This is a genomic window from Paenibacillus chibensis (genome assembly GCF_004001045.1).
GTDB classification, from domain to species: Bacteria; Bacillota; Bacilli; order Paenibacillales; family Paenibacillaceae; genus Paenibacillus_AQ; species Paenibacillus_AQ chibensis.
In genome coordinates this window covers 1-57,671 of record NZ_BIMK01000027.1, presented here as the reverse complement: position 1 = coordinate 57,671, position 57,671 = coordinate 1, and the positions used below count along the sequence as shown (strand labels likewise).

Genomic DNA, 57,671 nt, shown 5'->3' with positions numbered 1-57,671 from the left:
CGGCAAGGTCGACGACGACCGGTACACCGGTGAAATCTTGAAGCACGATACGTGCAGGGATAAAAGGAATCTCCTTGTTATGGTCGAGTCCTTCTGTCCATTTTGCCAATTGGTTTACATGTTCCTCGGTAATAGCGCGTCCGTCGAACTGGCGAATCGCAGCTTCCAAAAGCACCTTAATGGAGAACGGTAGCTTGGAAACGCTGCTGAATCCTTGTTCTTCGAGGGCCTGCAGGCTGTGGTAGCTGTACGTTTTGCCGCCGACTTCCAGGCTGCGGGCTGTGTTGAACTGATCCTTTGCTGTCATACATGTACCTCCTTAACGAATGTGTTCTACATCACTGCATGAATGAAGGGAAAGGCGCTTCTCCTGTAATCCGGAAGGAATTAAGGAGTGAGTTTTAAGCTCGGTTCATTTAATCCAAATGAACATTACGGGTAGGATGGCTTGGGTGATGAGTGATAAGGGCAATCACTTTGCCGTTCCAAGTTTCACTAGATGAAACATAATTTCAAAATAGTGAGGTTTGTTTTTAGTATACCGTTTACAGGCCGGTGAGTAAAGAACTTTTTGCGTCTATTTATATGAAACGAAAGGATAGATTTCCGTGCCGGGAAGAATGCCCCCAGCGCCGCCAAATCCTTGCAGCAGCTATGGTTCGGAGGCACGCAGGCCGCTGAGTATCATTGTTTCCTGGAGGAGCCCGAATAAAACCTAAAATCAACTGCGGCTCATAGCGGCTCGTTTCGTCTCATATACGTATAATTAAGAAGCCGTTGCAATTCAGGTCCGGGGACGGACTGGGCGCATGCTGGCGGCTGCAAGTAACGGTCATGAGAGGGGAATAGAGCGGATGGATAAGGAATGGAAACAGACACTCTACACCTATGTGAATCAATATAACCAGCATCAAATCGACTACAGGTCGCAGCAAATGCGGCAGGTCGTCACCGATCCGGCCTACCTGATGGCAAGGGCGGAGCGGTCATCGCGCCTCTCGCAGTGGTATGCCGAGCGGGGAGCCCGGCCGCTGCGCAGTGAAACAAGGGCCAAGCTGCTGCGGACGATCCAGGACACGCCGGATCAGGCAGTCATCGACGTGCAGCTGCATGTGCAGCTGTTTTATGAAAAAGGCGGCGTCAACCATGTGGAGGAGATGGTACAGCGGGAACGACTGACGCTCATCCATGACGGCGATGACTGGGTCATCGTGTCGGTGGAGCATCTTTCGCCTGAAAAGCATCCGGTAGCCGCCTACGTCCTTGTTCCGGGGGAAGTGCAGGACTATGATGTTCAAGCGCATGGAAGCAGCCCGCAGCCGCAGCCGTATCTGAACACCAACGTACTCCAAGGAGGGGGCATCGGCCGCAAGTCGATCAAATACCGCCGCGAGGAGGCGGCAGCGTATGCGGACAAATGGTGGAATTCCTTCAATCCCGAATTTGCCGAATTCGACGTGGATTGCACCAGCTATGTATCGCAATGTCTCTTTGCAGGGGATGCGCCAATCAACTATACTGGTAAAAGAGAAGCGGGCTGGTGGTATAAAGGATATGTAAGCGGCAAGGAATGGTGGAGCTACAGCTGGGCCGTCTCCAACGCCTTGGCGAGGTATCTTACGGGAAGCGCCTGGGGGCTGCGAGGCGAGCTCGTGGAGCGGCCCGAGCAGCTGATGCTGGGCGATGTCATTTTCTATGACTGGAACGGAGACGGCTCCTTTCAGCATTCCACCATTGTGACGGCGTTCGACGCCGGCGGACAGCCGCTGGTCAATGCGCATACGGTCAGCAGCAGGCACAGATACTGGGATTATAAGGACTCCTATGCCTGGACGGAAAATACCGTATACCGTTTTTTGCATATCCCGGACTACTTCTAGAGCGCTATAATGTTAAATGAGTACGACAGCAGGAGCAGCCTGCAATACAGTGGAAAAGAGAGAGGTTAGGCATGGGGAACAACAAAACAACCGTAGGCCTTGTTTACGGCGGCAAATCAGGCGAGCACGAGGTGTCGCTGCAGACGGCTTTTGCGGTTATGAACGCCTTTGATTACGATAAATACGAGCTGATTCCATTTTATATCACGAAGCAGGGGGAGTGGAGAAAGGGAGGCACGCTATCCGCACCGCTCGATAAGCTGGAGAAGCTGAAGCTCGAGCATGACAGCGAAGGTACCGAAGGCGCGCTCAGCGCGATCTTCAGCCGGCTGTACGGCGGAGAAGCGGCGGTTGATCTCATGTTCCCGCTGCTGCACGGAACGTTTGGCGAGGATGGCACGATCCAGGGATTGTTTGAAATGGCGAACGTTCCTTACGTGGGCGCAGGTGTGCTGGCATCCGCAGCCGGAATGGATAAGGTCGTGATGAAGAAGCTGTTCGCCCAGGCGGGTCTTCCGCAGTGCAAATTCTGCTATTTCTCCAAGTCCCAATGGGAGCGGAGCAGCTTCGATCTGATCATGAGCGTCGAGGATGAACTGGGATACCCATGCTTCGTTAAACCGGCCAATCTCGGATCCAGCGTCGGGATTTCCAAAGCCAGAAACCGTGAGGAGCTGGAGCGTGCGGTGAAGCTGGCGTTCCGCTACGACTTGAAGGTGATCGTCGAGGAGTTCGTGGATGCCCGCGAAGTGGAGGTTGCCGTTCTGGGCAACCAGGAGCCGATGGCCTCCGTTCCGGGCGAAATCGTATCCTCTGCCGATTACTACGACTATGCGGCCAAGTATACCGACGGCCAGTCCGAGATGGTCATTCCCGCACCGGTGGACTCCGAGGTGGCGGATCGCCTGCGCGAGGCTGCGCTTATTGCTTTCCAGGCTATTGAAGGCAGCGGCATTACGCGGGCGGATTTTTTCCTCCGGAGATCTGACAACGCCATTTTGATTAACGAAGTGAACACGATGCCCGGCTTTACCCCATTCAGCATGTATCCATTGCTGTGGCGGGAAACCGGAATCAGCTACCAGGCACTGCTCGACCGGATGATCGAGCTTGCGCTGGAGCGTTACGAAGGCAAGCAGGCGCTTATTTACACGAATGAAGCGTAAGAAGCGCCGTTACTTACACAGAAACAGGGAACATGAGATGTCCGGCCGGCGGAGTAAGGGCCGGGCATCTTTTCAATTTCAGTGAAGAGGAAGGTGCATGAATGGGATTTCAAACTGAATTTAATTCCGTATGCAAATTCAAGAGCGAGCAGGAATTGTACGAGCTGATGGAATACGGCCGCGGTAAAATGGTCAAGCAGGGCTTCCGCGTGTTTCCTACGGGCCAAAAGGTGATTGCCTATACGCCTGATAACGTCGCGGTCGCCATCGTCAAAATCGTGGGCTGCATCGCCGAAATCAATTTTAGTGGACAAGAGGTCACTGAAGTTGAAATGGAGCTGATCCGCAAGCTGAATGATGAGGAATCGCGGATTCAGACGGATTTGGCTTACGAAATGTTTTTTGGGGATCATAATCCTTAAGGGTGTTGATTACGAGACCATAAGGAGAAGGATACCATGATCGTCAGGTTCGGTTATGTCGCAATGTCTATGCTTATCAAGGACTGCTCCCCGTCCAAAACGATGACGATGGCGAGCTTCAGCAAGCTCAGCGACCGGGAAGCGGCGATTCGCAAACTGGAGCGGATCGCCGAAGGCAACCTGCATAATACGCTGCGGCTGCTGAAGCATAACAACGGCAATGACATTCAGGTTTACAGGTTTTCATCGAAGCTCATTCCGCTCGCAACGCATGAGGATTTGAAGGGACGGGACCCGTTTGCGGCGCTGAAAGACGCATTTGCCGAAGTCGGGCGTTATGTGAAGGAGCATGGGATGAGGGTTTCTTTTCATCCGGATCATTTCACCGTCCTCAGCACGCCCCGGGAAGAGGTTCTGAAGAGCTCCGTCCGCGACCTGCGGCTTCATGTAAAAATGCTGGAAGCGATGGGCCTGAACCGAACCGCCAAAAACAACATACATATTGGCGGAGCCTATAAGGACAAGCCTTCGGCTGCCGGAAGGTTCAAAGAGCATTTTGCCGGACTGGACGAAGAAATTAAGCATAGGCTGACCTTGGAAAATGACGATAAAACCTTTACCGCCGTTGAAACGCTGGACGTATGCAAAGCGACCGGACTGCCGATGGTCCTTGATATCCATCACCAATGGGTGAATAACGACGGCGAGAAGCCGTGGGAGCTGTGGCCGGATATTAAGCAGACCTGGGATGGGCCGCTAGCACAGGCGGATGCCGAACCGGGCAAGCCGCTGCCGCCCAAAATCCATGTTTCCAGCCCGAAAAGCGAAAGCGACCCGCGCAGTCACGCCGATCTGGTCGATCCGGCTCCGCTGCTTGCCTTCCTGCGTGAAATTGCAGGCTCGACACCCGCGATTGACGTGATGATCGAGGCCAAAAACAAGGATGAGGCATTGTTTCATCTCATGAAAGATTTAGGTGATTATGCATCGGAGGGCATCAAGGTGCTAAACGGGGCAAGTATTGAGATATCCGGATAGACAAGCGTTTTCGGGCGGGTGCGGGTTTTGCCTGCGGCAGCCGATTCGGGCGAAACTTTAAATCTTTCATTACGTATTATTTTTAGAAGAATGATAATATAATAAGCGTTTGGGTTCATGCGGAGCCCGAATACACGTTAGACGATAACACAGAAAGTAGAGTGAGCGCTTTGAACCAAGAGGATAAGATTCCTTATGTCGTGACGAGCAAAAGCTATACCGCTGTGGCGATCAATGCCGCTTCCAAGGCGGGCGAATGGATTAAAAGCCGTTTGGGCAACGTAACACAATTGAATACCAAATCCGCCGTGAGCGATCTGGTTACGGAAGTGGACAAGGGAGCGGAGCAGATGATCCGCAAACTGATTTTCACCCATTTTCCGGATCATGCACTGCTCGGGGAAGAAGGCGTGGAGCCGGGACCCGAAGCGTCCGCCAAAGCGCTTGAAAAGGTAGCCGAAGAAGAATATTTGTGGATTGTGGATCCCGTCGACGGAACGACCAACTTTGTGCATGGATTCCCGTTCTTTTCCGTTTCTATTGCCCTTGCGCATCAAGGGGAAGTCATCGTCGGCGTTATTTATGACCCTTCGCGCGATGAAATGTTCGTCGCCGAGAAGGGAAAAGGAGCCTACGTCCATGGCAGACGGATGAGCGTCTCCGGCGAGGAAGCTTTGGACCAAAGCTTGCTGGCAACCGGATTCCCTGTAGGACGGGAGAGCACGCTGCCGGTAAACATGGCGGGTTTGTCCTATTTGGCGCCTAAGGTCCGCAACATCCGCTCCGGCGGCTCGGCCGCACTGCATCTGGCGTATGTAGCCGCAGGACGCTTGACGGGATTCTGGGAAATCGGGCTGAATGCCTGGGACATCGCTGCGGGAGCATTGATGGTCACGGAATCCGGGGGTCAAATTACAGATACGATGGGTAACCCGTATACCCTGGGAGTACGGAACGTATCGGCAACGAACGGCACCGTGCATGCGGAGCTCGTGCAGGCTTTGAAGGAGGCCTCGGCTACCGGACTCGAAGGCTAATAAAGCCAAACGCTGCATTGTTCCGTTTTCAGTCCTGCTGTGCAGGGTATAACATACATGCGCCCTGTCGGCAGGGCGCCATGATCGCAAAAAGGAGTGTCTTGGCTATGAGTGAAAATCATGATCTGGAGCGTCAGCTCAGTGAGATGCTAACCGAAGGCGAAATGGAGGAGCGGCAGAACCGTACAGAACAGGAACGGGAGCTGATCTCTCCAAGGTATGAAATCCGGATTCAGACCGAGCTCGACCCGATTGTGGAAGAGACGCTGAAGTACCGCAGCATGGCACAGGAGCTGGATGACCGGTACGACCGTTATTTGGACCGGGCGAAGCCGGGAAAACCGTCAGAGAAGCCGACCGAAGAGTAAGTTTGAATATGAAAAAGTAATACAGAAGGGCCTTGATGAGAACGCAGAGCATGCGATTTTCATGAAGGCCCTTTTTGTCGTGCCCCAAAAACAGGCCGTAATAATTTCAACCTTAAATCGAAAGTTTGCCTCCTCAAAATTTCCTGCACTCTCAAGTAGACTGAACCTTGTAAACGTGAAACCTATTTTCGAGAGGGGTAAAAAGCAATGAAGAGAGGCAAAAAATGGCCCATGCTGCTGCTGTCGCTGATGCTGACCGCATCGCTCGCCGCATGCGGAGGAAAAAGCAGCACGCAGGATGCTCAAACGACTCCTGAGAAGACGACAGATACGACAACCGAACAAACCGATAACACCAACAAGGATTCCGACGAAAAGGTGGAGCTCACGTTCTGGTCGCTCGGAACGACCAACTATGAGGAGCTTGGCAAGGAGTATACCAAAGAGCACCCGAACGTAACGATCAAATTCCAGAATACCTCGGATCAGACGGCCCACCATAACAATCTGACCACGGCACTGTCCGCAGGATCCGGTGCGCCTGACATTTTCATGCTTGAAATCGGATTCATGGAGCGGTTCATCACCGCCGAGGATAAATTCTACAACCTGAATGATCTGGGCGCCAAAGATATTGCCGGAAACTATCTGGATTGGAAATGGAAACAGGGGTCTTCCAAGGACGGCAGCTTCCAGATTGGTCTTCCGACAGATATTGGCCCGACCGTCGTTTACTACCGCACGGATCTGGCCGAGAAGGCCGGGCTTCCAACCGATCCGGACGCGTTCGGCAAAGAGATCGATACATGGGATAAATTTGCCGCCGTGGCGAAGCAGTTCAAGGAAAAAACCGGCAAGCCTTTTGCCGATTTGACGGACCTGGTTTACAACGGCGTCCGCGACCAATCCGACGGCGAAATTTACTTCAGCAAAGAAGACGGCTCATTCATCGGCGACAAAAACCCGCAGGTGAAGAAAGCCTATGATTTTACGGTCAAAGGCATTCAAGAGGGCTGGATCGGCAACACGCTGCTGTGGTCTCCGGAATGGGGCCAAGCGACGAACGACGGCGGATTCGAAGTGATGCTCGGCCCGGCTTGGATGGCGGGCAATATCAAGAGCAACGGTCCGGATTCCTCCGGCAAATGGAGAATTACGCAGCTTCCTGAAGGCGCGGGCAACTGGGGCGGTTCGTTCCTGACGCTGCCGAAGCAGGGCAAACATCCGAAGGAAGCTTATGCATTCATTTCCTGGCTTGACGATAAGGAAAATCAGCTGGAATCGTTCAAATCGAAGGGACTTATGCCTTCCATTCCGGCGCTCTATACGGACGAAGCGTTCACCGGCTTCAAGGATGATTTCTTCGGCGGCCAAGCGACCGCTGTAGAATACGGCAAAGCCGCGCAGCGCGTAAAACCGGTATACTACGGTCCGCTGCATGACCAAACCGACACCTTCTTCAAGGATGCGCTCAAGAACGTGCTAGAGAAAAAAGCGGATCCTGCCAAAGAGTGGGACGCAGCCGTTGAGAAGGCGAAGACGCTCGCGGCGCGCAGCTAGGACTACTCTCTCAAACAAACATGCATGCGTAGCGGAGGAGACGGAATCATTCTGAAGAAGCGTCAGCGGTCGCCTAAAAGCTTTCCGCAGGAAAGCTAGCATCGTAAGCATAGCCTTTGCCCACGAATTTCAAACCATTTCAAGGTTATAATCAAGAATTTTGTGGGCAACAGCGATCGGAAGAATGATCCGTATACGTAGCGACCACAGTGCATAATCACCACCAGCATCACCCCGGATCCGCACGGCCGGAGGCTAGCCCCCTCCCCGGCGGGTCCGGGTCATTCTAAAGTACTTCATGGAGGTGCCCCCATGGCAGAACCCGTAACCGCTGTTCCACCCGTTTCGGCAGGCAAGCGGCCATTCTGGACGGAGCAAAAGCGGAGCCGGTTAACGGCCTATACGTTCATATCGCCTTTTTTTATTTTGTTCGCCATTTTCGGCTTGTACCCGATTTTCTTTACGATTTACCTTTCCTTTTTCAAATGGGATGCGCTCGGCCCGATGAAATACGTCGGCTTCAAAAACTATGATCTGGTCACGAGCGACCCGCTGTTTTGGACCTCGTTTACGAACACGCTCATCATGGGCCTCATGGGCACCATCCCGCAGCTGATCATCGCGCTGCAGCTGGCGGTGATGCTGAATTCGGCGATGACCCGTTTCAAAAAGTCCTTCCGGGTTCTTTTTTTCATGCCTAACATCACGTCTATTGTGGCTGTTACGCTGGTGTTCAGCACGATGTTCGGCAATAACGGCATGATCAACTGGCTCCTCAATCAGATGGGCATGGAAAGCATGGCCTTCAACTCCGGCTGGTGGGGCGTGAAAATCGCGATCTCGACGATGGTGATGTGGCGCTGGACGGGCTACAATGCGATCATCTTCCTGTCAGGCCTGCAGAGCATTCCGCTCGATCTGTACGAGGCCGCGCGCATCGATGGCGCGAACCGGCGCCAGCAGCTCGCCTATATCACGCTGCCGCTCCTGAAACCGTTCATCGTCTTCGTCACCCTGATCTCGACGATCGGATCGCTGCAGCTCTTCACGGAGCCGTATGTCTATCTCGGACAATCGGGAACCGGCTCGACACGGCAGGAAGGTATTACCATGGTCACGTACCTGTACAGCGAAGCGTTCCGTAATGGATTCTTCGGGACAGCGGCGGCGACGGCGGTCATGCTGTTCATCATCACCATCGTCTTCTCCATGATCAACATGTGGGTTACCGGCCGCATGGAAGGCGACGCAGGAGGTGGCAAGGCATGAGCTCAAACACATGGACCACATCCTCGAAAGCTCCCGGCGATGCCGGCATCGTCAGCAAAGTCTTGTTTTACTTGCTGCTGATCATCGGCGCATTGGTGTCCGTATTCCCGTTCTACTGGATGTTCGTGGTTGCGACCAACGACCGCGGCGCCGTATTCCATATTCCGCCGATGCTGACGATCGGCACCGAGTTTTTTCATAACTTCCAGCGCGTGCTGGAGCGGACGGATTTCTTTCAGGCGCTGCTGAATTCGCTGTTCGTGTCGTCGATGGTCACGATTTCGGTCGTGTTCTTCTGTACGCTCGCCGGATATGCTTTTGCCAAATTCGAGTTTCCGTTTAAAAATGCGCTGTTTTACTTCGTCATTGCCACCCTGTTCGTGCCTTCGCAGCTAAGCGTGCTGCCGACGTACATCATCATGGCGAAGCTGCACTGGATTGACACATACCGCGCGCTGATCGTGCCGGCGATGGTCAACGCCTTCGGCATTTTCTGGATGCGGCAGTATGCGGCGACGGCGGTGCATTCGGAGCTGATTGAATCCGGACGGATCGACGGAGGAGGCCATTTCCGGATTTTCTGGAGCATTGCCGTGCCTGTGATTACTCCGGCCATGGCGACGCTTGGCATCCTGAACTTCATGAATGTATGGAATGATTTCTTCTGGCCTTTGGTCGTACTGAAGAACAGTGAGCACTTCACCATTCAAATCGCGCTGCAGCAGCTTTTCTCCAACCGTGACGGCCTGGATTACGGCATGATCATGTCGGCGACCTTCACGGCAACCCTGCCGCTCTTGATCGTGTTCCTGCTGTTCAGCCGCTGGGTCATTGCCGGCCTGACTTCCGGTGCGGTTAAAAGTTGATCCCTTTTCATGGGGTATCCGTGACCGGATGAAGCGAAAACTTGCTCGCGGGCAAATATATTTTAGGCAAGGAATTATAAACATGATGAAGAATAATAGAGTAGAGCCACAGATCAAGGCGCAGGAGGATATATCATGAAGCTCCGCCGAAAAATCTTGCTTGCTATTATTCTTCTTGTGTTTATACCGGTCATCGTCATGGGCGTCGTTTCCTACTATAATTTCTCCAGCGCGATGGAGAAGAAATCGAATAATTTCTACTGGATCTCCCTGCTCGAAACGGATCGGAAGCTGAAGTTCGCCTTAAGCGAGATCAACTCCATCTCGAATGCGGCGATTACGCAGCCGGCGATCCAGCAGGCGCTCAAAAGCCGGGATTCCGGCATGACCTACGACCGCAAGCAGGAAATCAACAATCTGCTGATCAACCATCCGATGATTACGTCGTTCAGCCTCTACTCCAAGACCAGCCTCGTGTATCAATACAACTCACCTTTGTCTTACAACGATATGAAGCAGCAGGTCTGGTTCCGCGATATGGAAAAAGCCGAAGGCAGGCCGGTCTGGTCCGGCCCGGGAGAAAACGGCTCCGCCGAGACAGGCAAGCCGGTCATGATTCACGCCCGGATCATCAAGGACTACTACTCGCTCGAGGATATCGGCTATCTTGTGATTTACGTCAAGCCCGATATATTGGATCAGGTATTCTGGGAATCGGCGACCCTGAAGAGCGGCGACATTCTGCTCGTCAACAAGCAGGGCAGCATCGTGTTTAACAAGTCCGGAGGCCATATCGGCGAGAAGGTGCATTTTCCGTTTTTGGCGGACGGTTTTCAGCAGGAAAAGGATTACTATGTGGATACGTACCAGCACGAAAAATCGCTGATTACCTTTTTGCCGTCGCATAATGACCCGTGGTATCTGGTTGCGGTAACCCCGCTGAAGCTGATCCGCTCCGAATCGGTATCGATCCGCAACATCGCGGTGATTCTGGTGCTGTTCTCGCTGCTGTCGGCGTTATGGTTCGACCAGTTCTTCATCCGCAGGCTCGTCCGCAGCATCATCAGCGCCGTCAACGGCATGAAGCGGGTCAAGCAGGGCATATTTGTGCCGATACAGTCCCATGTGGAGCGGTTTGACGAGACGGATCTGCTGATCGACGGCTTCAACCGCATGAGCCAGCAGAAACAGGAGCTGATCCAGCAGGTCGAGACGGAGCAGACACGTAAAAAAGAAGCGGAGATGCAGGCGCTGGTCGCCCAGATCAACCCGCATTTTATATATAACTCGCTCGAGTCCATCAATTCGATGGCGGTACTGGCGGGTAACCGCGACATCAGCAAAATGGTCATCTCGCTTGGCAAGCTTGCTGCGCATCAGCATCAGTGAAAACCAGGAGCTGATCACCATGAATATGGAATTCGAGCATGTGCGCCATTATATGAATATTCAAAAATACCGTTTCGAGGACCGATTCGAATACGAGATCGACCTTCCCGAGTCCCTGAAAACCTTCATGACGCAAAAGCTGATCGTCCAGCCAATCGTGGAAAACGCCCTGTATCATGCGATTGAGCCGATGGAGGACAAGGGATACATCCGGATCGAGGCCCTTGAATACGGAGGGGACATCATCATCGACGTGACGGACAACGGACCGGGATTTGATCAGGATACGCTGCTGCATTTGGGAAACGAGAATCCGGGCGGCGTGAAGAAGTACCGCGACAGCGGCGTCGGGCTGAAAAACGTGCATGAGCGTCTTCGCATCCGGTTTGGCGGCCATTACGGCATTCTCGTTTGCTCGTCTCCAGGCTTCGGCTCCACCATCCGAATCCGGCTGCCGAAAATCATTCCGTAATCGCAAACAGCCGGTAAGAGAAAGGGGGAGCATGCGCTTGAGGAAACTGCAATCTAAGAAATGGCTGAATTGGAGCTGGGCGCTGCTCTATGCCATCGTCCTTACCGTCACGGTCACGCTGGTGGCGAGGGGCAATCACAATGCGATCGAAGAGGATACAACCGAAAAAATCACCCTGACCTTCCGCCATTTCTGGATCACCGAGCATGACCGGCCGATGCTGAATATTTTCGAGGATATCGTGCGGCAGTATGAAAGCACCCATCCTAACGTGAAGGTAAACTTTGAAGGTATGGATCAGACCATTCATCGGGAGCAGAAGCTGAAGAGCGAGATGGTCACGGGCACGCCGCCTGATATGTTCGTGCTGTTCGGCGGGGCGGAAATCGAGCCGTACATTCGCTCGAACCGCCTGATGGATTTGACCGATTTCGTGACAAACAACCATCTGGAAAAGCAATTCAAGGACCTGAAGCTGTGGTCGTACAACAACCGCATTTACGGGCTTCCGATTGAGGGGAATGCGGAGCCGCTGTACGTGAACACCACGATCTTCAACAAGCTGGGGCTGGCAATGCCCGAATCGCTCAGCCAGCTGAACGACGCGGTAAAGGTGCTGAAGGAGAACGGGTATATCCCGTTTGCGCTCGGGAATGAAGACCGCTGGCCCGCCGCAATTTTTGCCCATTATTTGATGGACCGCTACAGCAGCCCGGATACGATAAACGATATCGTTCAGGGCAAAAGCGGCGCGCCGTTTCAAAACAGCGGATACCTTAAGGCCTTCGAGCAGCTGGAGGCATGGGGGAAGGAAGGCGCCTTCGGCCCGTCTCCGAACGATCTGTCGACCGAGGAAGCGATCGACCTGTTTACGCACGGCAAGGCAGCGATGTATTTGAACGGAAACTGGGACATTACGCTCTTTCATAATGAGAAGGCGCCTCCGGCGTTCCAGAACGAGGTTGGCGTAGTGCCCTTTCCTGCGCTGATCCCTGGAGGGACGAAGGCGATGGCCGGGGGCTACACGTTTGGCATCGGGCTCTCCTCCAATCTGACCGAAGCGCAGCAGAAGGCGGCTTTGGAGCTGATGCAGGCGTTTTATTCCAAGGATGTACAGGAGCGGATCGTATACGAAGGCCTGCGGATTCCATCCATGAGGGTGGATTTCGACGCGGAGAAGACAGGGCCGATCTTTACGCAGGTAACGGGGCTGATGGAACAAACGAAGACGACCTTCGTGCCGTATGACAATATTTTGTCTCCGGAAGTGAAGCGGTCCTTTCTGGCGATCGTCGAGGAAATGATCAATGGTCAGATCCAGGCGAAGGAAGCGCTGGATCGCTTGGATGAATCCCTGCGTCAGTATTGGAATCTGCGGCGCAGCTCTGGAGCGAAATGAACAAGGGGTGAGGAAGATGGGAACGGCAGCCAAATACAAGGTGATCTTGGTGGATGACGAGCCGATTATTCTGCGCAGTTTGCAGGCGGCGATTGACTGGGAGTCGCTCGGGCTTGAGATCGCTGGAACCGCCAAAAACGGCGAAGGCGCGCTGAAGCTGATAGGCGAGCATTCACCCGAGATGATCATCAGCGATATCCGGATGCCCGGCATGGACGGCATCGCCCTGATGAGAGAGGTGCTCACGAACCATCCGAAGCGGATCTTTATCGTGATCAGCGGCTACGGCGAATTCGAGTATGCACGGGAGGCTCTGCGTCAGGGAGCCTTCGATTACCTCTTGAAGCCGATCGATCATGATGAGCTGACAAGCATGCTGCAGCGGGCGGTTGCCCAGCTGGACGCCCAGGCGGAGAACGACCGACTGCTGCATTCGGTGCAGGTCCTGTCCGTGATGGCGCGGGAGCGGCTGTTCTCGGAGTGGATCGAAGGCAATGACCGGCCGCTTGCTTACATGCAGTGGATGGAGAACAGCGAGCTGGATCGGGATTATTTCATGGCCGTGGTCCAGCTGGATCATTATCTCCGTTTGAACGAGCGGTGGCTGATGGATGAGAAACGCCTATGGCTGTTTGCCGTCCGGAACATTTTGGAGGAGTGGTCCTCGCAGCATGGGGGTCTCACGGTATTTCCGTTTCACAGCGGCGAATGGATTATTCTGTTTCCGTCGGAACTGCAGGGGCAGAAGGCGGAGCTCGGCAACGATCTGATCTACCAGATCAAACGGTATTCCAAGCTGGGATGCTCCGTAGGCATCAGCCGCGGCAGCAGAGGCATCCAGCAGCTGAGCCAGGCATACCAGAGCGCGACGCGGGCGCTCTATCAGCGCTTTTATTCCGAGAAGGAAGGCGTATTCATAGACCTGGAAGCACCGGTAGGCGAGGCACCCCCGTCAGATCTCAAATACCCCAAGCAGCTGGAAACAGGCTTGATCGAAAGCGTCCGTACGCTGGATACGCAGCGGCTGACCGTACTCTTGGATGAGCTGAAGCTGTATATAGAGCAGCATACCGCTGCCAAAGAATCCGCCGAGCGGCTGCTCGTGGAAATGTCCATTGTCCTGTACAGGCAGCTGGAGTTTGCGAATCTGCTTGTGGATTGGCCGCTCGACGGCCTGATTCAGGATGTGCATGAAGCAGCAAATTTGAACGAATCGATCGGCATGCTGAAAAAGGCTTTCACCAGCCAGATGGAAACGAGTATCCGCTCGCAGACGAAGGAGGACGGACATTCGCTGGTCGAGAAGGCGAAGCAGTATATTCTGAACCATTACCATAAGGATTTGAGCATCGAAGAGGTGGCAGAAGTGGTCGATTTAAGCATCAGCCATTTTTGCACGCTGTTCAAGCAGGTGTCGGGATATACCTTCCTCGAGTATTTGACGGAGTGCCGGATGGAGAAGGCGAAGTATATTCTGAAGAACACGAGCGTCAAGGTCTATCAGATCGCGCCGCTGGTGGGCTATCAGGATCCGAAGTATTTTACCCAGGTATTCAAGAGGGCGACGGGCCGGACCCCGTCTGAATTTCGCGAAGAAACAGGTTAACCGCGCTAACAGAAGATGGTAAAATAGAGAGTAGCCTTCACCAACCGGGTGCGGGCTTTTGATTTGGGGAGGAGTGATGGGATGCATAATTCTTTGAAAAAGTACATATCCGCTGTTTCCGCGGTCATGCTGATGTCTACCTTGCTGCTGGGTGCGGCCTCCGCCGCGCCGAACGCACAGGCTTCGGGGGGAAAGCAGCCTTACCGGATCGTGGCGCTTGGCGACTCGTTGACGGTAGGCTTTGAACCGGGCAAAAGCGAGACGGTAAGGCCGTACGGGTTCGTCGACCGGCTGCAGGAGCAGGCGCTGCTGCACGGACGCGCGGAAACCGTGAATGTCGGCATTGCCGGGCTGAAAAGCGGCGGTCTGCTGAACTTCGTGGAGGCCGTGAAGAAGGGGCAGCCGATTACGGCCGACGAGATTCAGCCGAAGATTGTAGACCCCCGTACGCCGCAGATCGGCGCCGCGGCGGCGCAAACGAAGGCTGATCTTGCCGCAGCGGATGCCATCACGATTACGATTGGCGGCAACGACCTGTCCGAGCTGCTTCAGGGCGCGAGCACGTTGTCCGATGCCGACCTTTCAGCCCGGACACAGGAGCTGTTCAAGGTGTATACGGACAGCATGAACGTGATTGCATCGGATCTGCACGAGCTGAACCCGGATGCGCTGATCGTGGTCGCGGACCAATACCAGCCGATGCCGGAAATTGCCGACAAGGCGCTGTATCCGAAGCTGGAGCAGGCGGCGGAAGCCTTTACGGGCGTTATCGACAAGATGGCGGCGGGCTTCCAGGCACAGGGAATCAACATGAAGGTGGCGCATGTGGCCAAGGAATTCGTCGGCGGTGAAGGTACGATGACTCATATCATCAAGGACCGTGACATTCACCCGAACCAGCTGGGCTATGAGGCCATGGCGAAGGTGTTCTCTGAAGCCATCTGGGGCAGCTACACCAAGCTTGCCGCATATGAAGCAGGGACGCCGATGGGCATCTTCGTCAAAGGCAAGGCGCTGGATACGCCGTACAAACCGGTTGTCCGCCAGAACCTGAACTTTGTCGCGATCAAGGATATCGTGGATGCCATCGGGGCTGCCTCGAAATGGGATAACAAAACCGCAAGCGCCACGATTACCTATGAAGGACACACGGTCGTCATTACGATCGGCTCCAAAACGGTCAAGGTGGACGGACAGAACGTACCGGTGGATGCCGCGGCATTCCTGAACACGGTGGGCAAGGAATCGAAAACGTACGTGCCGCTCGCGGCGCTGGCATCGGGTCTCGGCCTGGATGTGCAGTATGTTGCCAATCTCCGAACGGTCTTCATTAATCCGTAATACGAAGCACGAGAGTAAGCAAAAAACCAGCCGTTTCCGAAGCCGAGAGGCGTAAGGATCAGCTGGTTTTATTTTGTTAACGGGATAGATTTAGCTATCCATCGTCTTATAGTGATACTCCTGAAACTGGCTTGGCGTGCAGTGGGCGTATTTTTTGAAAATGCTGATAAAGTATTTATAATCGCTGAAGCCTATGGAATGGGCGATCGTGTACACTTTGCCGTCGCCTGCTTTTAACAGGTCCATGGCCTTGTGAATGCGGTAGCGGTTCAAAAAATCATTGAACGTATAGGTCGTCTCGGACTTGAACTTCTGGTTCAGATACGTCGCGCTGACGCCAAGCTGTTCGACCAGATCATGAATGCTGATTTTACGGTCATAGTTTTCCTGGATATAATCGATCATTTTGGAGACGTACCTGGAGGTTTTCAGATTTTTCCCGAGAAATGCCGGATTGATGACTTCTTCCTTCGTTTGGGTTTGGTCCGAGATCTGCTTGAATTTGAGCATCCATTCGGCTTTGGTTTTGGCCGATTCCAGCGCGGCGATCAGCTGATCCTCCTCCAGGGGCTTGACCAGAAACTCGCTGACGCCAAGCTGGATTGCTTTTTTCGCGAGATGAAATTCGTTATAGCCCGAGATGATAATACTGCTGAAGGGGTGGATTTTCAGTCCCTGCTCGATCATCTCGATGCCGCCCATGATGGGCATATTGATGTCCGTAATGACGATGTCAGGCCGGTGCTCGCTGATTTTGCCGAGACCCTCCTGCCCGTTGCAGGCTTCGTCAATGACGACGCAGTCGTACTCCAGCCAGTCGATGCTGTACAGGATGCCCTTGCGGATCATATCCTCGTCTTCCGCGAGCAGTATCTTAAACATGGTATTCCCCCGTTTCATAAGGAATGGTCAGCGTCACGCAGGTGCCGGTCCCTTCGCTGCTGCGGATCTGAATTCCGTACCCTTCACCATATAAAAGCACCAGCCGCCGGTGAATATTGTAGAGCCCGATATGTTCAGTAGTATTATGATGATTTTTCAAGATTTGATGCACTTCTTCCAGCCGTTCGGGGCTCATGCCCGGACCGTTGTCCAGCACCTGTAAAATAAGCCGTCCCTCCGCCGTGTAGACGATGATGTCGATATTGACGCTGCTTTGTCCCTGATAACCGTATTTGATGGAGTTCTCAATTACGGCCTGCAGCAGCAGCTTGGGCACGTAAATGCTTCCGGCATCGTCCGTCATCTGAATGTGATAGCTCAGTCGTTCCTTGAAGCGGATTTGCTGTAGGCTCAAATAATCCCGCACATAATTCAGGTCGTCGCTCAGCTTCACGCTGCGCTCGTCGCCGATGCTGTACCGGAGGAGCCGGGAGAGAATCATGACGATGTCCTGGGCTTGCTTGGCGTCGATTTTGATGGCATAGCGAAGCGTTTCCAGCACATTGAAAATAAAATGCGGATGAAACTGCGACTGCAGCTGCTTCACCTCGACGAGCGTGCTGATCCGCGACAGCTCTTTATTTTTATCCAGCAAATCCTTGATCCGGTCCAGCATATTGTTATACTGATGGCCCAGAATCTCGAATTCGTCTCCGGTGCGGATGTCCACGTATTCGTTCAAATGGCCTTCGCGGAGTTTCCGCAGGGCGAACACCAGCTTGTCGATCGACTCGGAATTGCGCTCGGACATGTTTTTGGATAGAAAATGAATGACGATCCACAGCAGGATGCTGGTCGCCGCGATGAAAATGGACAGCGTGTACAGCGTCGAGGTTTCGGATTTGACCGAATTCAGCGTATGCACCCGGATCGGCGTGTTCGGAATCTCCCTCGTATGCATGTAATATTTGCCCCCGCTCAGCAGCACATGGCCGTTTCCGTCCTGCGTGGGGCTGAATTTGTTCAGGATGCCCTTGGTGATGTTGCTGGTCGTCGCGATGATCGCGTGATGCTCATCCGTGACGACCGCGACTTCGTTGTTCTGCACGAAGATGAGCTTTTGCATGTCCGCCTCGATCAGCTGGAAAACCAGGTAAGCGATCGTGCGCCCGTCCTTGCGGATGGCTTTACCAAAAGTGTAGTCCGTAGAACGGTCATGGGAATAGCGGAAGCTGTTCATCTCCGTCAGCAGCGCGTCCGGCTTCAGGGAGATCCGGTGCAGCAGGCTGCCGAAGGCCAGATCGGCGCTGAGCTCATCCGGCGCAGCGGAAGAAGCCAGGAATACCCCCTGCGTGTCTACGATATGAAAAATGCTCTTTACCTGCTGGCGGTTGTTAAAATCATAAAATTCGGCGTACACGTCCTCGCTGTCCAGATGCGTGTCCGCATACTTCACCACGGCAGGGGAGGCCGCCATGCGGCTTACTTCCGCTTCGTACTCCCCGTATACCCCGGCGATGGATTGGCTGATTTCGAGCGAAGCCTCGGCGGTGCGGTTCTTGAGCGTGATCTTGCCGTTGATCGCTGTGAATACGACGAACAGGACGATCAGGATCGTGAACGGAATGAGGGTGTACAGCCGAAACAAGTGACGGGTGGATTCCTGGAAATTCCGGTTTTTTCTGCGCCGCATGGGTTCCTCCTTCCGGCCTAAGCTGCTTCCTATTGTGCCTTTCTTGATGTAAAACAAGTCGGCCCTGTGTAAATTACAGGAACCGACTTGGTTGACGGACAGCCATCTTTACATGGAAATTTCCTTTTGTCCGGTAAGCTTCAGGAAAATCAGCAGCGAGACGACGGTAATGACCGTCAGGATCGTGGATAATGCCGCTGCCACGCCATAGTTGCCCCGAATGACTTCGGTATAGATGGCGACCGTAACGGTCTTGGTTTTAGCCGTGTACAGAATGATCGATGTACTCAGCTCGGTGATGATTGTGACCCAGCTGAGGATCGCGCCCGAGACGACCCCGGCGATCATCATCGGCAGGGTGATCTTGAAGAAGGTCTTCATCTGCGAGGCTCCGAGACTGATGGCGGCCTCCTCAATGCCTCCGTTGATCTGATGCAATATGGCGGCGCTGGACCGGATCGTATAGGGCAGCCGCCGGATGACAAAGGAGACGATAATGATGATGGCCGTTCCGCTGATCACGAGCGGCTTGTGGTTAAAGGTCACCAGCAGCGCGATCCCGAGAATCGAGCCGGGCACGATATAAGGGAACATCGTAAAAATGTCTAGCGTGTTGGTCAGCGCATTTTTTCGGCGGACTGTGACATAGGCAATGAGCACGGCCAGCAAAATAATGATGATCAGCGAGGAAATCGCCAGCACGAACGTATTCTGTATGGCGCTGCCGATGCTGTCGAATGCCTCTCTGTAGCTGTCCAGCGAGTATCCCTTCACGAATATTCTGCCGGACGTTTTCAGGAAGGAAGTATAAATGACGTACAGCTGCGGCAGCAGGGCAAGCAGGGTGTACAGGTAAATTACGATATGAGCCAGCACGTTTCCGATGCCTTTTTTGCTTTTCGCTTCAATCGGATTGAGCGCGCTCATCGTGTAGGATTTACGGTTAGAGACGGATTTTTGCAGCAGGAAGACGGCCGTCGCGAATATCACGACGATGACGCTGATCGCTGCGGCAAAGCCGTCGTCGCCACCAACCTCGCTGATAAATTCGTTGAAGATCAGGACAGGCACTGTTCTGTAGCCTTCGCCGATCAGCATCGGCGTACCGAAATCGGCGAGCGCGCGCATGAAGACGAGCAGTCCGCCCGCAAGCAGAGTCGGCGTGATGAGAGGAAGGAGCACCTTCCGCATTTTGCTGATGCCCTTGTAGCCCATGCTTTCCGCGGCTTCCATGAGGGATTGGTCGACGCTTTTCAGCGCGCCGGACACGTACATAAAGATTAGCGGCACCATCTGCAGGGTCAATACGAGCAAAATACCGCCGAAGCCATATATATCAGGCATGGTGAAACCAAACACGCTTTTGACGAATTTGGTGATCACACCGTTTCTCCCAAGCAAAAGGATCCAAGAGTAGGCACCGATGAACGGGGCCGACATCGACGAGATCAGAATAAGGATGCGAATGGTGGAATTGCCTCTGATTTTGACCGTAGCCATGATGTATGCCAGCGGCGTTGCAATGACGGCAGCCAGCAGCGTAACGCAAATTGTGACTTTAATGCTATTGAAGAGGGCGTTTAAGTAATAGGGCTTGCTGAAAAACTTCACGAAATACGCGAGCGAAAAGTCGCCGGTCGTTCCATTGTAAAAGCTCTTGATCAATAATGTAAACAAGGGGAGTGCCAAAAAGACGATATAGAACAAAAAGATCAGCAGCGAGATATTGGTCCAGATGTCAAATCTTCTGCGGGCCCGGTTCATAGCTGAGCGCTCCCTGTATAGTTTAATTCTCCCTTGGCATCATACACGTTGATTTTATCCGGCTTCACCTTGAGATAAATGGTTTGGCCCGGCGAAAGCAGCTGCGCCGTTTGGGATTCCTGGGTAATTTCCGCGCGCTGCCCGGAAGCCAGGTCCACGAAGTACTGCGTGTGCTGCCCCAAGAATACGCTGTGCACGATGGTGGCTTGGATGCCGGTCTGATCTTCGGACATGATAAACTCCTCCGGACGGATCGAGACTTTGACGGCGAGAGAGCTTTGAGCATTGGCTTTCGGTACCCGCACGTTCGGGATAACCTCCTGGTAACCCTGCTCCAACTGCAGCGTGTACTGTCCTTGCTCATGCTTCAGCGTGGCATCGACGATGTTCGTGCGGCCGATAAACGTGGCAACGAATACGTTGGCGGGGCGCTGATAGATTTCCTGCGGCGTGCCCAAATGCTGAATGATGCCCGATTTCATCACCGCAATCCGGTCCGAGACGGCCATCGCTTCTTCCTGGTCATGCGTGACATAGACGGTCGTAATGCCGACTTCGCGCTGAATCTCCTTGATGGCATTCCGCATGTCGATCCGCAGCTTGGCGTCAAGATTGGAGAGAGGCTCATCCATCAGCAAGACATCCGGACGGATGACGATTGCCCTGGCAAGGGCCACGCGCTGCTGCTGACCGCCGGAAAGGTTCTTCGGCATCCGGTCTTGAAACTGCTCGATTTGCACCACTTTTAAAATATCCTCGACCTTTTCGGCAATTTCGGGCTTCGACATTTTCCGGTTCTGCAGACCGAAGGCAATGTTTCCTTTGACGGTAAGATGGGGGAAGATGGCGTAACTCTGGAACACCATGCCGATGTTGCGCTTCCCGGGCTCTACGTTATTGATAACTTTGTCGTTAAAAGAGATCGTTCCGCCCTCGATGCTGTTAAAGCCTGCAATCATGCGGAGCAGCGTCGTTTTCCCGCATCCGGAAGGACCCAGAAGGGTGAAGAACTCACCCTTTTGGATCTCCACGGAAAGCTCGGGGATGACGACGGATTCTCCATATTTTTTCACGAGGTCTTGAATGGATATGGTCACGCTCATCGTTGTCACCTGCTTTTTTTATAAATTCATTATTTTACGCTTGTGAATACATCGGTGTATTTTTCAACGATTTTGGACTTATGCTCGCTCACATAATCCGTGTCTTCGTCGATCATGTTGATTTTGCTGTATGGCGTCATATAGTCGCCGAGCTTGGCATCTTTGCGGAGCGGACGGTTGGTCAATTGGGTACCGAACGCGTCCTGCGCTTCCTGGGACAGAATGAAGTCGATGAACTTCTTGGCGTTATCCATATGCGGCGCGCCTTTGACGATGCCGGAAGCGGCATCAAGGAAAACGGCTCCTTCTTTTGGATACACCACTTCGACAGGTGCGCCGTTGCGCACGTAAGTGCTGGCCGGATCTTCATAGGTCAGGCCTACGACGTATTCGCCGTCGGCTACGCTCTTATGAACCGCGCCGGAGCCGCTGGCGATTTTGCCGTCCAGGTTCTTCACCAGCTCGCTGACATAGTTCCAGCCTTGCTCGCTTTCATAATCGCCGCCCATGGCTTTCAGCATGTTGGTCAGCTGGGCGAAGGCGGAGCTGGAGCTGGCCGGATCGGCCGAGGCGATTTTACCCTTCAGCTTCGGGTTGAGCAGGTCGGCATAACCTTCGATTTTGATGTCGCCGACGAGGTTCTTATTGACGAGTAAAACGCTTCCATCAGAAATGTAAGGAGTTGCGAATCCGGTTGTGTTGCGGTGACCCTCGATCAGATCCTGATCGTTAGGAGATACGTAAGGCTCGTACAAAGCTTTGTTCTCGCGGTATCCTGCCATCGAGCCGCCAAACATGACGTCGGCGTACGGGTTCTGCTTTTCGGATTGTAAGCGCTTAATAATTTCGCCTGTGCCAGCCGTTACAAGCTCGACGGTAATCCCGGTTTGTTTTTCGAACATCGGAATGATCGTTTTAATAATTTCTTCACTGTTCGGGCTGTAGACAACGAGCTTGTTCTCTTTTTCTTTGCTGGACTCGCTGTTTCCGCAGCCGCTGAGTGCCCCCAATACTAGCATGCATGCCACCAATAACATGGACATCTTCTTCACTTGATTCAACTCCCTAACTGTATGATAATTTCTGATGCAAATTTATTGTAACAGCACGAATACAGCCTAAAAATCCTACAATCCGCAAACATCGTCTAATATTCGCAACTAAAATGCTCCATTAGGATGGTGTTTTTTCCTGTGAAGTATCCGTTTTTGTAAACGCTTCCCTAAAATGATAAGTTTTCCAGACGGCATGAAAAAGGCCACCCCGCATGAATGAACGGAGCAGCCGGACGCATATTTTCAATCTGCGGAGGGGCCGGTGAAATAATCGATTCCCATCGCCTCGCGCACCTCGCCCATGGTTTGACGGGCGGCCTTTCGCGCTCTGGCGGTTCCCGTCATCAGGATATCGTCGATATCCCTCGTCCGGTGCCTGTAGAGCTCCCGGCGTTCGCGAATCGGCTCCAGAACCTCTTCAATGGCTTCCGTCACTTTGGCCTTGCAGGCGGCGCAGCCAATGCTGCCCTGCTGGCAGCGTTCCCGGATATTGCCGCTGTCCTCTTTGCGGAAAATGCAGTGATAGCCGTATATGGTGCAGACCTCGGGATGGCCCGGATCGGTTTTGTGAATGCGTGCCGGATCAGTTTTGGCCCTGCGGATCTGTGTCCGTACATCCTCAGGGGAGGCGTCCAGGCAGATGGCATTGCCCAGGCTTTTGCTCATTTTGCTGCCGCCATCGAGTCCCTCCAGCCGCTCGCCGACGAGAATTTGCGGCTCAACCAGCACGGGAGCGTACAGTTCATTGAAGCGGCGCACGATCCGCCGCGCCTGCTCGATATGAGGAATTTGATCCTCGCCGGCCGGGACGAGGGTTGCCTTGCAGAACGTAATATCGGCCGTTTGACTGACCGGGTACCCGAGAAAGCCGTAATACAGATCCTCGTATCCGCGCTCCTGCGCTTCATGCTTCACCGTGGGATTATGCCGCAGCGAGCTGACGGTGACGAACATGGAATAAATGCAGGTGAGCTCGGCGATTTCCGGAATCATCGACTGCACGAAAATTGTGGCATGCTCCGGATCGATCCCGACGGAGAGGTAATCGAGCGCCACTTGGCGCACACTTTCAGCGAGCAGGCCGGGGTTGTTGAAGTGGGTCGTCAAGGCCTGCACGTCCGCGAGCATAATGTACGTTTCGTACTGATGCTGAAGCCGTACCCGGCTTTTCAGGCTGCCGACGTAATGGCCCAGATGCAGCTTGCCGGTCGTCCGGTCTCCGGTTAATACGATGTCTTGTTTCGGTTGTGTCAGGTTTTTGGTATTCATAGGTATTCCTCCTGGTTTTTAAGTTGTATTCCGTTTGTTCGCCTCGCCACCACCAGCCGTCATCCATGGCCATCACCTCCTTCAAATTTGCAGCACAAAAAAGCCTCGTCCTGGGAAAAGCGACCGTCCGGGAGCATTCACTCCGGTACATCACTTTCCAAGGACGAAGCTGTCAGCTTCGCGGTGCCACCTTGATTGGCCGCCATTCCATATCGAATGCAGCCCTGCTCAACAGGTACGGATTCGGCCTGCATGCGCCTCTTCGATACCCTGCCCCGGTTAACGGTGGGGACATGCCGCCTGTCCTACTGGCTCAAACCGCAGCGATCAAGGTTTGCGTTCAGACCGGTCACTCCGAAGCCCACTTCCGCGCACGCCGCCACCGGCTTGCACCACCCGCCGGCTCTCTGAAGACGTCAGTCCTCGCATACTCTTCTTCATCATCGTGAATATGGGGATTATTGTAACGCATCCCGCTGCAAAAGGGAATAGGCGCGATTGTTGTCCGCATGGGAGAATCCGTACAAATGCACATAAAAGGCTGAGCGCTGCACATTGGGCGCCGATTTTCTTTTCGTTATGCTGGAAGCAGGAGCGTTAGCCACCCCATAGAGCAGAAGAGACGGGGCTGACGCTTCCCATTGATGGGAAGGGGAGAGAAGAGGATGGCAAAAATCGCTGATAAGTACTTGAAGGTGGATCCCTGGTCGGTTGTGGAGGAAGGGTTTGATCCGGAGCGCAATCGGGTGTCCGAATCCATATTCGCACTGGGGAATGAATATATGGGGGTCCGCGGGTATCCGGAGGAAGGATACGGCGGAGATACGCTGCTGGGCAGTTATTTTAACGGATTGTATGAAGAAATGCCGGTACAGGGCCATTACCGCGGCACCATCCGGTCCTTGCGCTTCATGGTCAATGCGGTGGACTGGCTGTATACACGGATTACAGTAGACGGTGAGCAGCTGGATCTGGCTCAAAGCCGCTTTTCCGGATTCCGGCGCGTGCTCGATTTCCGCAAGGGGACGGTGCAGCGGGAACTGGTGTGGCATGTGAAGGACGGGAAAGAGCTCGCCATCCGCTTCGAACGTCTGGTGAGCATGACCCGATCCCATGTCGGAGCGCAGCGGATGATTCTTACGCCGCTTAATTTTTCGGGCACGGTGCAGATCCGCTCCGGGCTTGATTTCAATACGCTGCATGAGGATCGAGGGCGCGGGTTCTGGTCCGTGGTCCGCCGGGAACAGGCAGGGAACGGCGCAGCGATGCTCGGCAGAACGGCCAACACGGGCAATCGCCTGTTCGCCTCTTTTACGCTCCATACGCAGGGTGCGGAGGTTGTCCGCTCGGAACCGGTGGAGCAGGAGCATCTGGCAGGTACCGAGCTGACGCTGCAAGTGGTGCAAGGGCAGGCGGCGGTTGTGGATAAAGTGGCTGTGAACGCCGCGTTCGTCACCTGCGGGAAGCCGGATGACGCTGAATGGGATGAAGGGCAGGCGCTGCTGGGACAAACGGCAGGAGCGAGCTACGACGAATTAAGCCGTGAGCAGGCAGCGTACTGGGAAGAAATCTGGCGGACCTCGGACATCCGGATCGAAGGTGATCCCGAGAACCAGCAGGGCATCCGTTTTTGCATATTCCAAATGTACCAGACGTATCACGGCGACAATCCCGGCTTTAACATCGGCGCAAAAGGGCTGACGGGCGAAGCTTACCGGGGTCTGGCATTCTGGGATACGGAAACGTACTGCCTGCCGTTTTACCTGTTCAACAATCCGAAAGCGGCCAAAAGCCTGCTTGAATTCCGCTACCGTTCTCTGGAGCATGCGAAGCAGCGCGCCCGCGAGGTCGATTGCGAGGGGGCATTCTACCCGATTGCGACCATCGACGGAACCGAGAGCTGCGATCTGTGGCAGCATTCCAATCTTCAGCTGCATGTGGGCACCGCGGTTGCCTACGGCCTATGGCACTACGACCGCATCGTGTCCGACAAGGCTTTCCTGTACGAAAAAGGAATCGAAATGCTGATCGAAATCAGCCGTTTCTATGCAACGCGCGGGCAGTGGGGACAAAAGAGCGGGCAGTACGGCTATTTCGGCGTCATGGGACCGGACGAATTCCAGCTCATGGTGAACAACAACTGCTATATCAACCTGATGGCGAAAAAGCTGTTCGAATATACGAAGTCCGTGCTCGCAGAAATGGAGACGGAAGCGCCGGCGGCGCTGAAGGCCGTCTCGGCAAAAACGGGGCTGCGTGCAGAAGAGCTTGAAAACTGGGCACGGCTGGCTGAGCACATGAAAATCCCGTACGACGAGGAGACCGGCATTTACGAGGAGCATGACGGCTTCTTCGACATGCCGCATATCGATATCCATTCGATCCCGGTAACGGAATTCCCGCTCTATTCCCACTGGTCGTATGACCGGCTGTACCGCTACGACATGATCAAACAGCCGGATGTGCTGATGTTCATGTTCCTGTACAACAGCGAGTATAGCGCCGAGGCCAAGCGGGCGAATTACGAGTATTACGAGCCGCGCTGCATTCACGAATCCTCGCTGTCCCCGTCGATCCATTCCATCCTGGCGGCGGAGATCGGACGCCATGAGGAGGCCTACCATTTCTTCGAGTTCGCAACGAGACTCGATCTGGACAACTATAACCGGAACACCCGGGAAGGGCTTCATACCACCTCCATCGCGGCTGCATGGATGAACATCGTCTACGGATTCGGAGGCCTCCGCTCCGACGGCGAGGGTCTGGCGCTTGCGCCGTCTATTCCGCAAGCCTGGGATGAATACAGCTTTAACATGACCTACCGGGGCAGCGTCCTGGAGATTAAAGCTGACCAGCAGCGCGTGAGCGTACGGGTTACCGAGGGGGACAGCGTAGTTCTTCGGTTATACGGCGAGGACGCCGAGATCGGCATGGCAGGCGTGGAAGTGCCGATGCCGCAGTCAGCCGTCAAGGCAGTCAGTTAACGACAGACCATGGCGCGAACAAGTGAATGGAAGCATGGCATAGATGGCGAGATCAATTACTGATGGATAGGGGTAGGTGTTTCATGAGCTGGATCGTTAGGGAAGAGGGCTTTGATCCGCAGCGGATAACCAATCACGGCAGTAAATTCATGACGGGCAACGGGTACATGGGCTACCGCGGCACGCTGGATGAATTCTCACAAGAGCAGCTGACCGCGGTGACACTGGCCGGCGTGTACGATCAGGTCGGCACGAAATGGCGGGAGCCTGTGAATGCGCCGAACGGCCTTCAAACGAGGCTATACGCGGATGGGGCTGAATTGAATGTGCTGAGCGCATCCGTGGAAGAGCATGTGCAGGAGCTGGATATCGCGCGTGGACTCCACAGCCGGGAGACGGTGTATCTTACGGGAAGCGGGGCTCGGATCACGTTCCGGTCAGAGCGGTTTGTCAGCATGGATCAGCTGCATCTGATCGTGAACCGTTTCACCGTACACAGTGACCAGGACGTTCAGCTGACGCTGGAAACCGGCATTGACGGAGCGGTATGGGATATCAACGGCCCTCATTTGAAGGAAATGCAGTACGCTTCCCAGGAAGGAACGCTGACGGCGGCAGCCAGCACACAGGAATTGGGGATTCGGGTGGCTGTTGCAGAATGCCTTGAAGGGCTGCAGGAAAGCGGGCAGGAGATTGCAGCATCGGAAAACGGGATTGTTCACCGGATTCCGCTGTCGCTTCGGGCGGGGGCCTCGCAGGAATGGGTCAAATATGTATCTGTGTATACCAGTTTGGATGAGGTCGGCGACGTGCTGGCAGCAGCGGTATCCGGCTGCCGCCAGGCTCAGGCATCCGGCTATGCATCCCTGCTGAAGGCGCATGAGGATGTGTGGGAGCAGCATTGGGCTCTGTCGGATGTCGTGATCGAAGGGGATGACGAAGCCCAGCTTGCGCTCCGGTACAGCATTTATCAGCTTCTTATTATTGCGCCCACGGCTTCGGAGAAGGTTTCAATTCCGGCGCGGGGGCTTTCGGGCCAGGTGTATAAAGGAGCGGTCTTTTGGGACACGGAAATGTTCATGCTCCCCTTTTTTCTCTACACCCAGCCGCAGGTAGCCAGAAATATTATGCTGTACCGCAAGCATACGCTGGACGGCGCAAGAAGGAAGGCGGCCGAATACGGATTTGGCGGCGCTTATTATGCTTGGGAAAGCCAGGACAGCGGCGACGATGCCTGTACGCTGTTCAACATCACGGATGTGTTCACAGGCCGCCCGATGCGGACCTACTTCCGCGACAAGCAGATTCATATCAGCTGTGACGTTGCGCACGGCATCTGGGAGTACTACAAGCTGACGGGCGACAGCGGATTTCTGCTGGATGGCGGGGCGGAGGTCATTTGGGAATGCGCGCGTTTCCTGTATTCCTATGCCTGCTATTATCCGCTGAAGGAGCGGTATGAGCTGCTGGACGTGACGGGCCCGGATGAGTATCATGAGCGCGTCCATAACAATGCTTTCACGAACTATATGGCGCGCCATACGCTGCAAATGGCCGTGCGCATGATGGATGAGCTGGCGGATCAGGCCCCGGCGCTTTATGCCGAGCTTACCCGCGAGCGCAAGGGTACACCGGGAATGGACGAAATCCGGGAGATTGCGGAACGTCTGTATGTACCGCTCCCCGATGAGGGTACCGGTGTCATTGAGCAATTCGACAGATACCATCAGCTGGAGGACATCAGCCTCTCGGAGCTGAAATCACGCATCCTGCAGCCGAGCGAATATTTGGGAGGCGGAAGCGGCATTGCGACGACGACGCAGATCATCAAGCAGGCCGACGTCGTGCTGCTGATGCATCTGTTCAAGGATGAGTTTGCGCCGGAGATCAAAAAAGCCAATTGGGAGTTTTACGAGCCGCGGACCGAGCATGGCTCGAGCCTGAGCCCTTGCGTGTATGCGCTGGTCGCCTCCGACATCGGCATGCCGGATTGGGCGTATCCGTACTTTAAACGGACCGCCACCATCGATTTGACCGGGGACTCCAAACAGTACGTGGGCGACTTATATATTGGGGGCACGCACCCTGCGGCCAACGGCGGCGCATGGATGGCGGCGGTGCTCGGTTTTGGCGGACTGCAGGCGGACGAGAAGGAGGTCCGGCTGAATCCGTCGCTTCCCGCCGCATGGTCCGCGCTGGCGTTTAAGATTCGCGTCCGGGGGCAAGCTTTTGACATTCGGATCACGAAGGAGGATGTCCGGGTAACCTCTCTGGCGACAGGCGGGGCGGAGCAGCCTTTCCGCATCCAGGGAAGCGCGGTGAGCGTCAGTCCGGGCCAAACCGCTACGTTCAGCCTGAAGGGACTGGCATCTGCGGGCAGTTAACCAACAACTTTAGAAAGCGGAGGATTTAGACATGCTGGAGCATATGAAAGGCGCGATTTTCGATCTGGACGGCGTGATCGTCGATACAGCCAAATATCATTTCCTCGCCTGGCGCGAGCTGGCGAAGGAGCTCGGATTCGAGTTTACGGAGGAGCATAATGAGCGCCTGAAGGGCGTAAGCCGGATGGAATCGCTGCGAATACTGCTCGAAATCGGCGGCGTACAGGCCACGGAGGCAGAGCAGCAGCGCATGGCGCAGGAAAAAAACGACCGCTACGTGCAGTATATCTCACAGCTGGACGCGTCGGAGCTGCTTCCGGGCGTAAGGCCCTACCTGACGGGGCTGAGGGAACGGGGCGTAGGCATTGCGCTTGGTTCGGCCAGCAAAAATGCGGAATTCATCCTGGAACGCCTACAAATCGCATCGCTGTTCGACGCGGTGATCGACGGCAATAAGGTGTCCAAGGCCAAGCCCGACCCGGAGGTATTCCTGAAGGGGTGCGAAGCTTTGGGGCTGGATCCATCTCATTGCATTGTCTTCGAGGATGCGGCTGCCGGCGTGCAGGCGGGCAAGGCTGCGGGATGCGGCGTTGTCGGCATCGGCCGTCCCGAAATTCTCGGAGAAGCGGACCGGGTCGTTTCCGGACTGATCGAATTGGTGAAATAAAGCGATTCTTTAAACTTCTTTATTTTTTGTTGAGAAATATCAAAGACCTGAAGGTTATCCTTAACCATGTAAGCAAAATCGCATGTTAAGGGAGAATTAGTTATGAATTCTGTTGATCATGTTCCGCACGATAGGAGCCGATCCGGAAAACACCAAGCCGGTTCCCGCCCGGTCGATCCCGACCATTCCATCCGTATGGCGGTTAAGCTGGGCCTGATCCTGGTGTTCATCGTTTATTTATATGTGCTCGTCAAGGTCATTTTGTTCAAGTTTGGAGGCTCGAGTCCAGGATTTTACCTGCGGCAGCTGTTCGAGAGCGTCACGCATCCGGACCGCATTCTGCAGCGCCTGCGGCTGATGAGCAATCTTGTGCCCCTGCATGAGATCACCGGGAATATTCGCCACCTCGGGAGTCCGTCCGGCTTCATCAACTTTTTCGGGAACATCGCCGCCTTTATGCCGCTTGGATTCTTGCTGCCGCTGGTCTTTGGGTTCCGGACCCTGTCGTTCCTGAAGGTGCTGCTGATTTCTTCCGGGGTGAGCCTGGCGCTCGAAACGGCGCAGCTGCTGCTGTTTATCGGAACCTTTGACGTCGATGACATGATCATGAATACGGCAGGGGGCGTGCTGGGGTACGGGGTGCTCCGGGTGCTGCAATTTATGGTAGAGCCAGGTATATACAAGAGGGAAGGCGAACATCATTCAGAATCCAATTCGGGTTCTCTGTCCCGTTTAAAATCGAAGGAATTGGAATGAAGCGGCCGCGTGCCGCTTTTTTCTTTTTATGGGCCCTTTTCCTATAAAAAATATACTGGCAAGCCGGAAAAAATGCCTTACACTAGAGTTCTCGAGTTACATTTCCTGTAAACTTCGCGATGTGCAGTGCTCCGATCTTACAAATGCCCATGATTATCGTAGAGATGCACATACTTGCGCTATTTTAGAACTGCTATATTGAAAGAAGCCGGAGGTGTTTATGGCGCATGAAGTTTCAGAACCCGTTTACGAAAATGAACGTCAAGCAGCAGCTGATCCTGCTTTTCCTTGTTCTCGTGATTCCGCTTTTCATCCTGAATGCTTATGGCAACAGCAAGGCAGGGCAAATTTTGAAGCGGCATGTAACCAACGCGTATATCGAGCTGAACAAGCAAAATTTCAAGCTGATCAGCAGGGATATCGAAACGATCAACAAGGTGACTTCCACCGTTTTTCAAAACTCCATGATCCAGCAGCTTAGCTCGACCAAAGACGAGAATATTCTCTCCAGGGTGAAGAATTACGAAAAAATTGAAGTCATGCTCAATACATACTCGCAGGAGACCGATGAGCGGGAGCCGCTGTATTATTCGCTATACGTGTATGATCCGGATAACGCTTTCTTTTTCGCGCCTTATTATCCGGAATCCAAAAAGTCGGGCATGTATTTTTTCTCGGATGAGAAGGAGAGGCCGGAGTGGTTTGATGAAGCCGTATCCCATAAAGGGAACGGTTATTTGAAGCTGACGGATCACCTTTCGCCGCCTGTGAAGGGGCAGAAAGATCAAAAAACGCTCCTGTATGTGCGTGCGATCAACAATATATACAAAGGCGGGACGATCGGCGTTCTGGCCGTATCGAACGTGGACGCCAGAATCAGCGAATCCCTAAAAACGGTATCGCTTCCCGAAGGCGAGCTCTATTTTACGGACTGGAAAAACCATATTCTGACGACGACGGAAACAGGGAGAGAAGGCGTGCTGGAGCTGCCGCCGGAGCTGGATCCCGGCAGATCGGCCATCGGCGTGAAGGACGTCATCACGAAGGATTTCATTTATGTTGCCGATTATAATTATGTGCTTCAGCAGAAGCTGATCTACAAAGTGCCGGTCAAAGCGCTGCTTCAGCAGCAGAACGAGATCAAGCGGGTCATCCTGCTCATTTCGATTGCGTATTTTATCGTCGGCGTCATTATCATTTTATATTTCTGGCGGTCGCTCATGACGCCGCTCCAGAAGCTCGTCTTCTTCGTCCGCAGGTATGAACCCGGCAATATCGTACCGCAGACCCCGCACAGGAAGCGGAACGACGAGGTTAGCGTACTGATCTCGACGATCTATGACATGGCACGCAGGCTGAACGATCTCATTCATTATAAATACAACATGGATTTGAAGCAGAAGGAAGCGCAGCTTTCGCTTCTGTACCAGCAGATTAATCCGCATCTATTGTACAACACGCTGGAGAGCATCTACTGGAAAAGCACGATGGAGGGAAACACCGTCTCCGCCGATATGATCAAGGATTTATCCAAATTGATGAAAATCAGCCTCAGCCGCGGCCGCGAGCTGATTACGCTGGAGGAGGAGCTGGAGCATGCCACGGCTTATATCAAGCTGCAGCAGAACCGCTACGACTACGCCTTCAGCGTAGAAATCGATATTCCCGAACATCTGTATTCGGTCAAGATACCGAAAATCACGCTGCAGCCCCTGATTGAGAATGGGATCATTCATGGCATTAAAAACATGGGCGAGGACGGAGAAATCCGGATTATCGCCGAAGAGAGCCAGGGTGTGCTGTACATCCGTATTTCCGACAACGGCTTCAAGGACGTGGACTATGATGCGATCCGTAAGGTGCTGAGCGATGATTCGTCAAGCTCTCCCACGGGCTACGGCATCCGCAATATTCATCAGCGCCTGCAGCTGCATTACGGACCTGAATACGGTCTGGCCTATGAAGGGCGGGCCGAAGGGGGAACGACGGTAACGGTATCGCTGCTGATCACCCGGCAGGACGATTAAAGGGAGGAACGAGAGACATGTACAACATTTTAGTCGTGGATGACGAACCGCTGATTTGCAAAGGGCTGGCAGGACTATTGAATGCTTCCGGACTTGGCATCGGCAAAATCATTACCGCCACGAGCGGCGAGGAAGCGCTGGATTACATCCGTATGGAAAATATCGATCTGCTCATTACGGACATCCAGATGGGGGAAATGAACGGCATCGAGCTGATGCACCAGGCGAAGATCGTCAAGCCTTGGGTGCAGACCATCATCATATCCGCCCATGAGACTTTTCAATATGCGCAGATGGCGATCCGCCTGGGCGCGCGCGATTATTTGATCAAACCGCTCAACAGCGAGCAGTTTCTGGACTCGGTCCGAAGCGTGCTGCTGAAAATGGATAAACCGCTGCCCCGCACGGAAGAGGTGCTTTCGGCCGGGCACGAGGATTTCCGCATGGAGGAGCCGCAGCCGGAATCCAGCGAGCCGCTGAACCGGCTGCTTGCCGAAACGGTGGAACATCCGGATGAGCCGTATCCCATGCAATCGTATTATGAAAACCTCGGGATTTCAGGACCTTATTTCGCCGTGATCAAGGTCAAGCTGGCACTGCTCGCAGCGAACGGCGAGAGCCCGTTCCCGGAGAAAGATATTCCGCTCATGCAGTATGCTTCGCTCAATATCATCAAGGAGCTGCTGGATCAAGAGCTGAACGCGCAGGTGTTCTACGCGCCGGACCGCAGCATCAACATTCTCGTCCAGTGGAGTGAAGCGGAGTATGCGGAGCAGCATTCGAACCGGATCAACCAGCTCGAGATGATCAGCCGGAGCATGCATCACCATATCGGGAAATATTTAAACATCGAGTGCACGGTCGGCATCAGCCAGATTCTAAAAGGTCTGCAGTTTGTCAACGTGCTCAGCCGCCAGGCCGACAAGGCGATGCTGTGGACCGGGGAGCACGGCGATTACCATGTCTTTTACTACGGGGACTTCAGCTGGCATAACTACGCCCGCGATCCCAACGCCGAGGAGCTCTCGACCCAAAGCAACCGGATTGTGGAGCAGGCGAAGACCTACATCGAAGAAAATTACAGTCAAAAGGGACTCACCATACATGAGGTCGCCAAACGGAATCATGTCAGCCCGAACTATTTGAGCTACCTGTTCAAAAAGATCACCGGTTTCAACCTCTGGGAATACGTGGTCAAGCTGCGGATGGAGGAGAGCCGGTCGCTGCTTCTCCATACCGATCTGCGCCGCTACGAGATCGCCGAGCGGGTCGGCTACGAGTCGCCGGAGCATTTCAGCAAAATTTTCAAAAAGTATTACGGGGTCAGTCCGAGCGACCTCAAAAAATAGAAGAAGTAAGATCAACCATAATTCACATAGAACTAGACATGTTCCAAGGCCCCCTCCTTTTCTACAATGAAACTAAGCTTGATATCAACAAGGAATGAGGGAGAAAAATGGGGGAGCCAGGAGCAGTGCTGCAGCCGGTTATAGAGAACAAATCACCCAAAAGAAAAGGACGTTATACCAAACACTTTTGGGGATACATGTTTCTGCTGCCGGCTGTTGTGATTTTCATTTTGTTTTTATGGGTACCGATTGCGAAAGGAGCCTTGTACAGCTTCTACAATATCGACTTTGTAAAGGGCAACACGTTCGTCGGACTGGACAACTATGTACGGGTGTTTCATGATCCCGATGTGTGGACGGCGGTTAAAAATACGCTCTATTACATGCTCTTGACGATGATCATGGGATTCTGGGTGCCGATTGTCGCTTCGATCGCGATTTCGGAGCTGCGCAGATTCCAAGGCTTTGCGCGCATCGCTGCGTATCTGCCCTTCGTCGTTCCGGGCGTGGTGCTGTACGGCATGTGGAGATGGATGTATGATCCGGTCGGTCCGATCAACGGGCTGCTGAGCGCGCTCGGCGTCGACCCGGTTTCGTTTATTTCGGACAGCAAGTGGTCGATGATCGCGATCGTATTCATGGAGACATGGCAGCAGTTCGGATCGGCGATGCTGATCTATCTGGCCGGCGTGCTCAGCATTCCGCGGGATTGGTACGAGGCGGCCGAGATCGACGGGGCAGGGGTGTGGAACCGTATCCGGTATATCACGCTTCCTTCCTTGCGCAGCTTGATCGTATTGATGCTTATTTTGCAGGTGATCGGCACTTCGCAATCTTACCAGTCGCAGCTCGCCCTGCTTGACGGCGGACCGAATAACGCGACCTTGACCTATTCGCTTTTGATCGTGAGATACGCCTTTACGCGTCTGGATTACGGCACGGCCACCGCGCTCGGCATGCTGATGTTCGTCGTGCTCAGCCTTGTAGGGCTGCTTCAATACAAGCTGAACAAGGAGGAATACTGATATGAGCAAGCAGCATGAACGCGGCATCCTGTCGGATTCCGATCTGAAAAAGCCGCTCAACCGGTTGGTGTACGGCATCATGGTTTTATGCATTCTCGTCATGATCGTCACGATGCTGTATCCGATCCTGATGACGATGTTTAACGGCCTGAAAACGAATCAGGAAGTCAACACGTTCCCGCCGCATTTCTTCCCGGAGACCTGGAACTGGAGCAACTTTAAGGAAGGCTGGGAGTACATCAATCTGCCGATGTTCCTGAAGAACACGATATTCGTCTTCGTCGGCAACCTGTTCATGACGATTTTCGTGCTCGGCCTGGCATCTTTCAGCATTTCGCGCCTGAAGGTGCCGTACTACCGGGCGATCTACTTTTTTATTCTAATGACTTTGTTTATTCCGGCCTCAAGCTACATGATTCCGAATTTCGTCAACCTGAAGGATCTCGGGCTGCTGAACACCTTCTGGGCGTTTTGGCTCCCGGCGGGGGCGAGCGCGTATTACTTCCTGCTGATGAAGAACTTTTTCGACGGTATCCATCCGGAAATTTTCGAGGCGGCGCGCATCGACGGAGCATCCGAGGTCACGAGCTACGTCCGCATCGCGGTTCCGCTGTCGGTACCGATTTTCGCCACGCTGGCGATCTTTATTTTCTCGGGAGCGTGGAACGACTGGTTCTGGCCTTCCCTGGTGCTCCACAGCGAGGAGAAATACACCTTGGCGACCGCCATTTACAAATATGTCATCAATGCCCGCAGCATGGACAACAGCATCAAATTCACGATTCTGTTCATGGTCATGGTGCCGCCGATCCTCGTCTTCCTGGTATTCCAGCGGTTTATCATGCGCAGCGTGAACCTGTCGGCGGTAAAAGGATAGATTCTACGAATATCGTAGGCCTGCACACGATGGTCATAAGATTAGACATCGTGTGATAGCGTTTCCTCTCTTATGATGAAAGAGCAACAACACTTAATAGCGAAAAGGGGAGTTTCAATGCGTAAGTTCTCAATGGTACTCGTCAGTCTCATGCTTTCCGCTTCGATGCTGGCTGCGTGCGGCGGCACCAAAACGGCGGAAGAACCTAAACCGGCCGATAATCAAGGATCGCAAAGCACGACCGATACGGGTAACAAATCCGAAGAGCCTGCCAAAACGGATGATATTACTACAAAAAAAGTCACGATCAAGATCCACTATCCGCTGCCTGACCAAAAAGAAGCCAGAGCGCAGGAAGACGATAAAATCAAACGCTTTACCGAGAAATATCCGAACGTGACGATCGTCAAGGACGACTGGCAGTACAACGTCAACGAAATCGGGATTAAAATGGCTTCGAACGAAGCGCCAACCTTCTATAACACATTCGCGACGGAAGCTCAGATGCTGGTCGAGCACGGCTGGGTAGCCGACATCAGCGACCTGTACAACAGCTGGGAATACAAGGACGAGATGAACCCGCTCCTGCAAAACCAGTTTATCGTTGACGGCAAAGTGTACGGCATCACGCAAAACGGTTACGTGACGTCTACAGTCATCAACAAAGGACTGCTGGATGCCAAGCAGGTTCCGATGCCGGATATGGACTGGACATGGGACGACATGTACAACGTCGCCAAAGGCGCGACCGACGCCAAAAAAGGCATCTCCGGTATTGCTCCGATGGGTAAAGGCAATGAATCCGGCTGGAACTGGACGAACTTCCTATTCGAAGCCGGCGGAGAAATCCAAAAGAACGAAAACGGCAAGTATACAGCAACATTCAACTCCGATGCGGGTGTTAAAGCACTCGACTTCTATAAGAAGCTGAGATGGGAAGCCAATGCGATTCCTCAAGACTGGGCACTTGGCTGGGGCGACGCTCTGAATGCGTTCCAGCAAGGACGCACGGCGATGGTTATTGCGGGAGCCTATGACATTATCGACTCCGCGCTGAACCAGGGCGGCCTGAAACCGGAGAACGTGATCGCGTATCCGATGCCTGCTGCGGAAAAAGGCGGCAAGCACATCGGTATTCTCGGCGGAAACTATCTGGTTATCAACCCGAATGCTTCGAAAGACGAACAGGAAATCGCATTCCGCTATATCACGTTCGACTACTTCACGGATAAAGGTCTGGAAGCGCTGGATGCCAACATTAAAGAACGTAAGGACAAAAACAAATACTACGTGCCGGCTCCGCTGAACTACTTCAGCGACAATTCCGAGTACGCGACTAAAGTGAACGCCATCTACGACAAATACGACAATGTATACCGTTACGACGAGAAGATGCTGAGCCTGATCGACGGCAAGCCTGAAGCTCAATACGGCACGCAGGATTACTACGGCGCGATGTCCAACGTCGTGCAGGAGTCCTTCTCGAAGAAAGGCACGGATTCCAAAGCACAGCTGGATGCAACGGCCAAAACCGTGCAAACGAAGTTTTTTGACAATATCAAAGCTGCGCAATAACCGATTGGCGCGTTCGGGAGGACGCTCCGGGTGAACGTTCGCTCCGCTTCTCCGCAATCGTTCATCCCCTCCGCTACGCGGGTGCAAATTGATTATTCTGCATACAAACAAAGGCCCCCCAAAGTCGTCTCAAACTTTGGGGGCTTTTTCTGTTCTCGCAATGCTCCTGTATTCATTAAGCAAAGCTGCTTTCTGCACGAAGCAGCAGAGAGGACGAAGCAATTCCGAACAAGCGATAGCAGGAATGCTTTGTTTGGGGAGCCACGGCTAACAAAAAAGAAACTGCCTCGACCGATCGGCCTTTGAGACAGTTCCTTTTATTTATAGCAAAATTGATTACTTACGTTCCTTGCCCATCTCGCAGAACGACTCTTCCGCGGCGGCGAGCGTCGCGTCGATATCCTCGTCCGTATGCGCTGTCGTCAGGAACCAGGCTTCGTACTTGGAGGGAGCAAGGTTAATGTTCCGGTTCAGCATATGGCGGAAAAACGCCGCAAAGGCTTCGCCATCCGTATCTTGGGCCTGATCGTAGTTGGTCACCGGATGATCGCAGAAATGCGTGGACAGGGAGCCGCGGATACGGTTAATGGTCAGTGCCACGCCGTGACGGTCAGCGGAAGCTTGAAGTCCATCGGCAAGCTTGATGGCAAGCCGGTTCATTTCTTCGTAGACGCCTTCGCCTTGCAGGACTTCCAGGCAAGCAATGCCGGCAGCGATGGAAGCCGGGTTGCCGGCCATGGTTCCAGCCTGGTAAGCCGGGCCGAGTGGAGCTACCTGTTCCATAACCTCTTTGCTGCCGCCATAGGCGCCGATCGGCAGGCCGCCGCCGATGATTTTGCCTAGAGCCGTCAGGTCGGGCTTGATGGCATCATGGTTATCAAGTCCGGCGAAGGTCTGGGTGGAGCCGTAGTGGAAGCGGAAGGCCGTGATGACTTCATCGTAGATGACGAGCGAGCCGTTGTCATGCGTCATTTGGCAGAGGCCTTCAAGGAAGCCTTTCTCCGGCATGACCATGCCGAAGTTGCCGACGATCGGTTCGACCATGACGGCGGCTACATCCTTGCCCCACTTGTCCAGGGCCTCGCGCAGGCCGCCAAGATCGTTAAACGGCACCGTAATGACTTCCTGGGCGATGCTGGACGGCACGCCGGCGCTGTCCGGGGTGCCGAGGGTGGAAGGACCCGACCCTGCGGCTACGAGCACCAGGTCGGAGTGGCCGTGGTAGCAGCCGGCGAATTTGATGATCTTGCTCCGGCCCGTATAGGCGCGTGCGACGCGAATCGTCGTCATGACGGCCTCGGTGCCGGAGTTGACGAAGCGGACCTTGTCCATGGAAGGAATGGCTTCCTTCAGCATCCGTGCGAGCTTAATTTCCAGCTCGGTCGGCGTGCCGTATAGGGTGCCGTTTTCCGCAGCCTGCGTAATGGCTGCCGTAATATGCGGATGGGCATGTCCGGTAATAATGGGGCCATATGCCGCCAGGTAGTCGATGTAGCGGTTGTTGTCCTCATCCCAGAAGTAGGCGCCTTTGGCTCTCTTCATAAATACGGGCGCCCCGCCGCCTACCGCTTTGAATGAACGGGAGGGGCTGTTGACGCCGCCGACGATGTGCTGGAGTGCTTCCTGGTAAAGATGTTCTGAACGTGAACGATTCATGGATGATTCAACTTCCTTTCTGGGTTAAAAGCAGGCGGGCAGCCTCAATCGCTGCTGCCCGTGCTGCGGTTCTGTTGGTCAGTCGAGATGTCTTTCGTGCCGGTGCCGTTCGTTTCGGATTCGGTCTTGCCACTGCTTGAAACGGGGACCGGCGCCGGCTTGTTGAAGATGTCCTTGACGTAATCTTTAAGCGCCGACTCGCTCGAGACGGTCAACACGGCCGCGCCGCCAATCGTCGTTTCCTTCAGAAGCTTCATCGGAGGAATCTGCTCACTGCCGGCCATTTGGCTTTTGTATCCGACGCTGGCCAGCTTCCACATATCGTTGACGGTCAAATTGGTATCAATATACGGACTGACGTCATTCAATATATCGGGTAGCTTCATGATCGAGGTCGTCGACTGCATTTTCTCCGCCACGGCCTTCAGGAAGGCGCGCTGCCGCTCGGTACGGGTAAAGTCCGAAGTGGCGTCATGGCGGAAACGCACGTACTGGAGCGCAGTAGTGCCGTCAAGATGCTGCATCCCCTGCTTCAGGTTAATGTCGTACTCATGCTTATCCGCGGTGCTGGGATAGTACATATCCTTTTCGACATAGAAATCGACGCCGCCCACCGCGTCCACAAGCTTGATAAAGCCCTGGAAGTCGGTATACACATAATACTGGATCTGGATGCCCAGCAGATCGCCGACCGCCTTCATGGCCGTATTCGGTCCATGCGTAATCGCGGTGTTGATACGCTCTTTTCCATGTTCAGGAATATTCGTGTACGTGTCGCGCAGAATAGAAAACAGATTAATGCGTTTTTTGACGGGATCGAGGGAGGCGACCATCATGCTGTCCGACCTGGGAACTTCGCCTTCTTTGAGGCCGCGTGCGTCGACGCCCATGAGGAGGATGTTGACGGGCTCGGTGCCTTCCCATTTAGGAGGCTCGGCTACCTTGACCTCGGTGGGAGCTACATTTTTAAAAGGAGAGGCTTCTCCGGTTTTTTGCAGGCCCTGCAGACCGGTATAAATCGAAGTAAAATAATAGACCGCGTAGCCGATAACAGCCGCCAATACGATGGCTACGATCCACAATATCGTTTTTTTCCTTGAGGTCATTCCTTCTCTTCCTTTCAATTATCCTGGTAAAGGAGGTGGTTGTCTGATTGTATCGACATTTGTAGGATAAGGATTCATTTATTATAATTTTTTTTGTGGATACAATCAATTTTACCGGCGTAAAAGAGCTGATACAGTATTTTCATTCAGCCTTTCTATCTATTATAGAACGAACTAAAGAGCGCCAACAGTCATCCATTGTCGAAAGGAGACGCATGCATCATGACGGAATTAACGATTGGACAAGAAGTACCTGATTTTACACTGCCGGCTTCAAACGGAGAAGAGATCACACTCAGCCGTCTCCGCGGCCGTAAAGTCGTATTGTATTTTTACCCGAAAGACATGACGCCGACCTGCACCGATCAGGCTTGCAGCTTTCGCGATTTCCATTCCGCCTTCGAAGAGAAGGGCGTCACTGTCCTTGGCGTCAGCCCCGACCCGGTGAAGTCCCACGGGAAATTCCGGGACAAGCACGAGCTCCCGTTTCTGCTGCTATCCGATGAGGATCACCAAGTCAGTGAGTCCTATGGTGTATGGCAGCTGAAAAAAATGTACGGGCGCGAATACATGGGCATTGTCCGCTCCACCTTTCTCATTGATGAGAAGGGGAAGCTGCTGAAGGAGTGGAGAAAAGTCAAGGTAAAAGGCCATACCGAACATATTTTGTCCTTACTGTAAACGATAGAAATGCGGCAAGATTACCGGCATATCCCGGCTCTGTTCTCGCGAACAGCCAGCCGGGATTTTTGGCGTGAATAACCGGTAGTTGTTACACAGGATATGTTACTAGATGTATATCGTAAGCGATCCACAAAAATGACTGGTCAGCAGGCAGCGGCCGTTTTAAAGGAGCGAAGAAGTAATGGGAGTTGTTCATTTTCCAATGAAAGCATTTTCATTAATTCTTGAAAGAGTGTTGCAAAATCATATGTAAATTTATTCGTATATTTATATTGACATGCAAACATGTTGGCATTAAACTAATTCGTATGCGAAATATTAGGTCATGGAATTGATTAGGAAACAGGGTGAACAGGTTTTGGATTCGCAGGAACAAATTCATGAATTGCTGTACTCGTTTCGCCAAGTGCATCTGAGCTTTTACCATTTGTTCTCGAAGGATGCCGGCGCGCTTGGAGCAACCTGGATTCAATATCAAGTGCTGCGCACACTCCGCGAGCATCCGGATATCGGACTCACGGAGCTTGCAGATTTAATTCTTATTGGCAACAGCACAACAAGCGGCGTCGTGGATCGGCTTGTCAAGGCAGGCATGGTCGAGCGCAAGCGCTCCGAGACCGACCGCAGATCCATCACGCTGAGAAACACGCAGGAAGGGGATGAATTGCGGAAACGCGCAGAAGTTGTATGCAATGACTTTCTTGAGCCTCTTTTACATATCAGGGAAGAGGACAGACGCCATTTGCTAGATACCCATCAGCAGATTGTCGACATCTTAACACACAAAGGGAGAGAGAGAAGTACATTATGAATAACAGCCAAGCTCAGTCAATCGAGCACATTAAAAAAGGGCCGATCATCGCCGCTTTGCTCATCGGCGCTTTTGTAGCGTTTTTGAACCAGACGCTGATGAATGTGGCCCTGCCAAAAATTATGGATGACCTTGGAATTCAGGCGTCAACGGGGCAATGGCTGACCACAGGTTTCATGCTCGTCAACGGCGTCTTGATTCCGGTTACCGCATTTTTGATTGCCAGATTTTCCACCCGCCAATTGTTTATTTCAGCCATGTCCCTGTTTACGATCGGGACGCTGATATGCGCCTTGTCGCCTTCCTTCGCCGTCTTGATGGTCGGCCGTTTGGTTCAAGCCGCGGGTGCCGGCATTTTGATGCCGCTCATGACAGTCGTTTTCCTGAATATTTTCCCGATTGAAAAACGCGGATCCGCCATGGGGATGATGGGGATTGCGATGATTCTGGCGCCGGCGATCGGACCGACCTTGTCCGGTTACGTCGTAGAGCATCATTCCTGGCGCATTCTGTTCTACATTATTTTGCCATTTGCCATTATTGCTACACTCATCGGGATTTTCTTCCTGAAGAACGTGACCAAGGTGACCAAGCCGAAATTCGATGCCTTGTCGGTTATCCTGTCCACGATCGGCTTCGGCGGTCTTCTGTACGGCTTCAGTGAAGCAGGTACTGAAGGCTGGAACAGCAGTGAAGTCATTTGGTCACTCGTTATCGGTGCCATCGCGTTGATTGCTTTCGTTGTGAAGCAGCTGATGTCGAAAACGCCGATGCTGGAATTCCGCATCTTCAAATACAACATGTTTACACTCACGACCATTATCAACGTGATCGTGACGATGGCCATGTATGCCGGCATGATCCTGATGCCGCTGTTCCTGCAAAACATCCGCGGCTTTACGCCGATGGAATCCGGTCTGATGATGCTTCCCGGCGCGATTCTGATGGGAATCATGTCCCCGATTACGGGCGCGATCTTCGATAAAATCGGTGCCCGCTGGCTCGCCGTCATCGGACTTGCGATTACGACCGCCATGACCTACGAATTCAGTCGTCTGTCAGTGGATACTTCTTACGCGCATATGATTACGATTTATACGGTCCGCATGTTCGGCATGTCGCTGCTGATGATGCCGATCCAAACCGCAGGCTTGAACCAGCTGCCGCGCAGCATGAACGCGCACGGCACCGCGATGTCCAATACGCTGCGGACCATTTCCGGCTCGATCGGTACGGCCATTCTGGTGACGGTCATGACTTCGCAAACGAAGCATTACGTGACCGAAGGCATCAAAGCAGGCGCTGCTAAAGTGACCGATAAAGCCCAAATGGCAACCTTAACCGCGCAGTCCATGGTGCATGGCATCGACGACGCGTTCGTTATCGCTACGTGGCTCACCGTGGTTTCCCTGATCCTGGCCTTCTTCATCAAGAGAACAAAACCTCAGGAAGAGAACCTGAAGGCGGAAATGACGAAAGTCCAAGGAGCCGTTGAAGCCAAAGGTTGATCAAAGTGAAAATCGAAAATGAAAGCAGACAAAAGACGCATCCACTGGGATGCGTCTTTTTTTGGGAACCGAAAGTATATTGCAGACGGTTATTAAACTCATCGAGGCTTGGAAACCGGTTTGGCTTTGAGCTTGCGCAGCAGCTTGGCCAGCGAATGCCGGTAACGGTAAAGGACGAGGGAGATCAGGACGACCAAAATGGTCCCCACGATCCAGATCGAATATTTCTCCACGGCATGAAAAGCCATGTTCCACTGCGGTCCGAACACTTTGCCGATGCTGAGGAACAGTACGACCCACAGCAGCGCGCCGCTATAGGCGTACAGCGCGAATTTGCGGAAGGGAAGGGCGATCATGCCGGCAAAATAACCGGTGAAGTGGCGAACGCCCGGAATGAAGTACCCGAGGAATACGAGGCTTTGCCCGTATTTGTTGAACCATTTTTGGGCCCGCTCCAGCTTGTGCTCGGACAACAGCACCCATTTGCCGTAACGCTGTATAAAAGGAAGGCCTGCCTTCAGGCCGATAACGTACGTGATCGTAATGCCGATGGTCGTGCCCAGGAAGGCGAGCAGCAGCAGCCAGCCGAAATGAAGCTTTCCTGCATAGGAGAGATATCCGGCATAAGCCATGGTCGTTTCTCCAGGGAAGGGCAGCGCGATGAATTCAAGCACCAGCCCGAAAAAGAGGACAATATAGCCGTAGTCGCCAAACAAAAGCTGTATCCATTTTAAAAGTTCCAAGCGGTCTCACTCCAAACCAGTTCCAGATAGTGTTTGCTTTATATAAAAAGAAGAGATGCCAAGTCTATTCTGACATCCTCCACCATATAATCTACCAGAAAGCAGAATTCATAGAAATAGTGGAGGTATTCGTCATGTTTAAAAGATTGCTGCAAGGCAAGAAAAGCGGCTGCGTGCTTGTTGCCATGCTGCTGATGGCGTTCTTTTTCTTTGCAGGAGAAGTCCCCTACGGTCCCCGGAGCCTAGCGGCTGCGAAGGACTCGGTTCAGCCGACGAAAGAACAAAAGCAGGTCCAGCCCCTGAATGCATCCGCTGCTGTTTCAAAACTTAAGCCTGCACCGGCCTCCGGTGGAAAAACCATCTACCTTACGTTTGACGACGGACCGAGTGCTTTAACCGGCAGCGTTCTCGATATTTTGAAAAAAAATAATATTCATGCCACCTTTTTCGTGCTCGGCGAGCAGGTGAAGCGTTATCCCGAGCTGCTGCAGCGCATCTTCGAAGAAGGACATGTTATAGGCAATCATACCTATGATCATAATTATACCGAACTTTATAGCGGATTTCCTGTCTTCTGGGATCAGATCAAAAGAACGGAAGAGGAGATTAACCGCATTACCGGCATGAGGCCGCAGCTGGTGCGGGCGCCCGGCGGGACGGCCGGGCATTTCGATGATACTTATTTTCGCCTAATGAAGCAAGGCGGATACGTGGTCACGGACTGGAACGTGGACAGCGGGGATTCCAAGCGCCGCGGGGTGCCGGCTTCGGAGATCATTCAAGGGGCCGAAACGCCGGTCAAATCGGATCAGGTCGTGCTGCTGATGCATGACGGGAGCGGGCACGGCGAAAGCGTAAAGGCGCTGCCGCAGATTATCGCTTGGTACAAAGCCAAAGGGTATCAGTTCGGTGTTCTTTCGCCCGACCGGGAACCGCTGGTACAGTTCAAGGTGAGCGATAAAGCTAAACAGCTGAAGCGCGGCGCCCCGAGCGCGGAGTGGGTTCAGTCCCACGTGGCTGGAAATAGCGCTCTGTTCGCAAACGCCAAGCCGCTCCGGCTGGAAGTGGGCGGGATGGAAACGACGCTGCAATCTGGGGAATACCTGTATGAGGACGGACGCTATAGGGTACCGGTACGCGCAGTGGCAGAGAGGCTGGGCGGAACGGCCGCCTGGAACGCACAAACCCAGACCGTGGACGTTACCCTGTCGGCCGACACGGGAACGACGCTGCATATCGATACGCGTTCCGGATTGATGTCCGTTTCTTCATCAGGCAAAGCGGGGGCCGGAGAGCCGACATCCGTGAGCATCATGAATGAAGCGGTCTGGGTACCTGTCCGCGACTTGTTCGAAAAAGCGGGATATATGAAAATAAATGCTTCCGAGACGGGCGAGGAGCGCCGGATCAAGATATTCTGAACATGCGCCGAGTAAGGTGATGCAGCATCTTCCTGACAATCTATTAAAATCGTAAAGCCAAGCATGTCTACTTCCTTCCATTTATGGAGAGACTAGATTTCATAGATTCCCTTAAGGGATCGACTCCAATCATGAACGGAGGTCATGAAATTGTCTACTCCTTCTATACAACGTCAAGAATTTGCGCCCGAGCTGCTGGAACGGGTGATAGCCAGAGTGGGAACCGTGATCGTCGGAAAAGAGCCCCAGGTCCGCCTCGCGCTCATGTCCATGCTATGCGGAGGGCACATATTGCTCGAGGATATGCCCGGCGTGGGCAAAACGATGCTTGTCCGCGCGCTTGCAGCCTGCCTTGGCGCGAGCTTCGGACGCATCCAGTTTACGTATGATTTGATGCCGGCGGATGTGACGGGAACGTCCGTGTACCGCCAGCATAACGGCACATTCGAATTTCGTCCCGGTCCATTGATGGCGAATCTCGTGCTGGCGGATGAGCTGAACCGCGCTTCGCCCCGGACGCAGTCCGCTTTGCTCGAGGCGATGGAGGAGCGCCGGATTACGGTGGACGGCACTACTTATGCGCTGCCGTGTCCGTTTTTGCTCCTGGCAACTCAAAACCCGCTGCAATTTGAAGGCACGTACCGCCTGCCCGAGGCGCAGCTGGACCGCTTCTTCATGAAGATCCAGCTGGGTTATCCGGAGCCGGATCAGGAGCTTGAGCTTCTGTCCCGCATGCAAGGGGTACATCCGCTGGAGCGGGTCAAGCCGGTGATGCTGGCTGAGGAAATGGAGGCTATGCAGCGCGAAGTGAAGGGCGTCTTCGTGGATGATTCCATTAAGCTGCTGCTCGTGCAGGCCGCGGATAGCTCCAGGCGGCATGCCAAGCTTCAGCTCGGGATCAGCCCGCGCGGAACGCTTGCCTGGATGCTGGCCTCCCAGGCTGCAGCTTATATGGCGGGGCGCACCTTCGTCATTCCGGACGACGTCAAGCGCGTCGCGGCTCCGGTGTTGTCTCACCGCCTGATGTTGAGCGCCGAGGCGGTTCTGGCTGGAACGCGGGGCGAGGATATCGTGCATGAGCTGCTGTCGCAGATTCCCATGCCGCTGGCAGCCCGCAAAGGAGCGCGCCCATGAGAAGGCGGCTGGTGGAGTGGTGTATGGGCGGGCTTGTTCTTGGCGGCTTGGCTGCGTTTTACCTGTGGCACGGGGGAGCATCGGCCCTGTATTTGCTTCTCCTTGCCGGCATGATGGTTATTTCCGGACTCCTGATGCAGTGGCTCGGACCGCGCGGAATCCGCGTGAAGCGCCTATTGCCCGATCCGGTGATTACCGCCGGCGAAACTGCCGTCATGCATGTGCAGCTGGAATTCCGGTCATTCCTGCCGGTTCCGTGGCTTGCCGTGGAAGATTACTTTACCGGCGGAAGCAGCCGGCAGGTGTTGTTTCCCGGCTTCCGGCGCCGGCTGGAATACCGCTGTGAGCTGCACCATTTGCCGCGGGGGGTATATTCCTTTGAGGCCTGCCTTCTCGAATGGGGCGGGCTGTTCGGCTGGTTTCACGGCCGCAGGGTACAGCGATCCGAAGGTGAGGCACGCATTCGGGTGCTCCCGAGGCCGCTGCCGATCGGAGAAACGCTGGAATTGCCTTCGGCCGCGGCTCAGGCTGCGCTGCAGCCGATATGGACCGCAGAGCACCGGAGCGGTGCCAAAAGCCCGGAGGTCAGGGCCTATCAGCCCTCCGATCCGCTGAACCGCATTGACTGGAAGAGCTCGGCAAAGCGCGGCAGTCTTCATGCTTATATGCCCGAGGATGAGCGCGATCCCTTCTGCTGGGTCGTGCTTGACCGTTCTGTTCAAGGTTACGCTTCGAGCGTCGGTTCGGAAGAAGAACGCCAATCTCAAGGAAGCGCCGCTTTTGAAAGGGCCGTATCCGCGACCGCCGGCATTCTCGGTGATTTGATGCGATGCGGCGTGCGGAGCAGACTCTTAAGCGGGATGCCGGATGGGGCGGATGGCGCAGCCATAGCTGCAGCCGGTTCCGGATGCGGTACTCAAGTTGACAGCCGCGAAGCCTATGCCGGAATGCTTGCGGTCTTGTCCACGGTTAAACTGACCGGGGAAACAAAGCTTGCATCCCTGCTGGAGGACGTCATGCGTAACCGAACGCCGGGCATACGGATCATCGTCGTGACCGGTATCCCGGACAAGCCGGCAGCCGAGGCAGCCGCATGCTTGTCTGCGCAAGGAATGCAGGTTGATTTCTACTGCACGGCCTTGTACGCCAATTCAGGCGATACCCCGAGCAGCCGACTGGCCGCGGAGGCGGGCGGAAGTCCGGCATTTGCCGCAGCACTGCAGCTATCCCGAACGGGGGCAGGGGTCTTTGCCGTTCGCGAGGACATGACTGCAAGAGTCGGGCTGATTGAAGCATCCCCTTTGGGCGAGGGGGTGGTATAAATGGAGAACAATCAAACCCCGCTGATGCAGCGGATTTGGATTTCACTGCCCCTGATGGGGCTTTTCGTAGAATGGCTGCTCCCGCTGAAGCCGCTGGATGTGATGGCTGTCAGCAAAGAGTGGTTCGGCGTGATGTATCTGTTCACCGGGCTGCTGCTTTTGCTCGGCCTGTTTTGCAGCCGAAGTGGCCTGTCCCTGCTCCTCTATGGGGTTTGCACTGTGGGAGCATGGGGGTATGTCATCCGGCAGAGCGGCGAAGCGTTTGGGCTTCGGTCGACCCTTTCCTTGCTCCGGCAGGATTCGGAGCTGCTTTTTTCAACTGGACAGTTTTCCGGGATGAGCCAGGAAACGCGCATGCTGGTATTGATGATCGGCTGGGCTTTGCTCGTATACTCCGTTCAGTCGCTGGCTCTGCTCCGCAGCAGCGTCCTGCTTTTTGCGGGTGCGACGCTGCTTTATTTGTTCTGCCTGGAAACGCTGCTGAGCCTGCCGGTATATGATGATCTGATCCGGACCAGCGCGATGGTCCTGCTGCTGCAAGGGATGGTTCATCTGTCCCGGCTGAGGGAAAGCGGGAAGGCAGAGGGGATGACCCGATCGCTGTACAACAAGTGGGGCTTTTCCCTCGCGGCCGCGGTTCTTGTGCTGGTCTGGAGCAGCTGGCTTGCAGGCAGTTTGGCACAGCCGAAGTCTGCCTCGCGGATTTCGATGCAGCAGGCTGCCGAACATTTGGCGGATTGGGTTCGAAACGGCTACAACGGGGGAGAAGCGGCTGCAGTGACAGGGTATAATCTGTCAGGCGAGGAGGAGGACATGGGCCTTCCGCTGCAGCAAGGCAGCCGCATTTATTTTACGGCGATCACACCGGTAGCTACGTATTGGCGCGGCGAGAGCTTAAGTGAATACAACGGGAGAAAATGGTCGGAACCGGAAGGCGACACCAAGACCGGCTATGTGCCGGGCTTGATTAGCGGGCAGGCTGACCAACCCCGTAACGACTTACAGAATATTACGCAGCAAATCACGTTTGAGCAGCCCCTCATGCAGAGCTTTCCGTTGTTTGGCGGGGGCAGGATTACGCAAGTCGTGGACATGCAGCTGTCGACTTCAGGTGCGGCACTGCCGACGGCGATTGAACAGAACCGGGGGGCCGGAAGCGTCAAGGTCATATTGGAAAAGGGACAGCCGCAAGTGGAAGGGTATACCGTGAAGGTGGACTTGCCGGATACCAGCCCGCAAAGGCTTCGAAGCGAAAGCGGCGGCTCAGACCCGGCAGAGATCCGGCAGCGCTATCTGCAGCTGCCGACTGCGCTGCCTAAGCGCGTCAGGGATCTGGCTGACGAGATCACGGCTGGTGCAGCAAACCGCTTTGAGCAGGTGGATGCGGTGAAGAAATACCTCAAAGCGCATGAATCCTATACCCTGAAGACCCGGGTACCGCCGGAGGGAGAAGACTTCGTCGATGACTTTTTGTTTGAGACCCATGCGGGCTATTGCAACCATTTCTCGACTGCTATGACGGTGCTGCTCAGGAGCGAAGGGATCCCAGCAAGATACGTCAAAGGCTTTGCGCCGGGCAAAGCGGATCCGGTTCAGCCGGGTCGTTATCAGGTCAGTGAAGGCGATGCCCATTCCTGGGTCGAGGTATATTTTCCGGAGTCCGGCTGGATTCCGTTCGATCCGACGCCGGGATTCGGGCTCTCCGCCAGCGCATCCCGGCCGGCTTCGTCTTTCCATCAGATGTCGGCCACCGGCGGGGAGCTGCTGCTGAAAGCTTCTTTATGGGCCGAAAAGGGCTTGCTGCGGACGATTGATTTCATGTGGAGCCGCAAGCTCGTAATGGGAGCGGCATGGATGGCGGTGTGCTCGCTTGCCCTGGTTGTGGTCTGGCTGATGCCATCGCTGAGGCTGGTGCCGCTATGGATTCGTCTGCACATCAGGCGAAGCCGCTTTCCGGACAGGGATGAGCTGCTGGTGAGCGCTTATCCGGTATGGCGGGCTTTGGCGACCCGTTATGGGGCGGTTCCTGCCGGCTGTACGGTCAGAGAGTACGTGGACAGCCTTCCTGTTGAGATGAAAGAAATACGCGAGATGTTGTACGATTTTACGGCCGATTGGGAAAAGATAGCTTATGACGCAGGTCCGATGGAACGAAGCCGGTGTATCGCTTACATGCGCCGCTGCCTGTGGATCTCCAAAAAAGTGGCATAAGCTTACCGTCCCGGTTTCCTTGACGGTATGAATTATCGTTGCGTATAATTAATTTCAACAATTGAGGGAGGCACGTTAATGAACAAGCCAAATGAAATCATCGTTGTCCTGGATTTCGGTGGACAATACAATCAACTTATTGCACGACGCATTCGCGATTTGGGAGTATACAGCGAACTGCTGCCTTTTAATACACCGGTCGAGAAAATCCGTGAGATTTCCCCGAAAGGGATCGTATTCTCCGGAGGACCGATGAGCGTATATTCGGAAGATGCACCCCATGTGGATCCGGCGATTTATGACGTGGGCGTGCCGATCTTCGGTATTTGCTACGGCATGCAGCTGATGGCTCATCAGCTGAACGGAAAAGTGGAACGCGCTGCGAAGCGCGAATACGGCAAAGCTGACCTGGAGTTTGCTCCGAATACGGTTCTAACTCAAGGACTCGAGTCCAAGCAAACCGTTTGGATGAGCCACGGGGATCATGTTGTCGAGCTGCCGGAAGGCTTCAAGCTGGATGCGGGCACGGAATCGGCGCCGATCGCAGCGATGAGCAATATGGACAAGCAGCTGTATGCTGTACAGTTTCATCCGGAAGTGCGCCACTCCGTGAACGGGAACGAGATGATCCGGAACTTCCTGTACGAGGTATGCCATTGCGAAGGCAACTGGAGCATGGAAACCTTCATCGATGATGCGATCCGTGATATCCGCGACCAAGTCGGCGACCGCAAGGTGCTGTGCGCTCTGTCCGGCGGCGTGGATTCTTCCGTGGTTGCGATGCTGATTCATAAAGCAATCGGCGATCAGCTGACCTGCATGTTCATTGACCATGGTTTGCTGCGCAAAGGCGAAGCCGAGAGCGTCATGGAAACCTTCGTCGGCAAATTCGATATGAAGGTCGTTAAAATCGATGCCCGCGACCGTTTCCTCGGCAAGCTTGAGGGCGTAGACGATCCGGAGAAAAAACGTAAAATCATCGGCAACGAGTTCATTTACGTATTCGATGAGGAATCTGCCAAATTTGACGACTTTGATTTCCTGGCCCAAGGCACGCTTTATACGGATATTGTAGAAAGCGGAACAGCAACGGCCCAAACGATCAAGTCCCATCACAATGTCGGCGGATTGCCTGAAGACATGAAGTTCAAGCTGGTTGAGCCGCTTAAAACCCTCTTCAAGGACGAAGTGCGTAAGGTCGGCGAAGAATGCGGACTTCCGGAAGAAATCGTATGGCGTCAGCCGTTCCCGGGTCCGGGTCTGGCCATCCGCGTACTGGGCGAAGTCACCGAAGAGAAGCTCACTATCGTGCGCGACTCCGACTACATCCTGCGCGAAGAAATCGCCAAAGCGGGTCTTGACCGCGAAATCTGGCAGTACTTCACGGCCCTGCCGAACATGAAGAGCGTCGGCGTTATGGGGGATGCACGTACGTACTCCTACACCGTAGGCATCCGTGCAGTAACGTCCATCGACGGTATGACTGCCGACTGGGCACGTATCCCTTGGGATGTGCTGGAGAAAATCTCGGTGCGTATCGTCAACGAAGTGGATAACGTCAACCGCGTCGTGTACGACATTACCTCCAAGCCGCCTGCAACGATTGAGTGGGAATAGGCTGCATTAATAGAGAAGTGAAAAAATACTCCTTTCTATTTGCTATAACGCAATTAGAAGGGAGTATTTTTTATATAATTGCTTTGACTTTGATGCTTTTTTTATCCTGGTAACAATACCCAAGCCAACTCGCTTCCACAAAATATATTGAAGCTGTTGGGATGACCTTCTCCGCATCAATGCACGGCTTCTATCATCGGTTTTCCTCTAGTGAGGGAAACGGATTTTTCAATTTTGGCCTATCCACGAATCAAAAGCAGCTTCCGGTACGACTTGTACCGGAAGCTGCTTGGAATGTCTGCCCCGTTTTTATTCCTCATCCTCGCTTTTGGAATTCTCGGGAACCGGGTCTTCGCTTGGATAATGCCTTCCTTCAGTTTCGTGCAGCTCCTGGTTTTCGTAGCCGAACCGCCTTGGGCTGTGCTGGCCTTCACGCCAGGGCGAGCTTTTGCCCAAGGATTCTGACATGAGGCTCGATCCGTAAGGCCCCTCGGGAAACTCCTCGGGAATCAGGTCATTATGCTGCGACTGTACGGTAGAAACATCGTTATTTTCGATATCGGAATCGGGTGTATACATACGGGGGAGCACCTGCCTTTCATGTATGGTAATGTATCCATTTCGTTGTTTTTTATTATTTATTTCCTGATCTCCTTTCGTATATCGTATATAATGGGTCTAAGTACCATCACATCCGAGAGGGGGAAAGTTAAAGCGTGTTAACTATAGAATCGTTGGAAACACCCTGTATTGTGATTGATGAGAATGTCGTACAGCATAACATTGAACAGATGGCAGGCGTTGCCGCTCATAATGGAGTGAGGCTTCGTCCGCACATCAAAACCCATAAGATCCCGGAAATCGCGCTCAGGCAGCTTGCTGCGGGAGCTGAGGGCATTACGGCTGCCAAGGTTGGCGAAGCGGAAATTATGGCGGAGCACGGCGTGAAGGATATTTTTATCGCCTACCCGGTAATCTCGCCGTCCAAAATCAAACGAATCATTGCCTTGTCGCACCAAATTCATGTCATCGTCGGAGTGGAAAGCATGGAAGGGGCGGAGAACCTTTCGAGGGAAGCCGTCGCGGCGGGAGTGACGCTATCGGTCCGGCTTGAGATCGACACGGGCCTTGCACGCACGGGCATATCGCCAGACCGGGCGCTTCAGCTGGCTCAGAACATCGCTGCGCTTCCGGGACTCGATCTTAGCGGTATTTTCACGTTCAAGGGGGCCGTTTACCAAGGCAGCGGCACGCTGGATCTGGAGGCTGCAGGTCAGGAGGAAGGACGCATTATGGTGGCTACGGCGGAGAAGCTGCGTGCCGCAGGCATCGATATTCGCGACGTCAGCGTCGGATCCACGCCAACCGCGCCGTATGCGGCCGCCGTTGAAGGGGTAACGGAAATCCGTCCGGGAACCTACATCTTTTACGACCGGATGCTCGCCGTCATGGGAGCCTGCTCGAAAGAAGACTGGGCTGCCAAAGTTCTGGTCACCATTGTAAGCGTTCCCGCTGAAGACCGGCTCGTCGTGGACGGCGGCAGCAAAACCTTTGCGACCGATGTCCAGCCTGGGCAGCCTCCGCTTCACCTGAAAGGATTCGGCGAAATCGTGGAGCTTCCGGATGCAGTCTTTGAAAAAATGAATGAAGAGCACGGCATGATTCGCACCAGCGGCCCGCATGGACTGCATGTCGGAGATGTGCTGTCGATCGTGCCCAACCATATTTGCCCGACAGTTAATCTGCATAACGAGGTGTACGTTACGAAGGAAGGCGTAATTCGGGCCGTACCTGTCTTGGCAAGAGGGAAGCTGGCCTAGAGAAGCGGGGGGAAGGGCAAATGCTCGATATCATCATTGAAAACGGGAGACTCGTGGATGGGACGGGAAACCCGTGGTATTTTGGACAACTCGGCATCAAGGACGGCATCATAACCCATGTGGGCAGAACCGATGACGAAGCTTTGGAGCGGATTGACGCGAAGGGGCAGGTAGTGGCCCCCGGCTTTATTGACGGGCACTGCCACTCCGATCTGCTGATATTGGACCAGCCCGAAAGCGAATTTAAAATGCAGCAGGGCGTCACCACGGAAGTCGTGGGCAACTGCGGCCTGGCGCCGGCTCCTTATTTCAAAGACAGGGCTGCCGAGCTCAAAAGCTATATCGAGCCCGTTATTGGCCGAACCGATTGGCCATGGCCTTGGGAAACGATCGAGGAATACCTGCAGCATTTGGCGAAATCGCATGCTTCTGAAAATGTCGCCACGTATGTGGCCCATGGCGCTTTGCGCATCTCGGTGATGGGATTTGCGAACCGTCCGGCCACGAAGGAAGAAATGAACCGGATGAAGCAGCTGCTGGAGGCCGGGTTGCAGGCAGGAGCAATCGGTTTGTCTATTGGCCTTCTCTATGCACCGGGCAACTATACCCCAAAAGAAGAGCTGGCAGAGCTGTGCAGGGTTGTCGCGGCATACGGAGGCCTTTTCTCGACCCACATTCGCGGCGAGGGCAACAATCTGCTCGCTTCGGTGCGGGAAGTGATCTGGATCGCGGAACAAAGCGGCGTATCCCTGCATGTCAGTCATCTGAAGGCGGCAGGCCGGATCAATTGGGGCCAGACGCAGGACGCCATTGCGCTGATCGATGAGGCGAGAAGCCGGGGAATGGATGTCACCTGTGACGTATACCCGTATTCCGCGGGTTCAACCACGCTGACGACCGTGCTGCCGCCTTGGGTGCTGGAGGGCGGAATCGAAGCCACGCTGCAGCGGATTGCCGATCCTTCGATCCGAAAACAGATTAAAGAGGAATTGCGGGAAGAGCAAACGTCCTGGGATAACCTGGTATGCTCGACCGGCTGGCAGAGCGTGTTCGTTTCCTCTGTTCCGTCTGCTGCCGGCAAGCTTCTGGAGGGCAAGCATATTCAGGAGATCAGCGAGCTTTGGGGCATGGATCCGGAGGATACCGCGCTTGAGCTGCTGGCCCGTGAAAACGGACAGGTATCGATCGTCTATTTTCATATGTCGGAGGACGATGTGCGTGAAGTGATCCGCTATGATTACTCCCTGATCGCATCGGACAGCCTCGGCTGCGTTACCGGCAAGCCGCATCCCCGATCCTATGGAACCTTTCCGAGATTGTTCGCGGAATATGTCCGGAGCAGCCGTATTCTGACGCTGGAGCAGGCCGTGCGCAAGGTGACCTCTTTTCCCGCGCAGCGGTTCAAGCTCGGCAAGAGAGGACTTCTCGTTCCGGGCTACGCGGCGGATATCGTCATTTTCGATCCGGCGACTATTTCGGACACGGCTACATACCAAGACCCGATCCGTTATCCGGACGGCATATCCGCGGTGCTTGTGGGCGGACGAAAAACGATGGAGCAACAGCGGCATACGCATGAGCGCCCGGGTGCTTTTATACCGGTTCAACACTGCTGCCGGAACTAATGCCTAATTGGCAACCAAACCACTAAGGAGATGAATGGATCATGGCTAAAATCGAAAAAATTCTTGAAGAAAAAGGAATCGTTCTTGAAAAGGTGCCTGTTCCCGTAGCGGAATACGTACCGGCCAAAACCGTCGGCAACCTGGTTTACACCTCCGGCAATGACTGCCGGATCAACGGCAAGCTGAAATACACCGGCAAAGTCGGAAGCGACCTCACGGTTGAGCAGGGATACGACGCCGCACGCCAGGTCATGATTAACCTGATTTCGGTGCTTAAAGAGCATTTGGGAGATCTGGACCGCGTGAAGCAGGTCGTCAAAATGCTGGCTTTCGTCAATTCCGCCGATGGATTCGTTGAACAGCCGTATGTTATTAACGGGGCTTCCGAGCTTCTGGTGGAGGTTTTTGGCGAAAAAGGAAAGCACGCCCGCTCGGCCATCTCGGCCAATGAATTGCCGTTTAATACGCCGGTAGAGATCGAACTGATCGTTGAAATTGAGTAGTATTCGTTAAAGCTCACCATTTCCGAACGTTAAGTATATTCATTTGTTTGAATATTCGTTTTTTCTATTGACAATTTTCGTCCGTCTCCCTAGAATAAATGTTGTGAGAAACGACAATTATATAAATCTTTTTCGTATAATCCCGGGAATTGGCCCGGGAGTTTCTACGAGATCACCGTAATGATCTGGCTACGAAAAGAAGAGATGACGGATAACCTGCCAGCGCTTGGCGCACCTTACTTGTAAGGCCACCGATAGGCGCATGCACGGACGAACTCTCTTTCTTTTATGCATAATGCCTGCGGATCGAAACGGTCTGCGGGCTTTTTTGTCGTCCTGACTCAATTTTCTAAGGGGGATTCAGTTACAATGGAGCGTTTCTTTAAATTAAAGGAACACGGAACGAATGTAAGAACAGAGATTATCGCAGGTTTGACCACTTTCATGGCCATGGCTTACATCCTGTTCGTCAACGGGTTGTTTCTAGGCGAGGGCGGTGCCGGCATTCCGAATGAGGGCGTATTCTTCGCAACGGCTGTCGGTGCAGGTCTGGTTACGATTATCATGGGATTGTTCGTCAATATTCCGATTGCCTTGGCACCGGGCATGGGGCTGAACGCTTACTTTATGACGGTGGTTCTCAGCTCGAATGGAGCCATTACCTGGCAGGCGGCACTCGGTGCGGTATTTATCTCGGGTATCATCTTCATCATCCTGACGGTAACCAAGGTTCGTCAAATGCTGATGACTGCTGTTCCGCAAAACTTGAAAAGTGCCATTACGGTTGGTATCGGTTTGTTTATCGCCGTCGTTGGCTTCAAACTGAGCAACCTGATCTCCGTTAGCGTGAATGCCGGTACCGATGCAAGCAAGCCGATCGGCGGCTCCGGATTTAACTTGATGCTTAGCGATTTCTTTACACATAAAGATGCTCTTCTGGCTTTGATTGGCCTTCTGTTTATCGCCGTTCTAATGGTGCTCCGCGTGAAAGGCGCCCTTTTGATCGGGATCGTTGTGACTACGCTGATCGGTATTCCAATGGGTGTAACGGACCTGAGCGGTCTGACTCATGCCAACTGGATTCCTTCGTTCTCCAACCTGGCTGTTGGCCAGCTGGACCTGAAGGGTGCACTTCATATCGGTTTGTTTGATATCGTATTTATCTTCACCTTTGTTGAATTGTTCGATACCTTCGGTACGCTGGTGGGTACAGCTACCCGTGCCGGCCTGATGAAGAACAAGGAAAAAGGCGAGAAAACAATCGGGAAAGCCATGCTGGTCGATGCTGTCGGCGTCAGCGCAGGTGCGGTTCTCGGTACAAGTACGGTTACGGCGTTTGTTGAAAGTACGGCAGGTGTTGAGGCAGGCGGACGTACAGGCTTGACGGCCGTTACGACAGGTATCCTGTTCATTCTATCCCTGTTCATCGCTCCGCTCGCACTGGTGGTTCCTTCCGCCGCGACAGCTCCGGCACTGATCGTCGTCGGCGTGCTGATGATGAGCCAGGTTCGCAACATTGAATGGGATGATTTCTTTGAGGCTTTCCCTGCGTTCTTGACGATTGTGCTGATGCCATTCACCGGCGGTATCGCCAATGGTATCTCGGCAGGTATCATGTCTTACGTAATTCTGGGTATCTTCGCAAAGTTCATTATGAAGCGTGATGTGAAAATCCACTGGTTGATGTGGGTGCTTGCAATCATCGTTATCATTCGCTTTGTTTTCCTGGGCTCCGAATAGTATCTATATATAGAAGAAACAGAGCTGTTTTCCTCTCGCTGGAGGGGAGAACGGCTTTTTTTATGAAGTACGCAGTAAGGGGAATCTGATATCATTAGAAAAACACTGTCAAAGTGCGGTTTATTTTTTTAGAAGTATGGGGCTCGACGTTTTTCTTACATTATAAAATGGGGAAGCAGGACTGGTGCATTGGATCACCTGCGCAAAGTTTGAGCCTTATACTAGGATTCTGAGTTGATGATCGTGTTGGTAAAAGAGAGGGATTTATTGTTGAAGGAAAGTTTTTTATAAAAAAGGGTTGCATTATTTATTTATGCATGGTATATTCTAATTCCGGCCAAGAAAACACGATAATGTGTTTCTGAAGCAAGCGAAAAGCTTAAAAAAAGATTTAAAAAAAGCTTGCATAAAAACGCCGAAGATGATATACTATAAAAGTTGTCGCCGATGAAACGCTTCGGCGGAAACGAAAAAGAATTTGATCTTTGAAAACTGAACAACGAGTGAGATAAGGCTTTGCTTGCAAAGCCGACGCGAAGTGAATCGA

General features: G+C 53.7%; 45 protein-coding genes, 1 pseudogene, 1 riboswitch and 1 other annotated feature (1 of these 48 running past the window's edge). Of the genes and pseudogenes, 34 read left to right on the top strand and 12 right to left on the bottom strand.

Features of this window, described 5'->3' with window-relative positions:
- Positions 1-307: the 5' portion of an aconitate hydratase AcnA gene (gene acnA, locus PCH05_RS19040; protein ID WP_127604761.1), read on the bottom strand. Its footprint begins 2,408 nt before the window's first position; 307 of the gene's 2,715 nt are visible here — the first part of the coding sequence; it begins with the start codon at positions 305-307; its stop codon lies beyond the left edge, outside the window.
- Between the two features lie 547 nt (positions 308-854).
- Between acnA and PCH05_RS19035 the strand changes: the two genes are divergently transcribed.
- The 13 genes and pseudogenes from PCH05_RS19035 (at position 855) to PCH05_RS18975 (ending at position 15,813) form a co-directional block, all read left to right on the top strand.
- Entirely contained in the window at positions 855-1,880 is a 1,026-nt protein-coding gene (locus PCH05_RS19035) for an amidase domain-containing protein (RefSeq protein ID WP_127604759.1), read from the top strand.
- Between the two features lie 71 nt (positions 1,881-1,951).
- Positions 1,952-3,046 carry a D-alanine--D-alanine ligase gene (locus PCH05_RS19030; protein WP_127604757.1) on the top strand — a complete coding sequence of 365 codons (1,095 nt, stop codon included), beginning with the start codon at positions 1,952-1,954 and terminating at the stop codon, positions 3,044-3,046.
- A 101-nt stretch (positions 3,047-3,147) separates the two neighbouring features.
- Positions 3,148-3,468 carry a hypothetical protein gene (locus PCH05_RS19025; RefSeq protein WP_127604755.1) on the top strand — a complete coding sequence of 107 codons (321 nt, stop codon included), beginning with the start codon at positions 3,148-3,150 and terminating at the stop codon, positions 3,466-3,468.
- 36 nt (positions 3,469-3,504) lie between these two features.
- The gene (gene uvsE, locus PCH05_RS19020; protein ID WP_127604753.1) at positions 3,505-4,506 is read left to right on the top strand and encodes a UV DNA damage repair endonuclease UvsE; all 1,002 of its coding nucleotides are present in this window, start codon (positions 3,505-3,507) and stop codon (positions 4,504-4,506) included.
- Positions 4,507-4,676: 170 nt separating this feature from the next.
- Positions 4,677-5,543, top strand: coding sequence for an inositol monophosphatase family protein (locus tag PCH05_RS19015; protein ID WP_127604896.1), 867 nt, complete (start codon positions 4,677-4,679; stop codon positions 5,541-5,543).
- A 107-nt stretch (positions 5,544-5,650) separates the two neighbouring features.
- Positions 5,651-5,911, top strand: a complete 261-nt coding sequence (locus PCH05_RS19010) for a hypothetical protein (RefSeq protein ID WP_127604751.1) — start codon at positions 5,651-5,653, stop codon at positions 5,909-5,911.
- A gap of 207 nt (positions 5,912-6,118) precedes the next feature.
- The gene (locus PCH05_RS19005; RefSeq protein WP_127604749.1) at positions 6,119-7,471 is read left to right on the top strand and encodes an ABC transporter substrate-binding protein; all 1,353 of its coding nucleotides are present in this window, start codon (positions 6,119-6,121) and stop codon (positions 7,469-7,471) included.
- 312 nt (positions 7,472-7,783) lie between these two features.
- A complete protein-coding gene (locus PCH05_RS19000) occupies positions 7,784-8,740 on the top strand; it encodes a carbohydrate ABC transporter permease (protein WP_127604747.1) in 957 nt (318 codons plus the stop codon).
- A complete protein-coding gene (locus PCH05_RS18995) occupies positions 8,737-9,606 on the top strand; it encodes a carbohydrate ABC transporter permease (RefSeq protein WP_127604745.1) in 870 nt (289 codons plus the stop codon). Before PCH05_RS19000 ends, PCH05_RS18995 begins: the two co-directional genes overlap by 4 nt.
- A gap of 135 nt (positions 9,607-9,741) precedes the next feature.
- Positions 9,742-11,467 (top strand): annotated as a pseudogene (locus tag PCH05_RS18990) (sensor histidine kinase).
- 37 nt (positions 11,468-11,504) lie between these two features.
- On the top strand, positions 11,505-12,866 hold the full coding sequence (locus PCH05_RS18985; RefSeq protein ID WP_246049751.1) for an ABC transporter substrate-binding protein: 1,362 nt from the start codon (positions 11,505-11,507) through the stop codon (positions 12,864-12,866).
- 16 nt (positions 12,867-12,882) lie between these two features.
- Entirely contained in the window at positions 12,883-14,472 is a 1,590-nt protein-coding gene (locus tag PCH05_RS18980; RefSeq protein WP_127604741.1) for a response regulator transcription factor, read from the top strand.
- Positions 14,473-14,553: 81 nt separating this feature from the next.
- The gene (locus PCH05_RS18975) at positions 14,554-15,813 is read left to right on the top strand and encodes a stalk domain-containing protein (protein ID WP_127604739.1); all 1,260 of its coding nucleotides are present in this window, start codon (positions 14,554-14,556) and stop codon (positions 15,811-15,813) included.
- Between the two features lie 90 nt (positions 15,814-15,903).
- Here the strand turns inward: PCH05_RS18975 and PCH05_RS18970 are convergent, their stop codons facing one another.
- The 6 genes from PCH05_RS18970 to trpS form a co-directional block, all read right to left on the bottom strand.
- The gene (locus PCH05_RS18970; protein ID WP_127604737.1) at positions 15,904-16,695 is read right to left on the bottom strand and encodes a response regulator transcription factor; all 792 of its coding nucleotides are present in this window, start codon (positions 16,693-16,695) and stop codon (positions 15,904-15,906) included.
- A complete protein-coding gene (locus PCH05_RS18965; protein WP_127604735.1) occupies positions 16,688-18,388 on the bottom strand; it encodes a sensor histidine kinase in 1,701 nt (566 codons plus the stop codon). Before PCH05_RS18965 ends, PCH05_RS18970 begins: the two co-directional genes overlap by 8 nt.
- 108 nt (positions 18,389-18,496) lie before the next feature.
- Positions 18,497-20,152, bottom strand: a complete 1,656-nt coding sequence (locus PCH05_RS18960) for an ABC transporter permease (RefSeq protein ID WP_127604733.1) — start codon at positions 20,150-20,152, stop codon at positions 18,497-18,499.
- Positions 20,149-21,255 (bottom strand): ABC transporter ATP-binding protein, encoded by a 1,107-nt coding sequence (locus PCH05_RS18955; RefSeq protein ID WP_127604731.1) that lies wholly within the window; start codon positions 21,253-21,255, stop codon positions 20,149-20,151. Before PCH05_RS18955 ends, PCH05_RS18960 begins: the two co-directional genes overlap by 4 nt.
- A gap of 29 nt (positions 21,256-21,284) precedes the next feature.
- Positions 21,285-22,307, bottom strand: coding sequence for an ABC transporter substrate-binding protein (locus tag PCH05_RS18950; protein ID WP_127604729.1), 1,023 nt, complete (start codon positions 22,305-22,307; stop codon positions 21,285-21,287).
- A gap of 246 nt (positions 22,308-22,553) precedes the next feature.
- The gene (gene trpS, locus PCH05_RS18945) at positions 22,554-23,579 is read right to left on the bottom strand and encodes a tryptophan--tRNA ligase (RefSeq protein ID WP_127604727.1); all 1,026 of its coding nucleotides are present in this window, start codon (positions 23,577-23,579) and stop codon (positions 22,554-22,556) included.
- 156 nt (positions 23,580-23,735) lie between these two features.
- Positions 23,736-24,032: a binding site (T-box leader), on the bottom strand.
- A gap of 212 nt (positions 24,033-24,244) precedes the next feature.
- Between trpS and PCH05_RS18940 the strand changes: the two genes are divergently transcribed.
- The 9 genes from PCH05_RS18940 (at position 24,245) to PCH05_RS18900 (ending at position 37,223) form a co-directional block, all read left to right on the top strand.
- The gene (locus tag PCH05_RS18940) at positions 24,245-26,563 is read left to right on the top strand and encodes a glycoside hydrolase family 65 protein (protein ID WP_127604725.1); all 2,319 of its coding nucleotides are present in this window, start codon (positions 24,245-24,247) and stop codon (positions 26,561-26,563) included.
- Positions 26,564-26,646: 83 nt separating this feature from the next.
- Entirely contained in the window at positions 26,647-28,947 is a 2,301-nt protein-coding gene (locus PCH05_RS18935; RefSeq protein ID WP_127604723.1) for a glycoside hydrolase family 65 protein, read from the top strand.
- A 31-nt stretch (positions 28,948-28,978) separates the two neighbouring features.
- Positions 28,979-29,614, top strand: a complete 636-nt coding sequence (pgmB, locus tag PCH05_RS18930; protein ID WP_127604721.1) for a beta-phosphoglucomutase — start codon at positions 28,979-28,981, stop codon at positions 29,612-29,614.
- A gap of 102 nt (positions 29,615-29,716) precedes the next feature.
- Positions 29,717-30,370 (top strand): VanZ family protein, encoded by a 654-nt coding sequence (locus PCH05_RS18925; protein ID WP_127604719.1) that lies wholly within the window; start codon positions 29,717-29,719, stop codon positions 30,368-30,370.
- Between the two features lie 227 nt (positions 30,371-30,597).
- Positions 30,598-32,397 (top strand): sensor histidine kinase, encoded by a 1,800-nt coding sequence (locus PCH05_RS18920; protein WP_246049749.1) that lies wholly within the window; start codon positions 30,598-30,600, stop codon positions 32,395-32,397.
- Positions 32,398-32,414: 17 nt separating this feature from the next.
- Positions 32,415-33,746: a response regulator gene (locus PCH05_RS18915; RefSeq protein WP_127604717.1), complete on the top strand. Its 1,332-nt coding sequence runs from the start codon at positions 32,415-32,417 to the stop codon at positions 33,744-33,746.
- 107 nt (positions 33,747-33,853) lie between these two features.
- Positions 33,854-34,771 carry a carbohydrate ABC transporter permease gene (locus PCH05_RS18910; RefSeq protein ID WP_246049742.1) on the top strand — a complete coding sequence of 306 codons (918 nt, stop codon included), beginning with the start codon at positions 33,854-33,856 and terminating at the stop codon, positions 34,769-34,771.
- 1 nt (position 34,772) lies between these two features.
- Positions 34,773-35,648, top strand: a complete 876-nt coding sequence (locus PCH05_RS18905; RefSeq protein ID WP_127604715.1) for a carbohydrate ABC transporter permease — start codon at positions 34,773-34,775, stop codon at positions 35,646-35,648.
- A gap of 117 nt (positions 35,649-35,765) precedes the next feature.
- Positions 35,766-37,223, top strand: coding sequence for an ABC transporter substrate-binding protein (locus PCH05_RS18900; RefSeq protein ID WP_127604713.1), 1,458 nt, complete (start codon positions 35,766-35,768; stop codon positions 37,221-37,223).
- A 336-nt stretch (positions 37,224-37,559) separates the two neighbouring features.
- Here PCH05_RS18900 and PCH05_RS18895 read toward each other — a convergent pair whose 3' ends face one another.
- Both PCH05_RS18895 and PCH05_RS18890 read right to left on the bottom strand, forming a co-directional pair.
- Positions 37,560-38,879 (bottom strand): glutamate-1-semialdehyde 2,1-aminomutase, encoded by a 1,320-nt coding sequence (locus tag PCH05_RS18895; protein ID WP_127604711.1) that lies wholly within the window; start codon positions 38,877-38,879, stop codon positions 37,560-37,562.
- Between the two features lie 44 nt (positions 38,880-38,923).
- Positions 38,924-39,985, bottom strand: coding sequence for an LCP family protein (locus tag PCH05_RS18890; RefSeq protein WP_127604709.1), 1,062 nt, complete (start codon positions 39,983-39,985; stop codon positions 38,924-38,926).
- A gap of 222 nt (positions 39,986-40,207) precedes the next feature.
- Here PCH05_RS18890 and bcp point away from each other — a divergent pair, with 222 nt between their 5' ends.
- From bcp to PCH05_RS18875, 3 genes are all read left to right on the top strand, one after another.
- Positions 40,208-40,666, top strand: coding sequence for a thioredoxin-dependent thiol peroxidase (gene bcp, locus PCH05_RS18885; RefSeq protein WP_127604707.1), 459 nt, complete (start codon positions 40,208-40,210; stop codon positions 40,664-40,666).
- A 328-nt stretch (positions 40,667-40,994) separates the two neighbouring features.
- Positions 40,995-41,480 carry a MarR family winged helix-turn-helix transcriptional regulator gene (locus PCH05_RS18880; protein ID WP_127604705.1) on the top strand — a complete coding sequence of 162 codons (486 nt, stop codon included), beginning with the start codon at positions 40,995-40,997 and terminating at the stop codon, positions 41,478-41,480.
- Positions 41,477-42,988: a DHA2 family efflux MFS transporter permease subunit gene (locus PCH05_RS18875; RefSeq protein ID WP_127604703.1), complete on the top strand. Its 1,512-nt coding sequence runs from the start codon at positions 41,477-41,479 to the stop codon at positions 42,986-42,988. The genes PCH05_RS18880 and PCH05_RS18875 overlap by 4 nt, the downstream gene beginning before the upstream one ends.
- A 98-nt stretch (positions 42,989-43,086) precedes the next feature.
- Here PCH05_RS18875 and PCH05_RS18870 read toward each other — a convergent pair whose 3' ends face one another.
- A complete protein-coding gene (locus PCH05_RS18870; RefSeq protein WP_127604701.1) occupies positions 43,087-43,731 on the bottom strand; it encodes a DedA family protein in 645 nt (214 codons plus the stop codon).
- A gap of 134 nt (positions 43,732-43,865) precedes the next feature.
- Between PCH05_RS18870 and PCH05_RS18865 the strand changes: the two genes are divergently transcribed.
- The 5 genes from PCH05_RS18865 to guaA all read left to right on the top strand — a co-directional run bounded on the left by PCH05_RS18865 (position 43,866) and on the right by guaA (position 51,436).
- On the top strand, positions 43,866-45,152 hold the full coding sequence (locus PCH05_RS18865; RefSeq protein WP_127604699.1) for a polysaccharide deacetylase family protein: 1,287 nt from the start codon (positions 43,866-43,868) through the stop codon (positions 45,150-45,152).
- 144 nt (positions 45,153-45,296) lie between these two features.
- Positions 45,297-46,286 (top strand): AAA family ATPase, encoded by a 990-nt coding sequence (locus PCH05_RS18860; protein ID WP_127604697.1) that lies wholly within the window; start codon positions 45,297-45,299, stop codon positions 46,284-46,286.
- Positions 46,283-47,608, top strand: a complete 1,326-nt coding sequence (locus PCH05_RS18855) for a DUF58 domain-containing protein (RefSeq protein ID WP_127604695.1) — start codon at positions 46,283-46,285, stop codon at positions 47,606-47,608. Before PCH05_RS18860 ends, PCH05_RS18855 begins: the two co-directional genes overlap by 4 nt.
- Positions 47,609-49,819 carry a transglutaminase TgpA family protein gene (locus tag PCH05_RS18850; protein WP_127604693.1) on the top strand — a complete coding sequence of 737 codons (2,211 nt, stop codon included), beginning with the start codon at positions 47,609-47,611 and terminating at the stop codon, positions 49,817-49,819.
- 78 nt (positions 49,820-49,897) lie between these two features.
- Positions 49,898-51,436, top strand: a complete 1,539-nt coding sequence (gene guaA, locus PCH05_RS18845) for a glutamine-hydrolyzing GMP synthase (protein ID WP_127604691.1) — start codon at positions 49,898-49,900, stop codon at positions 51,434-51,436.
- A 309-nt stretch (positions 51,437-51,745) separates the two neighbouring features.
- On the opposite strand, the gene PCH05_RS18840 is transcribed toward guaA, so the two are convergent.
- The gene (locus PCH05_RS18840) at positions 51,746-52,015 is read right to left on the bottom strand and encodes a hypothetical protein (RefSeq protein ID WP_127604689.1); all 270 of its coding nucleotides are present in this window, start codon (positions 52,013-52,015) and stop codon (positions 51,746-51,748) included.
- Between the two features lie 173 nt (positions 52,016-52,188).
- Between PCH05_RS18840 and PCH05_RS18835 the strand changes: the two genes are divergently transcribed.
- The 4 genes from PCH05_RS18835 to PCH05_RS18820 all read left to right on the top strand — a co-directional run bounded on the left by PCH05_RS18835 (position 52,189) and on the right by PCH05_RS18820 (position 57,124).
- Entirely contained in the window at positions 52,189-53,256 is a 1,068-nt protein-coding gene (locus PCH05_RS18835) for an alanine racemase (protein WP_246049740.1), read from the top strand.
- A 20-nt stretch (positions 53,257-53,276) separates the two neighbouring features.
- The gene (locus PCH05_RS18830; RefSeq protein ID WP_127604687.1) at positions 53,277-54,881 is read left to right on the top strand and encodes an N-acyl-D-amino-acid deacylase family protein; all 1,605 of its coding nucleotides are present in this window, start codon (positions 53,277-53,279) and stop codon (positions 54,879-54,881) included.
- A 41-nt stretch (positions 54,882-54,922) separates the two neighbouring features.
- Positions 54,923-55,384, top strand: coding sequence for a RidA family protein (locus tag PCH05_RS18825; protein WP_127604685.1), 462 nt, complete (start codon positions 54,923-54,925; stop codon positions 55,382-55,384).
- Positions 55,385-55,496: 112 nt separating this feature from the next.
- A riboswitch (purine riboswitch) is annotated at positions 55,497-55,596 on the top strand.
- Between the two features lie 157 nt (positions 55,597-55,753).
- Positions 55,754-57,124 carry an NCS2 family permease gene (locus PCH05_RS18820; protein WP_127604683.1) on the top strand — a complete coding sequence of 457 codons (1,371 nt, stop codon included), beginning with the start codon at positions 55,754-55,756 and terminating at the stop codon, positions 57,122-57,124.
- Positions 57,125-57,435: 311 nt separating this feature from the next.
- Here PCH05_RS18820 and PCH05_RS27565 read toward each other — a convergent pair.
- The coding region (locus tag PCH05_RS27565) for a hypothetical protein (RefSeq protein WP_218030538.1) at positions 57,436-57,671 on the bottom strand (236 nt) is incomplete at its 5' end.

Excerpts from the sequence above, each read along its gene's own strand:
- PCH05_RS19035 (WP_127604759.1), top strand. The coding sequence starts at position 855 with ATGGATAAGGAATGGAAACAGACACTCTACACCTATGTGAATCAATAT.
- PCH05_RS19030 (WP_127604757.1), top strand. The coding sequence starts at position 1,952 with ATGGGGAACAACAAAACAACCGTAGGCCTTGTTTACGGCGGCAAATCA.
- PCH05_RS19025 (WP_127604755.1), top strand. The coding sequence starts at position 3,148 with ATGGGATTTCAAACTGAATTTAATTCCGTATGCAAATTCAAGAGCGAG.
- uvsE (WP_127604753.1), top strand. The coding sequence starts at position 3,505 with ATGATCGTCAGGTTCGGTTATGTCGCAATGTCTATGCTTATCAAGGAC.
- PCH05_RS19010 (WP_127604751.1), top strand. The coding sequence starts at position 5,651 with ATGAGTGAAAATCATGATCTGGAGCGTCAGCTCAGTGAGATGCTAACC.
- PCH05_RS19005 (WP_127604749.1), top strand. The coding sequence starts at position 6,119 with ATGAAGAGAGGCAAAAAATGGCCCATGCTGCTGCTGTCGCTGATGCTG.
- PCH05_RS19000 (WP_127604747.1), top strand. The coding sequence starts at position 7,784 with ATGGCAGAACCCGTAACCGCTGTTCCACCCGTTTCGGCAGGCAAGCGG.
- PCH05_RS18995 (WP_127604745.1), top strand. The coding sequence starts at position 8,737 with ATGAGCTCAAACACATGGACCACATCCTCGAAAGCTCCCGGCGATGCC.
- PCH05_RS18980 (WP_127604741.1), top strand. The coding sequence starts at position 12,883 with ATGGGAACGGCAGCCAAATACAAGGTGATCTTGGTGGATGACGAGCCG.
- PCH05_RS18975 (WP_127604739.1), top strand. The coding sequence starts at position 14,554 with ATGCATAATTCTTTGAAAAAGTACATATCCGCTGTTTCCGCGGTCATG.
- PCH05_RS18970 (WP_127604737.1), bottom strand. The coding sequence starts at position 16,695 with ATGTTTAAGATACTGCTCGCGGAAGACGAGGATATGATCCGCAAGGGC.
- PCH05_RS18965 (WP_127604735.1), bottom strand. The coding sequence starts at position 18,388 with ATGCGGCGCAGAAAAAACCGGAATTTCCAGGAATCCACCCGTCACTTG.
- PCH05_RS18960 (WP_127604733.1), bottom strand. The coding sequence starts at position 20,152 with ATGAACCGGGCCCGCAGAAGATTTGACATCTGGACCAATATCTCGCTG.
- PCH05_RS18955 (WP_127604731.1), bottom strand. The coding sequence starts at position 21,255 with ATGAGCGTGACCATATCCATTCAAGACCTCGTGAAAAAATATGGAGAA.
- trpS (WP_127604727.1), bottom strand. The coding sequence starts at position 23,579 with ATGAATACCAAAAACCTGACACAACCGAAACAAGACATCGTATTAACC.
- PCH05_RS18940 (WP_127604725.1), top strand. The coding sequence starts at position 24,245 with ATGGCAAAAATCGCTGATAAGTACTTGAAGGTGGATCCCTGGTCGGTT.
- PCH05_RS18935 (WP_127604723.1), top strand. The coding sequence starts at position 26,647 with ATGAGCTGGATCGTTAGGGAAGAGGGCTTTGATCCGCAGCGGATAACC.
- pgmB (WP_127604721.1), top strand. The coding sequence starts at position 28,979 with ATGCTGGAGCATATGAAAGGCGCGATTTTCGATCTGGACGGCGTGATC.
- PCH05_RS18925 (WP_127604719.1), top strand. The coding sequence starts at position 29,717 with ATGAATTCTGTTGATCATGTTCCGCACGATAGGAGCCGATCCGGAAAA.
- PCH05_RS18920 (WP_246049749.1), top strand. The coding sequence starts at position 30,598 with ATGAAGTTTCAGAACCCGTTTACGAAAATGAACGTCAAGCAGCAGCTG.
- PCH05_RS18915 (WP_127604717.1), top strand. The coding sequence starts at position 32,415 with ATGTACAACATTTTAGTCGTGGATGACGAACCGCTGATTTGCAAAGGG.
- PCH05_RS18910 (WP_246049742.1), top strand. The coding sequence starts at position 33,854 with ATGGGGGAGCCAGGAGCAGTGCTGCAGCCGGTTATAGAGAACAAATCA.
- PCH05_RS18905 (WP_127604715.1), top strand. The coding sequence starts at position 34,773 with ATGAGCAAGCAGCATGAACGCGGCATCCTGTCGGATTCCGATCTGAAA.
- PCH05_RS18900 (WP_127604713.1), top strand. The coding sequence starts at position 35,766 with ATGCGTAAGTTCTCAATGGTACTCGTCAGTCTCATGCTTTCCGCTTCG.
- PCH05_RS18895 (WP_127604711.1), bottom strand. The coding sequence starts at position 38,879 with ATGAATCGTTCACGTTCAGAACATCTTTACCAGGAAGCACTCCAGCAC.
- PCH05_RS18890 (WP_127604709.1), bottom strand. The coding sequence starts at position 39,985 with ATGACCTCAAGGAAAAAAACGATATTGTGGATCGTAGCCATCGTATTG.
- bcp (WP_127604707.1), top strand. The coding sequence starts at position 40,208 with ATGACGGAATTAACGATTGGACAAGAAGTACCTGATTTTACACTGCCG.
- PCH05_RS18880 (WP_127604705.1), top strand. The coding sequence starts at position 40,995 with ATGGAATTGATTAGGAAACAGGGTGAACAGGTTTTGGATTCGCAGGAA.
- PCH05_RS18875 (WP_127604703.1), top strand. The coding sequence starts at position 41,477 with ATGAATAACAGCCAAGCTCAGTCAATCGAGCACATTAAAAAAGGGCCG.
- PCH05_RS18865 (WP_127604699.1), top strand. The coding sequence starts at position 43,866 with ATGTTTAAAAGATTGCTGCAAGGCAAGAAAAGCGGCTGCGTGCTTGTT.
- PCH05_RS18860 (WP_127604697.1), top strand. The coding sequence starts at position 45,297 with ATGAAATTGTCTACTCCTTCTATACAACGTCAAGAATTTGCGCCCGAG.
- PCH05_RS18855 (WP_127604695.1), top strand. The coding sequence starts at position 46,283 with ATGAGAAGGCGGCTGGTGGAGTGGTGTATGGGCGGGCTTGTTCTTGGC.
- PCH05_RS18850 (WP_127604693.1), top strand. The coding sequence starts at position 47,609 with ATGGAGAACAATCAAACCCCGCTGATGCAGCGGATTTGGATTTCACTG.
- guaA (WP_127604691.1), top strand. The coding sequence starts at position 49,898 with ATGAACAAGCCAAATGAAATCATCGTTGTCCTGGATTTCGGTGGACAA.
- PCH05_RS18840 (WP_127604689.1), bottom strand. The coding sequence starts at position 52,015 with ATGTATACACCCGATTCCGATATCGAAAATAACGATGTTTCTACCGTA.
- PCH05_RS18830 (WP_127604687.1), top strand. The coding sequence starts at position 53,277 with ATGCTCGATATCATCATTGAAAACGGGAGACTCGTGGATGGGACGGGA.
- PCH05_RS18825 (WP_127604685.1), top strand. The coding sequence starts at position 54,923 with ATGGCTAAAATCGAAAAAATTCTTGAAGAAAAAGGAATCGTTCTTGAA.
- PCH05_RS18820 (WP_127604683.1), top strand. The coding sequence starts at position 55,754 with ATGGAGCGTTTCTTTAAATTAAAGGAACACGGAACGAATGTAAGAACA.